The organism is Longimicrobium sp. (genome assembly GCA_036389795.1).
Taxonomy (GTDB): Bacteria; Gemmatimonadota; Gemmatimonadetes; order Longimicrobiales; family Longimicrobiaceae; genus Longimicrobium.
This window is the reverse complement of sequence record DASVWD010000004.1, coordinates 1-56,971: the sequence shown is the minus strand read 5'-3', so window position 1 is coordinate 56,971 and position 56,971 is coordinate 1. Positions and strand designations below refer to the sequence as shown.

Sequence of the window (56,971 nt, the reverse complement as noted above, 5' to 3'; positions counted from 1 at the left end):
AATCGCGCGGCGGATACCGGGATCACGGTCGAGTTCGGCTTCTGGAACCAGCCGGACAGCATCGCCGGAGTGGTGTATTCGCGCTTCCGGAAGTGCCTGTCGATCGCGCTGGCCGAGTGCTCGGACGCGGCCCGGCAGCTGGCCGCGCACGAGTACCGGCGGCTGCTGACCGCGAAGCTCAACGCCCGGATCGCCGGCCGGGACCAGGCCTACGACGTCACCCGGGACGCCTGCATCGACCGCTGCGTGGAGCTGGCGCGGCTCATGGCGAAGGGAGAGCACGCGGCCCTGGACGCGTCCCTCAAGTACACGGAGGTCACCATCGACGTCGTCGGGGGCGACGTGGCGGGCGTGTTCTACTCGCAGGCCGACTCGGGGCGAGACCAGAACGACGGCGCCGGCGCGATCGACCGTGAGGGATGGCTCGCGCGCAAGAAGGAGATCGCGCTGCAATTCGCCGGGTGGTTCAACCCGATCGTGCCGGTGTTCATGCTCACGCTTGACGGGGTGTTCCAGGAAGTGTACCGGGTCCAGGCCGGCCAGCACGTCGAGGTGGTGTAGTGCGAAGCGCGAGGTGCGAAGTGCTGGTTCAGAGGACTGGATCGCGGGCGAACTGATACGGTGAAACGAACTCGCGCGTACGCGGGTAAACGGTTGCCGCTCGCCGCCGAACCCCACGAGAACGCCCCGGAGGATGATGATGCGCAGGTGGCCCGCCCTCGCCCGCACGCTCCCGCTCGCCGCCGCCGTGATGGCGCTGCCGGCCTGCGACGGCGGCAACGGCTTCAACCCCAACCGGCTGACGCCCGACGACGTGGCCGCGGTCTACAACGTCTGCGAGCTGCGCTTCGTGCCCAGCCAGACGGTGCTCCCGGCGGCGGACCTGCGCACGGCGGTGATGAACCCCGCCCCGCCGGCGCCGCGGCAGGCGCCCTCGCTGGCGGTGGGGGGATTCCAGTACGACCTGGTCTACACGCGCAAGTCCGACAACTTCCTCCAGCAGCTGCGGGGCGCGGTCGCCTACGGCTCCAACGAGATCGAGCTGCGCTTCTTCTCGGGCGACACGCCGACCGGCGCCGCGGCCGAGCTGCTGCTCCCCGACGAGCTGACCCTGGCGTTCCAGGCGGCCCCGCGGCGGCTCACCTCGTCGGGCGCGGGCAACCTCAACTACTCGGTGCGGCGCGCCGACTACGCGCGCGCGGCGGGGATCTCCGAGCAGAACCTCTCGGAGCGCATCGAGGGCCAGCTCTCCGCGCGCTTCCAGGAGGGCGCCTGCCCCTGAGGAGCGCGGGGCGACGTCCGGGGTAACAGGCCCGCGCACGGGTCCGGCCGATCCGGCCGGACCCCTTTTCGTCCCGGGCACCACGACCGATTATCTTGCCGTTCATGAGAAGGACGACGCTCGCACTGGCCGCCGCGCTCGCGGCGGCGCTCTTCGGGCCGCCCGCCCCGGCGCAGGAGGGGGACGGGGGCTGGAACGCCGCGCGCGCGCTGGACCTGGTGCGGCGGGCGCAGGAGCGGCGCGCGGTGGCGCTCAGCGACACGGGGCTGGTGGACTACCAGGCCGACGCGCGGGGGTTCATCTACTTCTACCTGGACCGCCGCGACATCGACGAGCGCACGCTGGTAAAGACCGACCAGGTGGCGCTGGAGGTGCTCTGGAAGGCGCCCGACCGCACCAAGCAGCGCATCGTGGGGCTGCGCGACCAGAAGACGCTCCCCACCAACATCCGCTACCACGAAGACCACCTGACGGTGGTGCAGGACAACTTCGGCGACCTGATCCGCCTGGGCGACGGCGACGAGGTGCGCGACGTGCTGCACCCGGCCGCGCCCAACTCGCTGGGGTTCTACGACTTCCGCCTGGCCGACTCGCTGGCCATCCGGCTTCCCGGCAACCAGGAGCCGGTGCGCGTCTACCAGGTGCAGGTGCGGCCGAAGGACCCGAGTCAGCCCGCGCTGCTGGGGTCGATCTACCTGGACCAGCGCGCCGGCGACATCGTGCGGATGGAGTTCACCTTCACCGCCGCTTCCTACGTGGACCGGCAGCTGGACTACATCAACATCTCGCTGGACAACGGGCTGTGGAAGGGGCGCTTCTGGCTCCCCAACCAGCAGCGGGTGGAGATCCGCCGCCAGCTGCCGGAGCTGGGCTTCCCGGCGGGCGGGGTGATCCGCGGCAACATGCGGATCGAGAACTACCGCTTCAACCAGGGGCTCCCCGATGCGCTCTTCGCCGGCCGCCGCGTCGTTTCCGTCCCCGACCGGCAGCGGCGCGCCTTCGCCTTCGAGCAGCCGATCGACGCGGAGCTGAAGGAGGAGGGGATCGGCCCCGAGGTGGAGCTGGCCGAGGTGCGCCGGCAGGCGGCCGAGCTGATCCGCCGCCGCATGCTCTCGGGGCTGCCGGGGACGCGGCTGGACGTCCCCGCGGCGTCCACGATCGCCCGCTACAACCGGGCGGAGGGGCCGGCGTTCGGCTTCGGGGTGCGCTCCACGCCGCGCGAGCAGGTGGCGCTCTCGCTGGAGGGCGGCTGGGCGTTCGGGCCGATGCACCCGCTGGGCGCGGCCGAGGCCACGCTCACCCGCCCGCGCCTGCGGATCACCGGCGGCGCATACCTCAACCAGCCGCGCGACGTGGGCGTGGGCCCGGTGATCTCGGGGGCGATGAACTCGCTCACCTCGCTGGTCGCCGGCCGCGACTACACGGACCTCTTCTACGCCACGGGCGGGGCGCTCCGGCTGGAGCGGCCGCTGGGGCGCGGGTGGCAGCTGGGCGTGGGCGCGCGGGCGGAGGACCACGAGAGTGCGGCGTTCGAGGCGGACGTGTCGGCGTTCGGCGACTTCCGCCCGGTGCGCGAGATCGACGAGGGGCTCCTGCTGGGCGGCTCGCTCGCCCTCTCGCGCGGCTCCCCCGCGGGGAAGGCGGTGGCCTGGAGCGCGGCGCTCGCGGCCGACGGCGGCCGGCTGCTGGGCGACGACGACGCGGGGGTGGGCGACTTCACCTTCGTCCGTCCGCGGCTGGACCTGGGGTACGCGCGCCGCTGGTCGCCGCGCGACGCCCGGCTGGAGGTGGGCCTGGCGGCGGGAACGGCGTTCGGCGACCTGCCGCGCGAGGGGCTGTACCTGATCGGCGGGCGGGGGACGGTGCCGGGCTACGCCTTCCGCGCCTACGGCGGCGACAAGTTCGCGACGCTGCGGGCCACGTACTCGGCGGACCTGGCGGCGCCGTTCGTCCGCGGCCGCCTCCTGGGCGCGGCGGGGTGGGCGGACGTGGGCTCGGTGGGGCGCCCCTCCCTCCTCCTCTGGGGCGCCGAGACGGCCCGCGACCCGCTCTTCTCCGTCGGTGCGGGCGTGGGGATCTTCTACGACATCCTGCGCGTCGACTTCGCCCGCGGCCTGACGGACGCCGGCCGCTGGGAGCTGATCATCGAGGCGAACCCCTCGTTCTGGGATTTCCTGTAGAACCGCAGTGCGTGAGTGCGGAAGTGCGTGAGTGCGTGAGTCAGCCTCTACGCTTACTTTCGCACTTTCGCACTTTCGCACTCTCGCACTCTCGCACTTCCCTTGATCGACGCCTTCCACCTCCCCGCGCTCCGTGATCCCCCGACGACGGTGTGGTCGTTCGGCAAGGGGGACGACGCGGTGGAGCTGCGGGTGCCGCGGCTGACGCCGGAGATGCTGCGCGCGCAGGTGACGGAGCTGGTCGAGATGCGCGAGCGGCACCTGGCGCGGCGGTCCGTCGCGGAGGTCGTGGAGGTGGTCGACCGGGTCGCGGCGCGGCTGCTGGACTCGGGGGACGAGCTGAGGGCGGCGGCGGAGCGCGCGCTCCCGGCGGTCACCGGCTACTCGGCGCCGATGATCCGGCGGGTGCTGGACCGCATGGCGGCGGACTGGCGCGCGGAGCCGCTCTTCGACCTGCTGCGCGCCGATCTCGGCGACCCGGGGGTGCTGGACGGGTTCCGTCCGAACCCCGTCGGGAGGGGGCTGCGGGCGGCGTTCGGGCCGCGGCTGGCGGCGCACGTCTTCAGCGGCAACGTCCCCGGCGTGGCGGTCACCTCCATCGTCCGCTCGCTGCTGGTGAAGGCGGCCACGCTGGGGAAGACCGCCGCCGGCGAGCCGCTCCTGGCCGCCCTCTTCGCCCGTGGGATCGCCGAGGAGGACGCGGGGCTCGGCGCCTGCCTGGCCGTCACCTACTGGCCCGGCGGCGACGAGGAGATGGAGCGCGCCGCCCAGGAGCGCGCCGACGCGGTGATCGTCTACGGCGGCGCGGACGCGGTCGCGGCGGTCCGCTCGCGCACGCCGCCCGGGGCGCGCTTCCTCGGCTACGGGTCCAGGCTCTCCTTCGGCGTGGTCGGGCGCGGCTGGCTGGACGGGGAGCGGGCGGCGGAGGCGGCGCGGGCGGCGGCGCTCGACGCCTCCACCTTCGACCAGCAGGGGTGCGTCTCGCCCCACCTCTTCTACGTGGAGGAGGGCGGCAAGGTGGACCCGCGCGAGTGGGCGCGGCTCCTGGCGGCGGAGATGGAGGCCGTCGAGCGCGAGCTGCCGCGCGGCGCCCTGGCCCCCGGCGAGTCGTCCGCCATCCGCCAGCTCCGCGCCGAGGCCGAGTTCGCCGAAGGGACGGAGCTGCACGCCTCGGCCGAGGGGACGGCCTGGACGGTCGTCTTCGACCCGGACCCCGCCTTCACCGCCTCGTGCCTGAACCGCGTGGTGCGGGTGAAGCCGGTCCCCTCGCTCACGGACGTCGCGGCCCTGGTGGAGTCGTACGCGTCCGTCCTGCAGACCGTCGGCCTCTCCGCCGCGGAGGACGAGGGGCGGGAGCTGGCGGCGGCGCTCGGCCGGCTGGGCGCCAGCCGCGTCGCCCCGCTCGGGCGGATGGCCTGGCCGCCGCCCCACTGGCACCACGACGGCCGGCCCCCGCTCGGGGACCTCGTCCGCTGGTGCGACCTGGAGGAGTGAGCCGAGACCGGCAAAAGACTTTTCTCACGCAGAGTCAGCAGAGTCGACGGAGGGGTTCCTCTGCTGACTCTGCTGACTCTGCTGACTCTGCTGACTCTGCTGACTCTGCTGACTCTGCTGACTCTGCTGACTCTGCTGACTCTGCGTGAGGCTTGATGTTTTTGCGGATTTGCATATGACGGGCCGAGACGACGAAGGGCGCGATCTCTCGCGCCCTTTTCGCATCTCCCGGATCGGCCGGCGGAGTCAGACCAGCGCCGTCGCGTTGTGGTACTGGTTGGCGGCCTCGATGAACTCCTCGAAGAGCCGCCGCGTCCCCGCGTGCGTGTCGATCAGCATCTCGGGGTGCCACTGCACGCCCACCAGCCAGTGGTCCTCGCGCGCGCTCTCCACCGCCTCCAGCAGCCCGTCCGGCGCCCACGCCGCCGCCGCCAGCCCGTCGCCCAGGCGGGCGACCCCCTGGTGGTGCATGGAGTTGACCTTCGCCCCGGTGGCGCCGAACGCCCGGTGCAGGCGCGAGCCCTCGGCCAGGCGGACGTCGTGCGCCAGGTGGTCGCGCGCCCACCCCGCCCCGGGGAAGTAGTCGTGCTTGATGGCGCCGGGGAAGAGGGTGCAGTCCTGCACCAGGGTGCCGCCCGCGGCCACGTTGATCACCTGCATCCCCCGGCACACGCCGAAGACCGGCTTGCCGTCCTCCAGCGCCCAGCGCGTGAAGGCCAGCTCCACGCGGTCGCGCGGCGGGTCGGTGCGGCCGCACAGCTCGTGGCGCTCCTCGCCGTAGCTGACCGGGTCCATGTCCACCCCGCCGGCGATGAAGATGCCGTCCAGCCGGTCGTAGATGGCCCTGAGCGTCTCGGGGTCCTGGTCCAGCAGCGGCACCATCCAGGGGATCGCCCCCACCTCGGTGCAGGCCAGGTAGTACCGCTGGTTCATCACCCACGAGTCCGGCAGGTCCGCGGGGATGCGGTCGATGGACTGGAGGGTCTGCGTGGGGATCCCGACGACAGGGCGCTGGTGCATCCGGTAACCTCTTGCACGATAAGAAAAACGGTCCCGCTGCGAGTGGCAAGAACGGGACCGCGCGACCAAAGATATCCTGCTCGCCGCGGATTCACAACGCCTGTATACAACCTGACCCGCCATGCGTTCCGGGCCGGTCCGATCCACGTCGCGCGCGACCGCGGAACAGCTCAACTCACACGGAGGGCTGGAGAAACAGAGAAACAGCCAGACCAGCAGAAGTTCTCCGTGTCCTCCGTGTCCTCTGTGTGATCATTCATCGAAGCTTCCCCGAACGCGACCGCGCTCCCCGGCGAAACAGGCCGGGGGAGCGCGGTCTTGGATCGAGAGTGGATCGAGAGGTGAGTGGAGACGGCGCTCACGCCCGCGCGCCGGCCTCCGCCTGCGCCTCCGCTGCCGGGAACACGCCCTCCTCCGTCTCCGCGATCAGGTGGTCGACGACGGCCTTGAAGTCGCCGGTGCGCTCGTAGACGGCGAGCTGGCGGTCGGCGCTGGAGCCCTCGTCCATGATGCGGAAGGCGTACTCCACCTCGCGGCGGCTCCCCAGCTCGTCCACCACGTCGTCCACGAACCACTCCAGCATCTCGCGGATCAGCTCGCGCGCCGGGCACTCCTCCTGCTTGCCGAAGTCGATCAGGTTGCCGTCGAAGCCGTAGCGCACCGAGCGCCACTTGTTCTCCTCGATCAGGTCCGACGGGTAGACGCGGAAGGTCAGGTTGTCGCGCCGGAGCTTCCAGAGCTTCGCCACCACCGCCTGCAGCAGCGCCGCCACGCACACCGCCTCCTCCACGCGCGTGCACACGTCCAGGAAGCGGAACTCCAGCGTGGGGTATTTGTGGTGCGGGCGCACGTCCCAGTAGATCTTGCTTCCGTCGGGGATGCAGCGCGTGCCCACCAGCGTTCCCTGCAGCTCGTCGAAGTCCGCCCAGCCGCGCATGATGCGGGGCACCCCCGTGCGCGGGAAGTTGCGGAACACCACGCTGCGGTAGCTCTTGAGCCCCGTGTTCCGCCCCATCCAGAACGGCGAGCTCGACGACAGGCAGAGGATGTGGGGGAGGAAGTAGCGGCTGACGTTGAAGGCGTCGATCAGGAACTCGCGGTCTTCGATCCCCACGTGCACGTGCGTGCCGAAGATCAGCAGCTGCTGCGCCAGGTCCTGCATGTCCTGCTTGACGCCCAGGTAGCGCTCCAGCGGCGTGATCTCCTGCGTCATCCACGAGCTGAAGGGGTGCGTCCCCGCGGCCACCACCTTGAGCCCCTTGCGCGCCGCCAGCTCCATCACCATCCGCCGCAGCCGCCGGAGCTCGGCGCGCGCCTCGGCCGGCGTCTGGCAGACGGTGGTGCCCACCTCCACGATCGACTGGTGCAGCTCGGGCTTGATCTCGCCCAGGATCAGGTGGTCGTGGTCCAGGATCTCGGTGATGTAGGAGCGCAGCTCCCGCGTCTCCGGGTCGATGATCTGGTACTCTTCCTCGATGCCGACGGTGAGCGAAGGCTGCTTCATGGGGCGGCTCCCGGCAGTTGGTCGGACGAACGGTCGGTCGACGGCGGGCGGGCCGGGTCCACGCCGGCCCGCGGCGTTCAGGCGCGTGGCAGCAAGATGTTTACCGCTCCGCGCCGGGCCTCGCGGTCCCCCGCCACTCGCGCGCCAGGATGGCGTAGATGCGGTGGTCCACGAAGTGGTCGTAGAGCCACTCGGGCTCGCGCGCCACGCCCTCCAGCCTGAACCCCAGCCGCTCGGGGATGGCGCAGCTGCGCTCGTTCCCGGTGGCGCAGCGGATCTCCAGCCGGTTCAGCCCCAGCTCGCCGAAGGCGTGGTCGAGGAAGGCCGCGCACGACCGGGTCATGGCGCCGCGCCCCTGGTGGCGCTCGGCGAGCCAGTAGCCGAGCGAGGTGGCGCGGTTCCCCCAGTCGATCGCGTGGTGCCCGATCACCCCGGCGATGCGCCCGTCCAGCAGGATGGCGCACTGGAAGCCGTTGCTGGCGGCGAGCTGCGCGCGGGTGCCCTGGATGAACGCTAGCGTGTCGTCCTCCGAGCGCACGCCGTCCAGCCAGGGGAGCCAGCGCCGCAGGTGCGCCCGGTTCTCGTCCGTCACCTGGAAGAGCTCCGCGGCGTGCCGGGGCTCCAGCAGCGCCAGCGTCAGCTCGGAGTCGACCCGGAAGGGGAACATGGCCGGGGCGGTGGAGAGCGGTGCCGGGCGCCTCAGCGCGGCTCGACCAGCATGGTGGCCACGCTCGAGCCGCCGCCGGCGGTCACGTTCAGCAGCGGGTCCGTCGCCAGCCGGGTGAGCGCGCCGTTGAAGGCAAGAGGTTCGTTATCGGCCATCTGCCTCCGGGTATGCCCTTTCCGTTGCCGACGTGTCGCGCAGGAGCTTCTGCACATCTCGATATAGTTTTGCGAAGGACGGAGCCGCAAGCGCAGCATCAATGTCGAACACCGCTGTCAGTGCGGGTTGGTCTAGGGTCTCTTTATAGGATCGACCTTCAACGTTATGTCTGGACAACCAACCCTTTGCGTCTCGGATTGCTTCCGGCTCCTTCGGAGGAGTCAACTCTTCCGACAAGCCTCGCCGGCCCCGGAGCGAAATTGCGGCAGCAAGAAACCACGATTCGTACTCTCGAACAGCAATTACAACCCGGGATAGCCGGTCGCGCCTTGCTTCCTCGCAAACCTTCAACAGTTTAGGACCCAGAAGACATGCAGCGTCATCATCAGCATCGATCAGGACGAAAATACCATCATCCTCTCCAACCTGCCTTGCAGCCAACTCAACGTACTTCGAGAGTTCTTCTTCGATTACGAGTGACGATCGCGGGACACGAATCGGTTTTCCCACCTCAAGCGGAAGTCCTGGTGCGATACGGTCACGAAGTCGTCGCAGCAAGATCGGCACTGCTTCGACTTCTCCGTGCCCCTCCACGATGCAAGCTATACGCACTCCTTCAGTCCTCCCCGAAAAGCGGCAATTGCTCCGGCCGCAAATTAATTGCTCGCGGATCCGGCCTCAATTGATCCATTCGAAGGAGGTCCCCAGCAGTAAAAAGGTGATCTCGCAGTGCAGATCGACCCGCTGGATCGAGCGGGCCTATTTTTGTCTCTCCGCGTTCCGAGATGACTGCCAGAAGCGACTCATCCGGGATTTTCTCATTGTCAAGAAGATCCGGGCTGTGGCTAGTCACAGCGACTTGCGTATGTTCGCTTGCATCCGCCAGTCCATCTGTCAGAATTCCGGCAGCTGCCGGGTGCAACGCCGTTTCAGGTTCTTCAATCCCGACAAACGGAACGATACTGTCACTTCCGCTCTGGAACAGGGCAACCAAGTTTCCTAAAGCGCGTAGGGTACCGTCTGACATATTTGCGGCAATAAATCGCCACGGATACTTCGCTCCGCTAACGTCCTGACGAAACTGGAGAGTTTCTTTCGGACCAACCGGAATCGCGTCCACTCCGGAGATACTCGATACTATCTTAGACAGGTATTCCTCAATCCTCTCCTTTACTTGTGGGTTTCTCGTGGTGAGTGTCTTCAGCACACTCGCGATGTTACTCCCGTCCCGCGACAAGATCAAACCTGGATCGGGCGATTGAAGTTCGCGGATTACGTCCGGATTCAGATTGTAAAAACCCATATTGGAAAGTGCGTCATATATGGGGCGGAACTCATGGAGGCCCGAGACATTCACTAGATACAAACGATCTCGACTTGCAGCAGGAGGTGACGTAACACTGCTTGAAGTTACACGCCCCTCTTCGACAGAGTAACGTCCGATTATAGTTCCTGTGATCCCGTGACGGATCGTACATTCCTCATGTTGAACACTGTAGGTTCCTTGTATTTTTGATGCTACATCGAACGAATAATGCCCATAAGCGCGATCAGGCAAACGAAAGTCTAGGCGAATTCCAAAGTGCGTCGGGTGACCACTCGACCGACGCCTGACTTCCTTGACCCCGCCACGATCTCGCAGAGCGTGATCCAATGAATTTCGGAGCGAATCCGTAATGAAGCGGATAGCATCTAGAAAGTTGCTCTTCCCGGATCCATTCGGACCAACTAGAAAAGTTAGGTTCGACAGAGACACGTCACATCCGGCAATACTCTTATAATTTCGGATTACAACGCGTTCAATGAAACGCGGGTGTATCGAATTTCCGCTTGACTGAGAGGAGGCGGTGGCTCGACCTTCGACGTCATCGCCATTCATCGCCTCGGTGCTTTCGAACGACAAGGTGTGTTCCTCCCGCGACATTTCGGCTCACCGGTTGATGTATGGGGCTGTAGTCCACACCTGATCCCAGGTAGCAGACAACGCAGTTACGATAATAACCGATACCCTCAACCGGGGCGAGAAGAGGTCTATCGCGGCTCGACCAGCATGGTGGCCACGCTGGAGCCGCCGCCGGCGGTCACGTTCAGCAGCGGGTCCGTCGCCAGCCGGGTGAGCGCGCCGTTGACCTCGGTGGTGTGCGAGACGAAGGGCGCCAGGTCCAGCATGCGGTCGAACACCTGCACCCGCCCGTCCACCCAGCTGGGGAACGGCTCGCCGGGGAGGACGATGCGCTCCTGCGCCACGTACGGCTGCTCCAGCGCCGTCCGCACGGCCGCCTGCCACTCGTCGTCCGACACCAGCCAGCCGAGCACGATCCCGCGGCCGCCGTAGTCGTCGTTGGGCTTGAGCACCAGCCGCTCGCGGTTGGCGGCGATCCACGGCACCAGGTCGACCTGCTCTCCGTCCTTCTCCGTCCGCCGCTCCTCGACGATGCGCGTCCACGGCACGCAGGCCTCGACCACGGCGCGCTCGTCGGGGGTGAAGAGGTGCGCGTTGCGCTCGTCGCCCAGCACGGCCAGGCTCGCCTTCTTGTAGAGCACCTTGCAGCGGAAGGGGTTCACCATGCAGACGGCTCCGTCGCGCACCGCCCGCACGACCGGATTGTCCATCCCCATCCGGAGCACCAGCTCGTCGATCAGCACGCGCTTGTAGACGAGCGTCACGTGGAAGTCGCCCGCCAGGAGCTTCCCATCGCGGTACTCCACCTCGCGCGGGTCGGCGATCTCGCAGGGGATGCCGTGCGAGCGGAAGTAGTCGCGGAAGAAGACGAACTCGCTGTAGGTGGGCACCTCGGACCAGTCCAGGATGCCGATGCGGGGCGTCTCGCGCCGGCCGCTCCACTCGCGGTACGCCCTGAGCAGCGCGTGCAGCGCCCCGTGGCGGGCGGGGAGCGGGTGCACCACGTGGGTGCGGAGGAACTCGCCCATCACCGGCAGGGCGAGGAAGACCTCCGTGAGCACGTCCATGTACGCGGGGGCGGCCGGCGTCTCGGCGTTGTACTCGGTGAAGCGCAGCGAGGCGTCCGCGGGGTCGTAGAAGGCGTCCAGCCGCGAGGTGGGGCAGGGGGAGCGGAAGCCGGGGTCGTGCGCCACCAGCTCCTCTTCCCAGTCCAGCAGGTGGAACTGGGCGCGGAAGGCCGGGTCGGCCATGGCGGCCTCGTGCGCGCGGAGGAAGGCGCGCATGAGGGTGCCGATCCCGCGGCGCAGCTCCCGGTACTGGGCGGGGGTGAGGAAGCGCGGCCGCAGCACGCTGCAGAGCGGGCGGTCGCCGAAGTACATCCCCCGGCGCCGGTGCTCGTCGTCCATCCGCGCGGCCGTCCCCGCCGCGAGCGCCTCGTCTTCCAGCAGGGCGTGCCAGGCGTCGATGGCGCCCCGCAGCGAGGCGGCCTCGGCGTGCGCGCTCACGCCTGCTCGAGCGTGGAGTCCGACGCCGCCCGCGCCGAGGTGTCCTCGCCCGCGCGGGCCGCGTCGCCCGCGGCGCGCCCGTGGCCTTCGGCTCCCGCGTCGCCCGCGGCGCTCCTCCCGTGGGACTCGTGCCCCGCGTCGCCCGCGCCCGCCGAGCCCGCGGACGGCGGTCCCGCGTGCGTCCCCGGCAGCTCGTCGACGTAGATGCCGGGCGAGGCGTGCGTCGGGGGCTCGGGGATCGACCCGGATGCACTTCCCCCCGCCCCCCCGCCGCCCCAAGCGCCCGTCGTCCCGCCGCCCGCCTCCGTCGCCCCGCCGGTGGAGTCGGCCCCGCCTCCGCTCTCCGGGCCGCCCGAGCCGAGATCGCCTCCGTCGGCCGCGGCGGTGCCCGGCTGGCCGCCGCCCCGGGTGGAGGCCACGGCGACCCCGCCCGTGTTCCCGGTGCCGCCCGGGACGATGGTGCCGCCTCCGCTCGGGGCGCTCTCCTCGTCCTCGCCGCGGTTGCCCGAGCCCATGTACGGCGGCGGCGCGGCGGCCAGGCGCGAGCCGGTGAAGAGCCCGTCCCACCGCAGCGCCGCGGCCTGCCCGCGCGGGTTCTTCGCCAGCTCGATGGCCATGTCGGCCATGGCGCGCACGGCCCACTCGAAGTAGTGGGGGGTGAGCGAGTAGATGTCCATGTCGGGCGCGGGGTTCATGAAGTCGATGGCGTAGGGGACGCCGTCGCGCACCGCCCACTCCATCGAGTTCATGTCGTAGCCCAGCGCCCGCACCAGCTTCAGCGAGTCCTCCACCACGCGGCTGCCCAGCTCGGGGCTCATGTGCTCGTGCTCCACGTGGTAGCGGCGCTCGCGCGGGTCGTACTTGATCGGCATCACCACCTGCTGCCCGATGCAGATGCAGCGGATGAAGTGGTCCCACTCGATGAACTCCTGCACCACCATCGTCAGGAGCCCCGACGTGTCGTAGTGGTGGATGAGCTCCTCCAGCGAGCGGCAGACGTAGACGTCCTTCCACCCGCCGCCGTGCGCGTCCTTGAGCACGCAGGGCAGCCCCACGTGGTCGACGATCCCCTGCCAGTCCAGCGGATACTGGAGGTTGCGCAGCGACTCGTCGTGGACGACGCCGGGGATGTACTCCTTGTTGGGGAGGACGACGGTCTTCGGGTGCGCGATCCCCAGCTTCGTGGCCAGCGCGGCGCCGAAGAACTTGTCGTCGGCCGTCCACATGAAGGGGTTGTTGACCACCGCGCACCCCTGCAGCACGGCCTGCTTGAGGTAGGTGCGGTAGAACGGCACCTCGTGCGAGATGCGGTCGATGATGACGGCGTACTCGCAGGGATCGTCCATGGCGGGGGCGCCCAGCTTCACGTACTCGGCCGTGACGCCCTCGCCCCGCCGGTTCACCTCCTCGATGAAGGCCGGCGGGAACGACCACTCCCGCCCCACGATCAACCCCACTTTCAGCGTCATCGTCATCCCCCGAGTGCCCAGTGCCCAGTGCCCAGTCCCAGTGCCCAGTTCGAAGCGCCGTCGTGCCGTTCCTGGGCACTGGGCACTCGGGACTGGGCACTGCCGTTCAGTCGTGCCCGCCGACGTAGAGGCGGATCATGTCCTTCCACCACGGCCAGTCGTGCGCCCAGCCGTCCCACAGGCGCAGCGCGTTGCCCACGCCCTTCTCCCACAACGCGCGGGAGAGGTAGCGGTTGTTCTCCACGAACGAGTCGTCCTGCCCCGTCGCCAGGATGATGTCCATGCGGCGCAGCGCCTCCAGCCGGCCGGGGTCGTCGATCTGGCTGACGTAGTGCGAGGGGTTCTGCGCGGCGATCTCGGCGTCGTAGTAGCCGTCGGTCTGCTCGCGGATGTCGTAGAGGCCGCTCATCCCGACCACGCGGCCGAAGAGCCAGGGGTTGCGGAAGGCGATGTTGACGGCGTGGTAGGCGCCGAAGCTGGCGCCGGCGGCGATCAGGAAGGGGTTGCCGTTCTGCGACTGGCTGAAGGGGAGCACCTCGCGGACGACGTAGTCCTCGTACTGGAAGTTGCGCAGCGCCCGGTCGCGCGGGTGCTTCCCCCTGGCGTACCAGCTCTCGGCGTCCACGCTGTCGACGCAGAACACCTGGAGCCAGCCGCGCTCCAGGTGCTCGCCGAGCGCGTGCATCATCCCCCGGTCCTCCCACTCGAAGAAGCGCCCCATCGAGGTGGGGAACACCAGCACGCGCGCCCCCCCGTGGCCGAACACCAGCAGCTCCATGTCGCGCTGCAGCGAGGGGCTGAACCAGCGGTGATGCTCGCGGTGCACGGGCTCTCCGGACGGGCGCTGTAGACGAGTCGGACGCGCGAAGACGCAGCGCGGCGCCTGCAAGCGGCGCGCCCGACACGGTACTCGCCCCGCCCGCGCGGCGAAAGAGGCCCCGCGCCCGCAGGCGCCCCGGAACGCGGAACGGCGCCCGCGAATCGCTCGCGGACGCCGCTCGCCGTGAACCGCTCCGGCTCAGTCTTTCTGCTCGCCCGGCTCGAACACGGGCGAGGCACACTCCGGGCAGGTGTAGCGCGGCTGGCACGAGCGGAGCGGCGTGACCTCGTGCGCCTGGACGGTCCCGCGCGCGTCCGCACCCGCTTCCGCGGTGGCGAACGAGTCGACTTGGAGGTCCTCGATCCTGAGCTTCATGGCGCTTCCTCCGTCGTTGGGGTGAAACAGGGATAATAATCGATGCTCAAAGTGGCGGATTCAGAGACGTGTAACAAGGTGGATATCGTGGAGACCTGTCAGCGCTGAACCTGCGGCGTGACCGAGGTAGGATCGGGTCGCACGAGCACGGGCCTGAAAAATGTCTTGGCAGAAGCGGTCTGGCGCGCCACCGTGCGCGTATGGCTGGAATGAACGGTAGCCCCTCATCATGGAGGTCCCATGTACCAGCGTGCCAGACGCGTCCTCACAATGCTCTTGGCGCTCTTCCTGACGGTCGGCAGCGCGCTCCCGCTCCGTGCCCAGGATCCCGACGACGAGGTCTGGTACTGCTGGTACCAGGGCCGCTGGGTGGTGGATGGGGTCGTTCAGGATGCGTACTGCGAGGAGTTCAACACGGGTGCGTGGATGCTCGTCGCCATCCGTCTCAACTGATCGGTGAAGAACGAAGCGAGGGAGGAGTCCGTGACCGGCTCCTCCCTCGTCTCTGCGCGGTATTTCCCTGATCAGTCGTACCAGTTTCGCGGCAGCTGGCGGACGATCACGCGCTCGACGCCGAGGTCGTCGCGCTCGACATAAGCCGCGCGGCCGCTGGCGCTGATGGCGCGGGGAAGGCGCTGCCCGGCGATCGTCCCGAGGTACTGCCCCTGCGGCGTCACCACGTCGATCGGGCCCGGGTCGCCCACGTTCCGCGCCGTGCGCTCGATCCACAGCTTCCCCGAGGGCGCCACCGTCATCCCCTGGATCGCGCGGATGGTGTCGGCGAACTCGACGTCGCGGAGCTGCTCCTCGATCTGCTGCGGCGACAGCTCACGAGGGGGCGAGCTGCGGGTGGTGCCGCCTCTACCCTCCGTCCGCATCATGATGATCCCGCCGCCCCGGCCGGTGCGGAACTGCTCGCGGCGCTGCGCGAGGATGCGGTCCCGGTCCGCCTGCGTGGTGCGGCGGACGGGCACGGGGCGTTGCAGGAAGCGGACGGTCCTGCCGCTCGCGTCCTGGATCTTGATGGTGTAGAGCGTGGTGTGCGAGAGCGCCGTTCCACCGTCGGGCAGCACATCCCAGAGGGTGAGCGGCGCGAACTCCTTCGAGCTCATCCGGAGGTTGAACCGCCGCTGGTTGCCGCCTCCCGAGGTCGATCCCCGCACGCTCGCGGGATCGGGGATCTCGAAGAGCCGGCGCAGCTCCCCGCGACCGTCGAGCGGCATCAGCGCGAACGTCTGGTTCTGCGGCGGAACGGTGCCTCCCCGCAGCATCTCCGGCATGATGCGTGGCCGGAGCACGGCGAGCACGCTGCCGCTGGGGTGCGCCTCGATCCGCATGGCCGGGAACCATTCCTCGCCCAGAGGGGTGGTGCCGACGACCTCGCCTTCGGGAGTGAGCACGGTGATGTTGCCGTGCAAGAGGTCGAGCACCGCGACCCTGCCGTTGCCCAGCACGGCCAAGCCCACCGGGATCTGGAACTCGCCCGGTCCATCGCCCTTCCTGCCGAGCTGGCGGACGAAGCGGCCGCTCCGGTCGAAGACGAGCACGCGCTGGTTGCCGCGGTCCAGCACGTACAGGTTGTCGTTGCGGTCGAACGCCACCTGCTCCACGTTCGCCAGCAGCTCCCAGCTCTGCCCCTCTTCGGCGCCGATGCTGAAGACGTTGGTGGGGGCTCCGGCGAGCGGGCGGTCGGCGGCGGGGAGGCGGACGGTGGGCTGCGCGGCCAGCGGCGCGGCGCCCAGCAGCAGCGCCAGCGCGAGAGACTTCCTGGGGATCATCGGGAGGGTCGGTGGGTTGATGTGGGGTCGATCGCGGGCGGCGCCACCTGCGCGCCACCGGCGGCAACGCTGTGGTAGGACCCCGGCGCGTTCGTCACGGTTGCCCGGCCACCCGTGGCGCATAAGATGCGGCGATCTGCGTCCCGACTTCCGTCACTCCTCCAGCGTGAAGGCGAGCTTCCCCTCCTCCGGGTCGACACTGGCGAGCCGCACCTGGACGCGCTCGCCCAGCTCCAGCCAGCGGCCGTGCTCGGGCCGGGCGGCGTCGGCGCGCACGGGCGGCTCCTCGATCTGCACCTCCACCTCGCGCCCGCGGACTCCCAGCACCACGGCGGGGAAGCGCTCGTCCACGCGGCCGCGCAGCGTCCACGCCTCGGCCACGTCCACCACGCGGCGGTCCAGGCGACTGCTCTTCGTCTCCGCCTGGTTCATCACCTCCGCCACCTTCGCCAGCGTCTCCACCTCCACGGGCGACGGCCTGCCGCCCGTCTCCAGCTGCACCAGCAGGTCCAGCACGTAGCGGTCGGCCAGGCGGCGCAGGGGCGCGGTCACGTGCGCGTAGGCGAACGCCAGCGCGTGGTGCAGCGGCTGGGCGGGAAGCTCGCCGTCGAAGGCCACGTAGTCCGAGCCCGCCATCACCCGCCGCGCCTGCCACACCAGCGGGGTCACGCGCGGGTGGTCGGGGTCGAGCGAGCGGAGGAAGTCGCCGTACCCCACGCCGTCGGGCCACTGGAACCCCAGCGCCCGGGCCACGCGGCGGAAGTGCTCGATGCGCTCCGGGTCCGCCGGCGGGAGCACGCGCAGGATGCCCACCTTCGCCGCGCTCATCCGGAGCGCCGCCAGGTGCCCGGTGAGGAGCGACACCTGCGCGTTCCAGTCCTCCGACGCCACCGGCCGCTCGTACTCCAGCGCGTAGCCCAGCCTGGCCGTGGCCGAGCGCTGCACGTGCTGCGAGAGGATCGGCAGCGACACGCCCCCGCGCTCCGCCTCGCGCCGGCGCCGCTGCTCGCCGAACTCCTTCAGCAGCACCAGCGACTCCGCCCATTCCCGGTCCCGGAAGAGCGCCCCGCCGCCCTCCACGTGCTCCAGCGCCTGCGCGTAGGTGAGCTGCGCCCGGCTCCTCACCCGCGCCCGCTCGATGCTCGACGAGACGATCTCCGCGCGCCCGTCCAGCTCAAAGCCGAAGAGGACCGAGGGGCGGTCCTCCTCGGGCAGCAGGCTGGCGGGGCCCTCGCTGAGCGCCGGCGGGTAGAGCGGCTCCTTGCAGTCGGGGGCATAGAAGGTCTCGCCGCGCAGCCACGCCTCGCGCTCGACCGCCCCGCCGCGGTCCACGAAGAAGCCCACGTCGGCGATGGCGTACCAGAGGCGGAAGCCCTCGCCGCTGCGCTGGATGCAGAGCGCCTGGTCCAGGTCGCGGCTCCCCGGCGGGTCGATGGTGACGAAGGGGATGGCGGTGCGGTCCGCCCGCGAGGCGTCGGCGGCGGGGTCGCGCGCGGCCGCCTCGCGCGCCTCCGCCTCCACCTCGGGCGGGAAGCCGCGGCGGATCCCCAGCTCCTCGCGCTGGCGGTCGAAGGCGCGCTCGATGGTCGCGGCGGCGGGGTCGGGGTTCGGGCGGGTCGTCATCGGGCGGGTCGTCATCGGGCGGCGTGGAGGGAAGGGGAGGAGTGCCCAGTGCCCAGTCCCCAGGGCCCAGGAACAACGGGCGAAAGTGCGAGAGTGCGAAAGTGCGAAAGTGCGAGAGTAACACTGCTGTTACTGGGCACTGGGCACTGGGCACTGGGCACTTTCAGTCGCCCGACAAGATGCACGCCCGGCGCGCGTTCAGCGAGCCCGCGCCACCAGCGGCCTCGCGTAGAGGGGTAGCGGCTCCAGGTCCGTCCACCAGCGCCCGTCCGCCCGCGGCGCGAACCCCGTGCGGCCGGCCAGGCGCGCCGCGGCCTCGTTTTCCGTGTCGGCGGCCGACCACACCCGGCGGAAGCCGCACTCCGCCGCGAAGCCCAGCACGCCGCGCACCAGCTCGGCGCCGAGCCCCAGGCGGCGGAAGTCCGGGTGGACGAAGACCGCGATCTCGCAGTCGTGCCTCCCGTCCGGCAGCAGCACCGCGTGCCCCGCCAGCGCCCCGCCCAGCGAGCCCACCGCGTTGATCCCGCGCCCCGCCAGCCGCGCCATCCACGCGCACCGCGCCGCCTCGCCGCGCCCCGCCCGGCCGTCGTCCGCGCCCAGCGCGGCGTACATCGCCAGCAGCGGCCCGTGGTCGCGCGGCTCGTACAGCCTCACCACGCCCTCGCGCCCGTGCGGGTCGGCGAAGGCTCGCAGCTCCCATTCGAATCGCTCGCACATGAACTCCTCTGGGGGAAAACGAAGGACCCCGGCCGCTCGCGGGGAGCGGCCGGGGTCCGGGATCGCCTGACTTCCCGGGACTCAAGCCCGGGAATGCGCCCGCCCCGCCGCCCCTCTCGCGAGGAACGGCGCTCCCATGCGGAACGGAATGGCGGGGAAGCGCGTCATCGATCACCTCTCGGTTTGTCGTCCGGATCACGAGTCTGATGCGGGAGCGCTCCGGCGGCGCTCTCCGCGGCAGGTGCTACGTCACCGGCCGCCGGTTTGATTCACCGGCTCCGCCAGGCGCATCCCCAGCGGCGTCGGCAGCCCGTCGATGCTCGCCGCGTTCTTCTCGCGCTGGTAGACGGCGATCCCGTCCTCGCCTTTCCTCTCCGCCCAGCGCGGCAGCTGGTCGCGCTCGGCGGCGAAGTCCATCCGCGGCACGCCGAAGCCGCACGACGTCTGCACCCGCGTGACGTCCGCCGCCACGATCTGCCGCACGCCGGGGAAGTCGGGGAAGAGCGGCCGGAGCTGGTCCCACTCCCCGTCGCCCGGCAGCACCGCGCGGCCGCGGCCGAAGAGGCGCAGGATGCGCGGGGCCCCCTGGAACGCGCAGAACATGAAGGTGACGCGGCCGTTCTCGGCCAGGTGCGCCGAGGTCTCGTTCCCGCTCCCCGTCAGGTCCAGGTAGGCGACCCGGTGCGGCGACAGCACGCGGAAGCTGTCCAGCCCCTTGGGCGAGAGGTTCACGTGCCCGTCTTCCGCCAGCGGCGCCGTGGCCACGAAGAACACCGGTTGCGCGCGGATGAACTCCGCCAGCTCGTCGGTGATGGAGGGAAGCGTCTTTCCCATGCGACGGTCCTCCGTCGAAGTACGCGAGCCGCCGGAGCTCCGGCGGCGGGACGCGCGGAGTATAGCGTCGGCCGGCCTTCGCTCACAAACCGGGTGCGCGTTGGCATGGACCGCGGTCTTGCGACCATTGTCCCCAAACGGCCTGTAGCATTCCCGGAAGCCAGGCACGGGATCTGAGCGGACACGTGGCAGTCCGCCCGAGGCCGGGTCCATCCATCCGGCCAAGTCCGCAATTTGTCCATACATCCAGCACGGGGCGAATTGCGAGCGCCCCCGGGTGCACCCGGGATTCCCTCTCCGCAGGGAGAGCCTTGCTAGTGGACGAAGTGTCCTTAAATATGCTGTCAAACCCTCCTGGTCTTCTCTCTACCGCATGTCTGGAGTTCCCGTATGTCCACAGCCGTCAGGTGGTGCCTGGCTGCGCTCCTGCTCGCCGGGGCGGCCGCCGAACGGGCCGCCGCCCAGAGCTGCAGCCCGACCTACCAGCAGGTCGTCGCGGCCGTGTACCCGCAGGTCATGGAGCGGGGGGCGGACGCCTCGGCCATCGGTTACTGGGGGGCGCAGCTGCAGAACGGGATGACGGTGAAGCAGCTCGTCTCCGCACTCGCGCACAGCGAAGAGTACCGGGTCAGCTACATCACCCCGTACGACGGCCCCACCATCGTCGCCAACCTGTACCGGCACCTGCTGGCGCGCGAGCCGGACCCCGGCGCCTCGGGGTGGGTGAGCTACGGGCAGTCCGCGGGGTGGGACGCGGTGATCGACGGCTTCCTCGGCAGCCAGGAGTACGCGGACCGCTTCGGGGAGCACGCGGTCCCCGGCGACCCGGTCACCGCGTGGGACTGCGCCCGCGTGACCACGCTCGTCACCCCCGCGGGCCACTCCGGCGCGGTGAGGAACGTGGCGCAGGGGAGCGCGACGGCGGCCTACACCACCCCGGCGTACGTGAGCAGGGACGTGCCCCGGTCGGTGACGCTCTTCTACGCCAGCGGGCAGGCCGCCCCACGGGGCTTCGTGCAGCTCGACGTGGTCGACAACTCGCCGTCGCCGCCCGCGAAGGTGTCGATCCGGGTGAAGGACCCCGGCGGCGCCTGGGTAACCGACGAGGTGTTCTACGCGGCCGGCGGCGGGGCGAACCGGGTGGCCGCGCAGTGGGACGCCACCTTCACTCCCACGGGCGCCTACCTCTACACGGCGGTGGTCCGCGTCTACCGGGGCGACGGCACCTTCACGGAGACCGCGGTCGGCACCCGGGTGATCATCATCAACGAGAGGTGGGGTCCCTACGGGGCGGGGTGGAGCATCCCGGGCCTGCAGCGGCTGTACGCGCAGGCGGACGGGATCCTGGCGACCAACGGCGACGGCTCCGCGGTGTTCTTCGCGAGCAGCGGCGCGGGCTACGCCTCGCCCGCCGGCGAGACCAGCACGCTCGGCTTCGACGGGACCCACTTCCGGCGCCGCTGGCTCGACGGCTCCACCGCGGTCTTCCACGGCGACGGGAAGCTCTGGAAGGTGGAGGACCGCTTCGGCAACGCGACCACCTTCGCGTACAGCGCGTCGGGGAAGGTGACCAGCATCACCGACCCGGCGGGGAAGGTGATCACCTTCGGCTACTACGCGTGCTGCGACGTGCTGGCCACCATCACCGACCCGGCGGGGCGCACCAGCAGCGTCTTCTACTCCGGCGACAGCCAGTCGGAGAACCTCGAGTTCCGCGACCCCACGGGCACGCGCGCGCTCCTGGCCGTCGTGCGGAACTCGGACAAGCGGCTGGCCGCCTGGGCCGACCGGGCCGGCGCCGCCTGGGACGTGGCGTACGACCACACGGGCGCCCTGGCCAGCGTGACCGCCCCGCAGGTGAGCACCACCGACGCGGGCGTCACCCGGCCGGTCGCCGCGCACGGCTCGCTGCAGAAGGCGGTGCTCCCGGCGCCGGGCGCCGGCACCTGGGCCGCGCCCGCCGCGCGCGTGCAGCCGCACGAGGTGCGCGTGACCATCACGGACCCGCGGGGGAACACCACGCGCGTGGCGGTGGACCGCTTCGGGAACCCCACCCGCGTCGAGGATCCGCTCGGGCGCGCGACGGTGATCGACCGGGACGGGGCGGGCCACGCGGTGCGCACGGTCTCTCCCTCGGGGCACACGGTGTGGGAGGCGCGCCGGGGCGAGGACGTCGTCCTGCGGCGCGACGAGACCACGGGCGCCGAGGTGCGGGCCTCGTACGAGCCGACGTACCACCAGCCCACGCACGTCTGGGGGAGCACCACCGAGGTGTGGAACTACTACGGCGCGCAGGGCCGGCTGGACAGCACGCGCGTGGGCACGGCCACGGCGCCCCGCACGGCCTTCACCTACACTCCCGACGGGCGGGTCGCCTCAGAGACCGACCCGGAGGGACACGGGGTGTTCTACGACTACTCGGGGAACACCTGGCAGAACCTGTCCTCCGTCGCCACGGGGAGCGTGGAGACCACCAGCCGGCGCGTGGCCACCCGCACCTTCGACGACTACGGGCGCGAGGCGGTGAGCGTCTCCCCGAACAACGACGTGACGCGGACCTTCTACGACCTGCTGAACCGGCCGACCCTGGCGGTGGGTGCGGAGAACGACACCACGAGGTACGAGTACGGCCCCGTGGACGTGTGGCGGGTGACCGACCCCAGGGGGCAGGCCTACCAGTTCAACCGCAACGCGCTCGGCTGGGTGGAGAGCGAGGTGGACCCCCGCGGCGGGGTGCTCCAGTACCGCTACGACCGCGCGGGCAACCGCACCGGCGTCACCAACCGCCGGGGCCAGGCGGTGGAGTTCGGCTACGACGCCCTGGGCCGCATGACCTCCCGGGTGGCGGGCGGCGTCACCACCACCTGGAGCTACGACCCCGCGGACCGGTGGGTGCAGGCCTCGAACCCGGAGAGCACCGACCGCGTCGAGCTCGACGCGGCGGGGCGGCCGCTGCGCACGGTGACCACCCGGGCGGGCGTCACCTACACCGTCGAGAACGCCTTCGACGCCCGCGGGCTGCGCACGGGGCTCTCCGTCACGGGGCCCTGGTCCGGCGCCCACACGGCGGGCTTCCGCTACAACGCCCGCATGCAGCTGGACACGCTCATCGACTTCGGGGGCGGCCGCACCGTCATCGAGCACGACCAGGACGGGCTGGAGGTGATGCGCACGCTCCCCTCCGGCGTCTGGATCAGCGGGGGCCACACGTCGCTGCACACCCCCACGGACGTCCACTACGCCCACCTCTCGCTGTACGGCCCGCTGGACAGCCGCTTCGGCTACGACGCCAACGGGCTGGTCGCCGCCCGGCTGACCCCGTACAGCGACTACCAGGGCTCGGGCGACCTGGTGCGCGAGTACAGCTACGACCGGCTCGGGCGGCTCCTGGGGTTCAGCGACGAGGCCTTCTACGACCAGGACCAGGTCTGTCCCGGCGGGCAGGACATGGACCCGGACAACGGCGCGTGCGTCCCCGCGGGGACGTCGCAGTTCTTCGGCGCGCTCAGCTACACCTACGACAAGGTGGGCAACCGCACCGACGGCGGCGCGGTGATCGAGACCGGGAACCGGCTGACGCAGTTCAACGGCTACGCGCTCCAGTACGACGCGGACGGCAACCTGGTGCAGAAGTCCAGGACCGTCCCGGCGCAGTTCAACCAGGTCCTGTACTGGAACAGCCTGGGCGAGCTGGAGGGCGCCACCACGAACGGGGTGGGCGTGAGCTACGGCTACGACGGCTTCGGTCGGCGCGTCCGGCGCAGCGGCGGTCCCGAGGGCACCGTCCGGTACCTGTACGACGGCGACGACCTGCTGATGGAGCTGGACGGCGCGGGGAGCGTGCTGCGCGAGTACACCTACTACCCGGGCGTCGACAACCCGCACAGCGTGCGCGTGTGGGCGAACGGGGCCGGGGGCGTGGTCTACCACTACGCCATGGAGCACCCGGGACACGTGGCCGGGCTGATCGGCCCGGGGAACCAGCTCGCCGCGCAGTACGAGTACGCGCCCTGGGGCGAGTCCGAGTACGCGGCGGGGGTGCAGCAGCCGCTGCGCTACATGGCGCGCGAGCTGGACCCGGGCACGCAGCTCTACTACGTCCGCAACCGCTGGTACGACCCGGCCCTGGCCCGCTTCGTCAGCGAAGACCCGATCGGCCTGGAAGGAGGGATCAACCCGTACGTGTACGCGGGGAACAGCCCGACCAACGCCACGGACCCGTTCGGCCTGTGCGTCGTGTTCAAGGGTGCCACGGACAAGGACCACGCGCGAGTGAACAAGGGACTGGACGAGTACTGTCCCATCGGGCTTGAGGTGATCACCGCGACCAGCCGGTCGGGGGGGCGGGGATGGAGTGGATACTTCACGGCATACTCCGGGACGTACTTCGCGGCGAATCCGGTCGGACGCGGGGAGGGTGGCGGCGGGGGCGGGCAAGAACGAATCAAGATGTACATCGAGTTCGAACAGTTTCGCGATAACGAGCTTGCCGAGCGGTTCATCGGCTGCAAGGAGAAGTACTACATCTCTGCGGAATACGGAGGCATTTACGGGGAGTGGTACATGTACCGGACGGATACGGAACTCCAGATCTTCAGCTTCCACACCATGTCTGTCAACCGGAAAGTCTGGTACGCTGGGCAGGTATACACCGAGGAATATGGGACGCACCAGGCAAGGGGCTGGGTGAACTGCACGACCGGGGGAGTGAAGTGGACAACGCCGCCGTTCTTCGTGACACTGTCACCGCCTTGAGCGCGTCGTCCCGGGCTCGCGCTCCGCCGGGTCGACTCCTTGCAGAAGCATCCGGAACTGCACAGTTCAACCAACCAGAGGAAGGAGCCGGAGCTCATGGCCACGCTGCTGAAGGTCCTGCTGCTGTCGCTCGGGGTAGTTGCACTGGTCCGAGCCCTCTCGTCGCAGTTCCGGTCCGGCGCGGGCCGGCCGCAGGAAGCCGGCGTGAGCTCGGCCGCAGCATCCGAAGGACGGAAGCGGCTCGCCGTCGCCCCCAGCGACGACGTGGTGGCGCGCACGGCTGTGCTGATCCTGCGCGCGGTCCTTCCCGCCGACGCGGGCGTCTCGCCGGATCGCGTCCGCATCCTTCCGGACGCGGAAGTGTTGACGGACCAACTCGCCGCCGCGCGCCTCGCGAGCATGGACAAGCCGCTGAAGTGCAGGCCGGCCGCGGCTGACGGAGTCCTCGAGCTTGCTTGCTCTCCGCTGTCGTCCAGGGCCTTGCGCCTCCATGAACAGAAGTTGCACCAGGAGAGAGGCGGCACGCTCGGCCCCGCCGGCCTGCGGGCGCTTCGCGAGAGTAGCGACGGGCGCATCCTGGTCGTCGGCCGCAGCGAAGAAGTCGCATTGCGCCCGGCCGACTTTGAGAGACTGGAGCGGGAGTTCGTTTTCGCAGCGAACTACGCCGTCGCCGCCGGTCCAGCGGCGGAGTTCGGGTACGACCCTCGGGAAGCGGCATGGGTTGAGGAATACGGGCCGACGTCCGGCGTCACTCGTGTGGTGAGGATCTCGTAGACCGGCGTGTGCCTCGGCGCTTCTGGCTCCAGGCCGCGCAGGGTATCAAGGAACCTGGCGACCCCGGAACGAATCGTCCCGGGGTCGCTCGCATCTTTCTCCCTCGGCGCAGCGAAGCCACGATAGGGAGTTCCTGCATCCTCAATCGAGAAGCCGGCGTGCAGCAGCCGCTGCGCTACATGGCGCGCGAGCTGGACCCGGGCACGCAGCTGTACTACGTCCGCAACCGCTGGTACGACCCCTCCCTGGCCCGCTTCGTCAGCGAAGACCCGATCGGCCTGGAAGGAGGGATCAACCCGTACGCGTACGCGGGGAACAGCCCGACCAACACCACGGACCCGTTCGGGCTGTGCGTCGAGTTCGGGGGTGCGACAGACAAGGACCACAAACGAGTGGCCAAGGGACTGGACGAGTACTGCGACATTGGGCTCGACGGCGTCACCGGGACCGCCCGGCCCGTGGATTGGGGGTTGGGTGGGTATTCCTTGTCGGAAATCCTCCAGGTGGCCCGCGGTGGGGGTGGCGATGCGAATGCGTTTGCTCAGCCGGGTGTGCGAACGGTTACAACCCGGCGACAGCGGGACGACTGGCGCAACTGCCATCTGCAAACGATAAACTTCGTGAGCAGGCCGTTACACATAGAGTTTCAGCGTGGTTACCCGATCCCGATCCATATCCGGTTCGAGAGGGTGCGTTGGAACCTGCAGCAGACCGCCAGGGTGGGGGACAGAGCGCTTTACCAGGGAAGGCTGGTGGGGTTAGGCGGGCCCGAAACTCCCCTGATTCCCGCATGGGGCTATGTCGATTGCCAAACGGGATGGGGAACTTTTTTTTGCCGACGACCGGATTGCAAACCCCGCGCAGGGAAGGTGAACCGTGATCGACACGATTCCAGCGAGTCCGTCCGACCTGAGCGCCGCGCACGTCGCGGTGTTCGCCCTGCGAGCTTCGCTGCCGCGGCGCGTTCCCGTCGATGTGGACCGGGTGATCTTGCCTCCTGATGACGCCGTGCTCAACGATCGGGAAGCTGCTGCCGTTCTGGCGGCGATGAGACCGGTCCAATGCGTGCCCGAGGTGCGGAGCGGCGTTCTGGTGATCGAGACCGCTCCCCTATCGGAGGAGGAGGCTGAGTTCGCCAGAAGCAGCCTGCGGGATGCGGGCGGCTGTATACCCGCTCAGCTCGAGGCGTCGACGGAAGCGGGCGGCCATCCGCAGATCCTGCTGATCGGACGGGGCGAAACGATGGTGGTCGATACGGAGACACTCAAGCGTTCGTTCGCGGAGTATGTGATCACCATCGACGGGTTTTGTATCGATGGCCGACTTCCCGATGCTGCGGAACGGGAGCGGGGCATCCAATGGGTCGTGCATGTCGGACGTGCAGAGCTGGTTACTCCAGAGTACCTTGCCTCGCTCTCTGAACCGGATCGGATCAGGTGGGAGCATACGCGGAGGCTGGACGAGAGCGTGCAACGACTTCTGGATTCTTCGGATGGGCCAGTTGCGTTCGAGAGCTTTCGAGAGTTGGTCGAAATGCATGATCAGACCGAAAGCGAATAAGGAATACAGGACCGCAGCGTCGACGCCGGGCAGTGCGAGGGGCGTTCTGTTTGCCTCCGGCCGAGGAATGCGGGACGACGCATGGAGACCGAGACCAGGGGGATGGGTGTCGTCAAGACAGAGCACAGGAGCCGTCAAGCCAGCCGCTTCGTCTCAGAGTGGGTGATCTGTGACATGAGACGTACACCTGTGCGCACCCACGGGAGGGAATCGGCCCTGATGTCGCGCGATTCTCCTCCGACCACGGGTGACTACGGGTGACTTGAACCTCGTTGGATCCGTGCAGGACATCATGGAGAAGCGGCTGAAGGTCCTGCTGCTCGCGCTCGGTGCAGCCGCGGTCGTGCTGGTGGTGGCGGCGAAGCTCGGGCGCGGCGCGTCCGGCGCGGGCCGCGCGCGGCAGGCCGCTCCGGGCCGTGCCGCCGTATCCGGCGGGCAGCACCGGGTCGTCGTCGAGCCCCGGCGAGGACGCGGTCGCACGCGCCGCCGTGCTGATCCTGCGCACGCTCCTTCCCGCCGACGCGGGGGTCGCTCCCGATCGCGTCCGCATCCTGCCGGACGCGGACGTGCTGACCGACCGGCTCGCCGCGGAGCGCCTGGCGGGGATGGCCAGGCCGCTGGAGTGCCGGCCGTCCGCCGCCGCCGGCGTCCTCGAGCTCGCCTGCGGGCCGCTTTCTCCCGGGAGCCTGGTCGTCTACGAATGGCGGCTCCGGGATCGCCGGGAAAGAGGCGGGCTGCTCGAACGGGCCGGTTTGCGGGCCGTCCGAGAGAGTGGCAGGGACGGGATCCTGATCGTCGGCCGCGGCGAAGAGGTTCTCCTGCGCACGGCGGACGTGGAAAGGCTGGAGCGAGAGTTCGAGTTCGACGCGAGCTATTCCGTCGTCACCGGGACGCCCGCGAAGCTCGGGTACGACCCGCCGGATGCGGCATGGCTCGTACGCTTCAGTCCGGCACCCGTCACCGCCGTCCGGGTGGACTCCCGGTAAGAAGGACCGAAGCGCCTTCCACGGGCGAGGCTCCGCGCCGGACTACGCGGGATCATGAAGCGGGCGACCCCGGGACGAACCGTCCCGGGGTCGCCCGCGTTTCTCCCCCTCGACGGGGCAACTCACTCCTCGCGCAGCGCCTCCAGCGGCGTGTGCCGGAACACCTCGCGGCTGGCCCAGAGCCCCACCGCTCCCGCCAGCGCCGTCACCGCCGCGGCGAGGACGAGGAGCGGCGAGACGGGCACGGCGAAGTCCACCTCGAACACCCATTTCGACAGCGCCCACCCGGCCGCCGTGGCCAGCAGGACGCCGGCGAGGCTCGCCAGCAGGCCCAGCGCCAGGTATTCGGCGAGCAGGATGGCGCCGATCTGCCGCCGCGTGGCGCCGAGCGTCCGCAGCAGCACGCTCTCGCGGATGCGCTGCAGGCGGCTGGTGAGCACCGCGCCCAGCAGCACGACGAACCCCGTCGCCACGCTGAACGCGGCCAGGAAGCGGATCACCGCCGCCACGCGCCCCAGCACCTCGTCCACCGCCGCCTGCACCTGCGTGAGGTCCAGGATCGCCACGTTCGACCAGCGCGCCACCACGTCGCGCTGCACCCGCGCCCGCGCGGCCGCGCCGGGAGAGCGCGCCAGCAGCACCCACGTCTGCGGCGCGCCCGCGAGGACGGACGTGGGGAAGACGGCGAAGAAGTTGGGCTCCAGCCGCCGCCAGTCCACCTCGCGGATCGACGTCACCCGCGTGGGGATGCGCACCCCCTGCACGTCCCAGGTGATGGTGTCGCCCAGCCCCACCGCCAGGTCCTCCGCGATCGCGACGTCCAGCGACACCTCCGCCGGCCGCCCGCCCCGCGACCCGCCGCCGCCCGGCCGCCACAGCCCGCCCTCCAGCATCCGCTCTGAGCCCACCAGCGTGTCGCGGAAGGTCGAGCGGTACTCGCGCCGCACCGCCCACCCTTCGGGCCCGCGCCGCTCGCCGTCCCGGTCTCCGTCCCGCTCCGGCCGCCCCTCGCGCCCGGAAGGAGCCTGATCTCCCGCCTCGGCCGTGTCCGCTTCCGGCGCGAGCGGGACGAGCTGCGCGGCCGTCTTCCCGTTGATCGAGTGGATGCGCATGGGGACGATCGGCGCGCGCTGGAGCACCTGGACCCGCTCGGCGGCCAGCGCGCCGGCGACGCCCGCCTCCTGCTGCTCCTGCACGTCGAAGAGGAGGAGGTCGGCCCGCGTCTGGGCCGCGTTGATCCGCAGGGGGCGCAGCAGGTTGTGCTGCGCGAGATAGAGCGTCGCCAGCAGGAACACGCCGAAGCCGAGGGCGAGCACCACCACGCGCGTCTGGTTCCCCGGCCGGTGCAGGTTGGCCACGCCCTGCCGGGCCGGGTACGGCAGCCCCGCCGTCCGCGCCCGGCGCACCGCGCGCGTCACCAGCCAGGCCGCCGCCCACAGCGCCAGCAGCGTCGCGCCGATCCCCGCCACGAAGCCGATCCCCGTCGCCGCCTCGCCCGCCTGCAGCACCACCAGCGCCGCGACGCTGGCGAAGAGGAGGAGCCACGCGCCCAGCGTCCACGGGTCGCGCCCCGCGCGCCCGGCCGCCTCCACCCGCCGGCGCAGCGCCTCCAGCGGCGAGACGCGCCGCGTCGCCAGCAGCGGCAGCAGCGCGAAGGCGAGCGCCACCCACACGCCCACGCCGACCCCGGTCGCCACCGCCAGCGGATCGACGGTCGTGCTGACGTCCACCGGGAGCAGGTCCGCCAGCAGCCGCGGCAGGATCCATTGCACGGCGACGCCGCCGAGCGCGCCGAGCGCTGCCCCCGCGAGCCCCATCGCCCCCGCCTGCAGGAGGTAGACGGCGATCACCTGCGGGGCGGTGGCGCCCAAGCAGCGCAGCGTGGCCACCGTCTCGCGCTTCTGGGCCATGTACGCGCCCATCGCGCTCGCCACCCCGATCCCGCCCAGCAGCAGCGCGAAGGTGCCCACCAGCCCCAGGAACGAGCCCAGTCGGCCCAGCGCCTCGTCCAGGTCGCGCTGCTGCTCGCCCGCCGTCCGCACCCCCACCCGCTCGCGGCGCAGCGCCGGCCGGTGCGCGTCCACCAGCCGCTGCGCCGCGTCCGCCCGCGGGAGGCGCACGTACGCCTCGTACTCCACCCGGCTGCCGAAGCGGATCAGCCGCGTTTCGCCCACGTAGCGCGCCGGGATCACCAGCCGCGGGGCGAAGAGCGCCGCCACGTTCACGTCGCCCGGCACCTTCTCCAGCGTCCCCGCGACACGGAAGCGCGCCTCGCCGACCGACACCGAGTCGCCCACGCGGGCGCCGAGCGCGGTGAGCAGCGCCGGGTCCAGCAGCGCGTTGCGTCCCCCGTGCAGGGTGCGCCAGCCCCCCGCGGGCGCGGTCACGATCTCGCCGTAGAAGGGGTAGCCCGGCTCCACCGCGCGCACCTGCGCCAGCCGCGTCCCCCCCGTGCGCTCCACCAGCGCCATCGAGCCGAACGAGGTGACGCGGGCGACGGGGACGCGCGCGCGCCGGAGCGAGTCGAGCAGCGCCTCCGCGCGCCGCCCGAAGGCGCGGTTGCTGGAGAAGGCCACGTCCGCGCCCAGCAGCGCGCGCGACTGGTCGCGCACCCCCGCCGCCAGGTTGGCCGCGAACGACTGCGTGGCCACCAGCGCCGCCACGCCGAGGGAGATCGAGGAAAGGAAGAGGAGGAGCCGCCGGCGCGCGAAGCGGCTCTCCCGCCAGGCCAGCGCCAGCAGCGGGCCGGAGCGCGTCACGAGCCGCCCCGCTCGTCCGACACCACCACGCCGTCCGCCAGCCGGATCACCCGCCGGGCGCGCGCCGCCAGGTCGGGGTCGTGGGTGACCAGCACCAGCGTGGTCCCCAGCTCGCGGTTCAGCTCCGTCAGCAGCTCGATGATCCGCCCGCCGGTGGCCGCGTCCAGGTTCCCCGTGGGCTCGTCGGCGAAGAGGATCGACGGCCGGTGCACGAACGCCCGCGCGATCGCCACCCGCTGCTGCTCGCCGCCGGAGAGCTGGGCGGGGAAGTGGTGCCCGCGCCCGCCGAGCCCCACCCGCGCCAGCAGCTCGTCCGCCCGCCCGCCCGCGCGCTCGCCGCGCAGCTCCAGGGGGACCTCCACGTTCTCTCGCGCGGTAAGGGTGGGGATGAGCTGGAACGATTGGAAGACGAAGCCGATCCGCTCGCGCCGGAGCCGCGCCCGGGCGTCCTCGCTGAGCGCGCCCAGGTCGGTGCCGTCCAGCCGCACGGCGCCGCCGCTGGGGCGGTCGAGCCCGGCCAGGAGCCCCAGCAGCGTGGTCTTCCCGCTCCCGGACGGCCCGACGATTGCCACCGTCTCCCCCGGCTCCACCCGGAAGCTTACGTTTCTCACGGCGGCCAGCTGCTGGCCGCCGCTCCTGTACGTCTTGGACAGATTCTCCGCGATGAGCACTGGATCCGTGTCCCGCTGGTCCCTGAGAGTCCTGGTACCGGCCTTCTTCATCATCGGCTGCCGCGCCGGGGAGCGCCAGCCCGCGGACGGCGCCCGCGGCGCCGCCGACCCCGAGCCGCCCGCCGCCCCGGCCGGGGAGCGCAGGGTGGTGCTCTTCGTGGGGACCAGCCTCACCGCCGCGCTGGGGCTGGAGCCCGAGCAGGGCTTCCCCGCGCTCATCCAGGAGAAGATCGACTCCGCGGGGCTCCCCTTCGAGGTGGTGAACGCGGGCGTGAGCGGCGAGACGTCGACCGGCGCGCGCGGCCGGATGCGCTGGCTGCTCAACCAGCCCTTCGACGTGCTGGTGCTGGAGACGGGCGCCAACGACATGCTGCGCGGCACCAGCCTGCGCCGGCTGCGCGAGAACCTCGAGGCGATCGTCGACACGGTGAAGGAGGCGCGGCCGGGAGCGCGCATCGTGCTGGCGGGGATGGTGGCCGCGCCCAACCTGGGCGAGCGCTACGGCCGGGACTTCCGCGCCGTCTACGCCGACGTCGCGCGGGAGGACACCCTGCCGCTCGTCCCCTTCCTCCTGGAGGGCGTGGCCGGCAACCCCGAGCTCAACCTGGGCGACGGCATCCACCCCAACGAGCGCGGCCACCGCATCCTCGCCGAGAACGTCTGGAGGGTGCTGGAGCCGGTGCTGCGGGCGGAAGCGAGCGCTCCACCGCGGGAGTGAGCCCGGCGAGGTCTCGCGGGCTGCGATGGAAAGATGGAAAGGGCAGTCGTCTCAGTCGAAGGGCAGGTGGCAAACAGGAGCGTCCGACCGGTGGCCGCTTTCGCGTGTATCCCTTGACGGGGCAGCGCAATCGTATCAAACTGGACGAACCGTGCGCGAACGAGGCATCACATGGAGACGAAGATGACACGCATCCCCGCGACCTATGACGGCGAGGTGATCCGCCTAGACGAGCCGTTGCCGCTGCCGCCGAACACGCGCGTGTTTGTCACCGTCGATCCGGGCGAGGCTGTTCGGAAAGGCGAGAAGTCATTCCTTGAAACTGCGCTTTCGTTGAGCGTCGACGGTCCGGAAGACTTCTCGACCCGTCTCGACGAATACCTCTACGGCGACCTTGTCGATGACGAAGACGAGTGAAGTGTTCCTCGACACTGCGTTCGCCATCGCACTCGTTGTTCCTCGTGACGCACTTCACGCCGCAGCTGTCAACGTCGCCAATCAGCTCAGGTCCGAACGGACCCGGATGATCACGACATGGGCTGTCATTCTGGAGATCGGGAACGCTCTCTCGAAGGCGCGCTACCGGTCCGTCGCCGTTTCGCTCCTCGACAGCATAGCGGAGAACCGTGACCTCGAGATCGTCCCGTTCTCGGAGCGGCTCGTCGAAGAGTCCTTTGCGCTTTTCCGGGCTCGAGGTGACAAGGAATGGAGCCTGACGGACTGCATGTCGTTCGTGGTGATGCGCCAGCGTGGAATTACGGACGCACTGACAGCGGACGATCACTTCCGCCAGGCAGGCTTCCGCCCGCTCCTGAGTGCCAGCTGATCTCCATCCTCCGGTTTTTCAACTCTCCACCAGCATCGGCGTTTCCATCACCTCCCGGAGCAGCTTCTCGACTCCCGCCTGCTCCCGGTCGGAGCGCGCGCGCAGGAGGTCGCGCGCGGAGACGATCCCGAGCAGGCGCTCCTCGCCGTCGGTGACCAGGGCCTGCTGCACGTCCGCGCCCAGCATCCGGGCGAGAGCGTCCTCAATCCCGTCGTCCGGACGGAGGGTGGCCCAGGCGTAGCGCGTCATCACGTCCTGCGCGCGGTGGCCCGGCGGGCAGCCGGCGGCCACGTGCCGCACCACCAGGTCGCGCTCGGTGATCACGCCGCGCACGCGCATCCCGCGGCGGTCGTCGACCACCGGGACCAGCGCCAGGTTGAAGTCGCGCATCGTCCGGGCGACGCGGGCGACCGGGTCGGACGCCGTGACGACGTAAGGCTGCTGAGCCATCACATCCATCACTCGCATCGTGCTTCCCTCGGGGAACGGGTGGGGAGGCAGGCACAGATCGGCGCGTCATAATACACTGCCGCGCAGCCGCGCGCAGGGGGGATCGCCCGGAGCGGCTGTCCGGAAAACCCGGTCTGCCGCCGCCCGCGTACCCACCGCCATGCGGACGGCTCAGCGGCGGCGCAGCGCCCGGGTGAGCACGCGGTCGAGCGCCGCCGCGAACGCCTGCTTCTCCTTCGCGCCGTAGGGCCGCGAGCCGCCCGTCTCCACGCCAGAGCCCCGCAGCCCGTCCATGAAGTCGCGCACGGCCAGGCGCTCGCCCACGTTCTCGGGCGTGTACTCCTCGCCGCGCGGGTCGATCACGCTCACGCCCTTCTCCACCAGCGCGGCCGCGAGGGGGATGTCGGCCGTCACGGCCACGTCGCCCGGCAGGGCGGCCTCGGCGATGTGGCGGTCGGCCGCGTCGGGGCCGCCCTCCACCCGCACGGCGGCCACGAACGCGTTGCCGGGCGGCACCTGGAGCCGCTGGTTGGCCACGAGCAGCGTCTCCAGCTCCAGGCGCCTGGCCGCGCGGAAGACGATCTCCTTCACGTCGCGCGGCGCGGCGTCCGCATCGATCCAGAGCTTCACGACGAGCACCGGGCTGGGGTGAGTGGAACCGGGGAGGGGAAGATAACCCGTCCTGACGCGACCGCATCCACCGGCCATTGCCTTCCGGCTTCCGGCGCGGCTAGATCTCCCGCTCACCCACACCGCTCATCCCGGCCTCGCTCCCCGCGCTCCCATGAACCGGCACCCTCTCCTCCGCCGCACCGTCGTCCTCGGCGGGCCTTTGCTCCTGGCCGCGTACGCGCAGGGGACGCGGGTGGCGTCCCAGGAGCCCGCCGAGCTGGTCGTCCTCCACGCGACCGTCTGGACGGGCGTGGCCGGCGCGCGCGACGCGCAGGCGCTGGCGGTGCGCGGGGGGCGGATCGTCGCGGTCGGGTCGGACCGCGAAGTGGAGCGGCTGGCCGGGCCGGGGACGCGGGTGGTCGACGCGGTGGGGCGGATGGTGGTGCCGGGGTTCATCGACTCGCACATCCACTTCCTGGGCGGCGGGTACTCGCTGGCCTCGGTGCAGCTCCGCGACGCGCGCACGCCGGAGGAGTTCACCCGACGCATCCGCGACTTCGCGCGCACGCTGCCGCCGGGCGCCTGGATCACCGAGGGGAACTGGGACCACTCGCTCTGGGGCGGCGAGCTGCCGAGGAAGGAGTGGATCGACTCGGTCACGCCCGACAACCCCGTGTGGGTGAGCCGGCTGGACGGGCACATGGCGCTGGCCAACTCCGCCGCCCTGCGCGCCGCCGGCGTCACCCGCGACACCCGCGAGGTGGAGGGCGGCACCATCGTCCGCGGCCCGGGGGGCGAGCCGGCCGGCGTGCTCAAGGACAACGCCATGGCGCTGGTGGACCGCGTGGTCCCGCCGCCGTCGCCGGAGATGCAGGACCGGGCGCTCGCCGCCGCCATGCGCTTCGTGGCGGAGCAGGGCGTCACCTCGGTGCACCACATGGGGAGCTGGGCGGACCTGGCCGCGTTCCGCCGCGCGCACGCCGCCGGGCGGCTCGGGACGCGCATCTACGCCGCCGTCCCGCTCGACGGCTGGGAACTGCTGCGCGACACCGTGGCCGCCCGCGGCCGGGGCGACGAGTGGCTGCGCATCGGCGGGCTCAAGGGGTACGTGGACGGCTCGCTCGGCTCGCACACCGCCGCCTTCCACCAGCCGTTCACCGACGCGCCGGCCGACTCCGGCCTCCTGGTCACCCCGCCGGACAGCCTCCACCGCTGGGCCGCGGGCGCCGACCGCGCCGGGCTGCAGGTGATGGTGCACGCCATCGGTGACCGGGCGAACACGATCCTCCTGGACGTCTTCGCCCGCGTAGCCAGTGAAAACGGCGCGCGAGACCGGCGCTTCCGCGTGGAGCACGCGCAGCACCTGGCCCCGCGCGACATCCCCCGCTTCGCCGCGCTGGGCGTGATCCCCAGCATGCAGCCGTACCACGCCATCGACGACGGGCGCTGGGCCGAGCGGGTGATCGGCCCCGAGCGCATCCGCACCACCTACGCCTTCCGCTCGCTGCTGGACGCGGGCGCCCGCCCGGCGTTCGGGAGCGACTGGTACGTGGCGCCGCCCACGCCGCTGGAGGGGATCTACGCCGCCGCCACCCGCAGGACGCTGGACGACCGCAACCCCGGCGGCTGGGTGCCGGAGCAGAAGATCACCGTGGAGGAGGCGCTCCGGGCCTACACCTCCGGCGCGGCGCACGCGGCGTTCGAGGAGCGCGAGAAGGGGACGCTGGAGCCGGGGAAGCTCGCCGACTTCGTGGTGCTCGACCGCGACCTGCGCCGCGTGCCGCCCGAGACCATCCGCGACGCGCGGGTGGCGATGACGGTGGTCGGCGGGCGCGTGGTCCACGAGCGCTGAGGACGGCGGACCTGCCGACGGCCGGGGGAGGTGTGTGACGTATCGGCACGAATCTGGTAATCGGCGTGCGGCGAAGGCCGGGGCCGGCCTGTTTCGCCGTCACCAGATTCCGACCAGCGCGTGAGCACCCAGCCGTCGCACCCCAGCAGGATGCCCCCCGCCGAGAGCGAAGGGAACCTCTCGCTGGAAGACGCCGCCAGCTACATGCTGGAGGAGTGCCGCATGGTGCTCCCGGGGATCCAGAGCCTCTTCGGCTTCCAGCTCATCGCCGTCTTCAACCAGGCGTTCTCCACCCGGCTCAGCGGGTTCGAGCAGAAGCTGCACCTGGGCGCCATCGTGCTGGTGGTGGTCTCCATCGCGCTGGTGATGGCGCCCGCCGCGCTGCACCGCCAGCGCGAGCCGCGCTCCGTCAGCGAGAACTTCCTGGCCGTCTCCTCGCGCCTGCTGCTCTGGAGCATGCTCCCGCTGGCGCTGGGGATCTCGCTCGACGTCTTCCTGGTGAGCCGCGTGATCCTCCGCTCGTCCACCGGCGCGCTCGCGCTGGCCGGCGTGCTCTTCGGCGTCTTCGTCCTCCTCTGGTACGGGCTGCCGCGCCGGCGCGTGATGCGCCGCCTGGCCCAGCGCTGACCTGCCGCGGATGCGGCCCCTTCCTCTCGACAGCCGCGGCGTTTCCGGGTAGACTGGAGGCCTTCGGCGCACGTTCCACGCTCACCCTCGCGGCCGCGGACTGCCTCGCGGCCGCCCCACCCGCGCGCATCCCCATGCAGGCAGCCGTTCCTCATCCGCACCGCCGGTACAAGTACTTCGACCTGATCATGGCGGCGTTCGTGACCGTGCTGCTCTGCTCCAACCTGATCGGGCCGGGGAAGCCGGCGCGGATCGGTCCGGTGAGCTTCGGGGCGGGGATCCTGTTCTTCCCGATCGCCTACCTCTTCGGCGACATCCTCACCGAAGTGTACGGCTACGCGCGCTCGCGCCGCGTGATCTGGGCGGGGTTCGCGGCGCTGGCCTTCGCCTCGCTGATGAGCGTGGTGGTGCTCGCGCTGCCGCCCGACCCCACCTGGAAGGGGCAGGCCGCGCTGGTGAGCGTGTTCGGGCAGACGCCGCGCATCGTGCTCGCCTCGCTGGCGGCGTTCTGGGTGGGCGAGTTCGCCAACTCGTACGTGCTGGCCAAGATGAAGCTCTTCACCGAGGGCCGCTGGCTCTTCACCCGCACCATCGGCTCGACGATCGTGGGCGCGGGCGTCGATTCGGCCGTCTTCTACCCGGTGGCCTTCCTGGGCGTGTGGGAGACGCAGACGGTGCTCCGGGTCACGCTCAGCAACTACGTCCTCAAGGTGCTCTGGGAGGTGATCGCCACGCCGCTCACCTACCGGGTGGTGGGCTTCCTCAAGCGCGTGGAGCACGAGGACTACTACGACCGTGACACCGACTTCACCCCGTTCTCGATCGCGGTGGAGTAACTTGCGAAGTGCGAAGTGCGAAGTGCGAAGTGCGAAGTGCGAAGTGCGAAGTGCGAAGCCGAGCGGCGATTGCCTTCGTACGCAGACAAGCACTTAGCACTTCGCACTCAGCACTTCGCACTGCGGTTTGGGGCGTGTCCCTCCGCTGCGCTCCGGGCCGGGCTGCGCGCGCGGTAGGGCAACAAACAACGTTGCCCAACCGCGCCGGGCCACCGCCGCGACGATACCCCGTGTCGCGGCGCCGTCCCGGCCCTCCGGGCGCGCATCCCTCACGCGAGTCTCTCACAGGGGGTTGCGGAACGCGTCCCGAAGCCGTACCCTTCGTCCACTTTCCTCCATTCCCTTCTTCTCCCACCTGCCCCGTCCCGCTTGCCCGCCTTCAGCGACTACGTGGTCTTCGTCGACGAGAGCGGCGACCACGGCATGGAGTCGATCGACGCCAGCTACCCCGTGTTCGTCCTGGCCTTCCTCGTCTTCGAGAAGGAAGCGTACGCGTCCGCCGCCGCGCCCGCGGTGCTGCGCTTCAAGTACCGCCACTTCGGACACGACCAGGTGATCCTGCACGAGCACGACATCCGCAAGAGCAAGGGCCCGTTCGCCTTCCTCTTCGACGCCGCGCGGCGCGACGCCTTCTTCGCCGACCTCGACCGGCTGATGGTGGAGGCGCCGTTCACGCTGGTCGCCAGCGCCATCCACAAGCAGCGCCACCGCGAGCGCTACCGCCGCCCGGCCGATCCCTACCACGTGGCCATGGGCTTCGGCCTGGAGCGCATCTACCAGCACCTGTGCGGGCGCGGGTGCAGCGGCGGCGTCACGCACCTGCTGTTCGAGCGGCGCGGGGCGAAGGAAGACGCCCGGCTGGAGGAGGCCTTCCGCCGCGTCTGCGGCGGCGACAACCACCTGCGCCGGGCGCTCCCGTTCGAGATCGTGATGACCGACAAGAAGGCGAACTCGGCCGGGCTCCAGCTCGCCGATCTGGTCGCGCGGCCGATCGGGCGCAAGGTGCTGGACCCCGCGCAGCCCAACCGCGCCTGCGACCTGCTGGAGCCCAAGTTCCGCCGCAGCCCGTCCGGTCGGAAGGAGGGGTGGGGGCTGAAGGTCTTTCCCTGAGGGAGGGACGGGCCGGAAAAACGAAAGGCCCCGGCATTTCGCCGAGGCCAGTCGCCGACCGGGTGTTCCCAGTCCAACTGCTTGGGCCGAAGTATAACCGAACCCCCTCGCCCTGTCAAGAGCGTACGTTCCGCCCCCTCACGCAGCGGGCGCGCCGACCGGAAACGCCCGCGCGTGCCACGACTCGCGCAGCGGCCGCTCCCAGCGCCCGGCGCGCACGTCGCCCACGCTGGCCGCCGTGTTGTCGAAGACCACCGTGTCCTCGCCCACTTCGCCGGACTGGGCCAGCCGGCGGAACTCGGGGCGGGGCACCCCGCGCACGGCGCCGTCCGCGCCGCGGTAGAACACCAGCGACGCCGCCTCGCGCAGCGACAGGCCCAGCTCGGCCTCCGCGTCCTTCAGCGCGCGGGTGAGCGAGTCGATCGAGCACCCCGACACCCCCGTGGCGCGCTCGTCGGCGGCCACCAGCAGGAAGCGGCCGTGGCGAAGCTCGCGCGCCCCGGCCACCGGCGCGCCGTGCGCGTGCCAGTGCGCCAGGAAGCCGTCCACGTGCCGCAGCAGCGCCGCCGACTCGTCCGGCGACAGGTCGCGGGAGGCGGCGAACACCCACACGCGGGCGTCGTCGGGCATGCGGTCGAAGTCGAAAGCGGGCATCGTTCCCCTCGGAGCAAAGTGATGGCTGCGCGCAATCTACACCTCGCGCCGTCCGGGGTGTAGTGGCGCGCGTCACGTTCCGAGCGGGAGAGCGGGGGAAAGCGCTCGGCCGCGAGGCTCGCCCGGTCCGGGGAGCCCCGCGGCCGTCCGGGCCGCGCCGCGTCGGCGCGGGCCCGGCGGTGGGCCGTGGGCTACTGCACCACGACGGTGCTGGTGTGCGCGGTGGTGCGGGTCCCCACGTCGTGGACCACGGTGAAGGTGTAGGTGCCGGGCGCCAGGTTCGACACCTGGCCCTGGTAGTTGTTGTTCGTGATCACCTGGATGCAGGCGCTGCCGTTCGGCGCGGCCGTGACCGTCACCGTCACGCTCCCCGAACGGCTGCTGTGGCTGGCCGTGACGTCGACGCACGGGTTGCCGGTGGTCAGGCTGCCGGTGAAGCCGATGACGCCCACGCCGCCCGTGGAGGTCTGCGGCGTCGCAGTGTCGTAGCTCTGCGAAGACGAGAAGGTGAGCTGGCTCTCGGCCCGGGCCGCCATGGGCTCGTCCGGCGGCGCCAGGAACGAGGCCTCCGTGGGCGAGCCGGAGTTGCACGCGGCGGTGGCGGCGAGTGCGGCGACCGTGAACAGGCCCTTGATCTTCCCGTACATCTGCGTTCCTCCAGGTCAGTGAGTCCCGTGCTTCGTCGTCGAATCCTCTTCCTCGTCCGACCGGCGGCGTCCCGCCGATCCTCACCGGGCCCGGTGCGACCCACCGCGCTCCTCCGCGGCGGATCGTGGCGTGAAGGGGTCTGGCAAGTTGCGGACCAATTCGCGTCCGAAAGTGGTGCTTTGTTCGTTTGTTCATGGCTGCCCAACCTGTTGTGCAAACGATATTTAGATGAAAACCGAGGTGGCTGCTGGTAAATTCCCTCCAGATGAAAGATCGGGGGAGTGTTGTGGCCGTAAGTATATGCGGAAGGTGAAATTAAGAACGCCCGTCCCTCGCGGCAAAAGGGGCGAGCGTCTTTGCGAAAAGTGCGCCAGGGAGGCGGCCCGCTCGAGACTCAGGCCGGAGCGTCCGCGATCTCCCGGAGCTGGTCGGCGGTGAGGCGGTAGGTGTACCACTCCTTCATGTGCCGCGCGCCCAGGCGCTCGTAGAAGTCGATGGCGAGCCGGTTCCAGTCCAGCACCACCCACTCCATCCGCCCGCACCCGCGGCGCACCGCCTCGCCGGCCAGGAAGCGGATCATCGCGCGGCCGAGCCCGTGCCTGCGCGCCTCGGGGACGACGAAGAGGTCTTCGAGGTAGAGCGTCGGCAGGGCCAGGAACGAGGAGTACGTCTCCAGGGTGATGGCGTACGCGACCGGCCGGCCCTCCATCTCGCCGATGTAGACCTGGATGCGCGGCCGGGGCCCGAACGCGTCCGCCAGCAGCCGCCCCCGCGCCTCGGGCGAGGGTCGGTCGAGCTTCTCGTAGTCGGCCAGCGCGTCCACCAGCCCCAGCCAGACCTCGCCGTCCGCCTCGCTGGCGGGACGGACCACGACTCCGTCGGACATCGTTCCAGGCTCGCGAGACGTCGATCGTCGGAAGCGAAAACGACGGCGCCGGGCCGGACCTCGGTCCAGCCCGGCGCCGGGTCGGGAAGCTACGCGCCCCGGCGCGCCCCGGCAAATCCCCGACGTGGGACGTTGCCGTTGAAGCCTCGCGCGGTTTGCGAGGCTTTCTGCGGTTGTTGCCGCGGCTTTCAGCCGCCTTCCCCAGATCGACTTCGAACTACGCCGCCGTCCTCTGCTCCCGCGCCCCGTTCACCAGCGGGATCACCTGCTCGGCGAAGCGCTCCATCTCCTCGAGCTGCGGCGAGAACTGCAGGAGCACCAGGTCCAGCCCGGCGGCCTCCAGCTCGATCAGCCGCTCGGCGATCCGCTCGGGGGTGCCCACCAGGCCGCTGCGCAGGCCCCGGTTCGACACCGAGTAGTCCTCCAGGCTCACCCGCTGCTCGAGCTGCGTGTTCGCCAGCCACTCCCGGTAGTTGTGGTAGGCGGCGCCGCTCCCCACGTCGGTGATGCGCTGCAGCTCGCGGCGCGCCTCGGCCTCGGTGTCGCGGCAGACCACGTAGCCGGCTGCGCCGTACACCATCGGCGGCAGGCCCAGCGCCTGGCGGCGGGCGCGCATGTCGGCCACCTTCGGCGCGATGTTCTCCGGCGGGTCGCCGTGCATCAGGTAGCCGTCGCAGCGGGCCGAGATCAGCTCCTTGGCCGCGGGCGACTCGCCGCCGGCGTAGATCGTGGGCCGCGGGCGGGCGGCCGGCTTGGGCTCCAGCACCGCCTCGTCCACCGTGTAGTAGCGCCCGGCGTAGCTGAAGCGCGGCTGGCTCCACACGCCGTCGACCACCTCCAGCCACTCGCGCGTGCGGGCGTAGCGGTCGTCGTGCACGTCGAACTGCACGCCGTACTTCTTCGCCTCGGTGGCCCACCAGCTCGACACCACGTTCAGCGACAACCGCCCGCCGCCGATGCGGTCGATGTTGGCCGCCTGCTTGGCGAAGATCACCGGCGGGTGGAAGGTGGGGCGCACCGCCACCATGATCTCCAGCCGCCGGGTGACCGCCGCCAGCGCCGCCGCGGTGGACCACGCCTCCAGGGTGGGCGCGTCCTGCCCCTTGATGTCGTTCAGGAACAGCTCGGCCACCAGCGTGAGGTCGAAGCCGATCTCCTCGCTCTGCCGCGCCAGGCGGCTCACGTACTCCCACGAGGCCTCCATCCCCTCGTCGTCCACGTTGCGGAGCCAGCCGCCGAAGACGGGGAGCCAGTATCCGAATCGCATGGTCAGCGCGCCTCCCCTTCCAGGTAGTCGGCCAGGCGCGCGAACGGGTCGAAGCCCACCACGCGGGGGGCGTCGGCCACGAAGTTCGACAGCGCGTTGACGTCGTAGAAGTAGTGCCGGCCGTCGCGGGCGTCGACGAAGTACTCGACGCCGCCCACCTCGATCCCCGCCGCGGCCATGATCCGCTCCACCTGCGCGACGATCTCGGCCGGCGGCTCGTACGCTTCCACGCGCAGCCCGTTCTTCGGCGCGTCGACGGCGCAGGCGGCGCGGGCGAGCTCGGCCCCGTCGGCGCGCAGGCAGACGTCGGCCGGGCAGAGGTCGAAGCTCTCGCCGGTGGTGTAGATGCGGATGGCGTACAGGTACTTCCCGCCCAGCACCTCCACGCGGGTGATGCGCCCCGCCTCGGCGGGGACGAACTCCTGCACCAGCGCGGTGGAGTCGATACCGAGGTCCAGCTCCCCGGCTTCGGCGGCCGCGCGGAGCGCCCCGGGGGTGTCGAAGCGCCGCACCCCCGCGCCGCTCCCGCCGATGTTGGGCTTGACGGCCACGGGGAAGCGCAGCCCCTCGGCGGCCGCGGGGGCCTCGGAGGGGTGGTTGATCACGCGCGTGGCCGGGTGGGGAAGGCCGAGCTGGTGCAGCAGGGCGATCTGCGCGGCCTTGGAGGTCTCGACGGCGTAGGCGGCGCGGCCGTTCACCACGCGCACGCCGGCGCGCTCCAGGTAGTCCAGCCAGCTCTGCGTGTAGAAGATGGCGTTCCCCGCGCCGCGCAGGTACGCCGACGGGCTCATGCGGTTGAACACCAGCGAGTAGCCGGGCTCCTCGGTGGGGTCGTAGCGGTGGCTCCCGGCGGGGATGCGCACGTAAGGCGTGCCGCGCCGGTCCAGCTCGGCGAAGAGCGGGCGGAACCAGTCCGGGTGCTCGTGAAAGAGCGCGATCGGGCGCTCGGCGGTTGCGGACATCTCGTCTCCTTGTCCTCCGATGGAAGCGGCCTGATACCGGGTCGCCAGAATCCTGTTCCAACAGATTCTCACCTCTGTCGGAAGCTGTTCGGAGCTCACCGCGCCCTCGTCGGTGAGCCGCATCGGGAACCCCAGACGGCGAAAGGCCGCGACTCCGGCGAGGGAGTCGCGGCCTTTTCCGCTCGTGTTCGCGTGACTTCAGATCATGCCGACCCGGTTTCGCGCGCGCGGACGCCGTCTCTACTCCCTCGCGTGAGGAGAGCACAGGGACAGCACATCATCATCGCGGCGCGGGTCTGCGTGGTCATAGGCCCAAGGCTAATCGGGGCGACGAGGAACCGCAAGTGCCGATCCGGCATCGGGGCGGGTCGGCGGCTTGCTCGCCGGATGGGATTTCGGCATTCTTTCAGAAGACCTGAGGGAAAGCGAGGAAGTCATGCTGCGAACCGTCGAAGCCGTCATCGAGGCGGGAGGCCACGTGCGCCTGCTTGAACAGGTGGACGTGAGCGAGCCGCGCCGCGCCCTCGTCACAATCCTGGACGAGACGGCAGAGGAGCCGAATCTGACTGCGCTGCTCAGCGAGGCAGCGCTTGCAGAAGACTGGAATCGTGAAGAGGAGGATGCTGCGTGGCAGCGCTTTCAGCCGGAGCCGTAGTCTTCGTCACATTTCCGTTCTCGGACCTCTCCCAGGTGAAACTGCGCCCGGCCGTCGTTCTGGCAAACGCCGGGCGCGGTGATTTCATCCTCGCACAGGTCACCAGCAATGCGTTCGCGGATCCACTCGCGATCACGCTGACGTCCCGCGATTTCGTCGCTGGATCACTGCAGCAAACCAGCTACGTGCGGCCCGGAAAGCTCTTCACGGCGAACGGAACGCTCATCGCACGGCAGGTGGGACAACTCGCGCCCGCGGCGCTGAGTCGCATCATAGATCAGGTGGTCGCGATTCTCCGTGGCGGCGCCGGTACCGATCGAGCAGGAGCTGGAAACACCGAGAAGCAGTGAACAGAGACGCGCTGACTCTCATCTTCGGCTTCCTCGTCGTCTTCGGCGCCGCGCTCTTCCTGGTGCGTCCCGAGCCGAACACACTACAGACCGCCTTTCCGCCTCGCGCTGGTCGCCGTCGGTCTCGCCGGTCTGACCGTCGTCAACGTACGCGGGCGCCGCCGCTAGACTCGCATTCGTACCCTCCTCCACTCCTCGAGTATGCCAGGCATGAAGCTGTCTCGATCCTTCACGAGCGTCGCCCTCCTCTTCCTGCCGACGCTCGCAGCGGCCCAGGCCGCCGACTCCGCCGCGCGCGTCGACAGCCTCTTCGTGCGGTGGAATTCGCGGGAGACGCCGGGGTGCACGGTGGGAGTGGGGCGCGGCGGGCGCACGCTGCTCACCCGCGCCTACGGGATGGCGGACCTGGAGCACGACGTGCCGAACACGCCGGAGACGGTGTTCGAGGCGGGCTCCGTCTCCAAGCAGTTCACCGCGGCGGCCGTCGTCCTCCTGGCCCAGCAGGGGCGCCTCTCGCTGGACGACCCGGTGCGGAAGCACGTGCCGGAGCTGCCGGACTACGGCGCGCCGCTCACCGTCCGCCACCTGCTGAACCACACCAGCGGGCTGCGCGACTGGGGGACGGTGCAGGAGATCGCCGGGTGGCCGCGGGGGACGCGCACCCACACGCACGCGCACGTGCTGGACATCGCGGCGCGGCAGCGCGCGCTCAACTTTCCGCCGGGCTCCGAGTACCTCTACAGCAACACGGGCTACAACCTGCTGGCCGTGATCGTCGACCGCGTGGCGGGCGAGCCGTTCGCGGAGTTCACGCGCCGGAGCCTCTTCCAGCCGCTGGGGATGGCGCGCACCGGGTGGCGCGACGACTTCACCCGCGTGGTGAAGGGCCGCGCGGTCGCCTACGAGCTGGGGCGCGACAGCACCTTCCACAGCCAGATGCCGTTCGAGAACGTGCACGGCAACGGCGGGCTGCTGACCACGGTGGGCGACCTGCTGCGCTGGAACGAGAACTTCGCGGACGCGCGGGTAGGCGGGCGCGTGCTGGTGGACGAGCTGCAGCGGCAGGGGGTGCTCACCAGCGGGCGGCGGATCCAGTACGCCGAGGGGCTGGTCGTCGCCCGCCACCGCGGGATCCCGGAGGTCAACCACAGCGGCGCCACCGCCGGCTACCGCGCCTGGCTGGCGCGCTACCCCGAGCAGCGGCTCTCGGTGGCGGTCCTCTGCAACGCCGCGCAGGCCAACCCCGTGGCGCTCGGCCGCCGCGTGGCCGACGTCTTCCTCCCCGTCTCCGCCGCGGCGGACGCGCCGGCGCCCGTCACCCTCTCCGCCGAGGCGCTCACGGCCCGCGCGGGGCTCTACCGCAACCGCCGCACGAGCGAGCCGGTCCGGCTGGCGGTGCGCGACGGGAAGCTGGCGGCCGAGAACGCGCCGCCGCTGGTTCCGCTCTCGGCCACGGTCTTCCAGGCGCCGAGCGGCTGGCCGCGGCTGGAGTTCGATCCCGCCCCCGCCGGCCGCGCCGCGCTGCGGCTGCTGGCAGCGGACGGCGACACCTTCGTCTACGACCCGGTGGACGACTGGGCGCCGGGCGCGGACCGGCTGGACGAGTTCGCGGGCGAGTACCGGAGCGAGGAGGCCGAGGTGGCCTACACGGCCGCCGTCGAGGACGGGAAGCTGGTGCTGCGCCGCCGCCCCGACGCGCGCGTCGAGCTGACGCCGGCGTACGTCGACGCCTTCACCGCGCCGCGCGGGTGGATCGTGCGCTTCAGCCGCGACGCCTCGGGGCGCGTGGACGGGCTGAGCGTCTGGCTCGACCGCGTCCGCGGGCTCCGCTTCGACCGCACCTCGCGCTGAGGGAGGACGACGATGGGACTGCTCGACGCCTTTCGCGGGAAGCAGCCGCCCCCGGAGCGGGAGCGGGTCACCTTCGACGACGAGGCGGTCACGCGGCGGATGGCGGACGGGAGCACCGAGACCGTGCGCTGGGACGAGCTGGAGGAGGTCTTCATCCTGACCACCGACGAGGGGCCGTTCGTGGAGGACGTCTACTGGATGCTGGCCGCCGGGGAGGGGAAGGGCGGGTGCGCGGTGCCGCAGGGAGCCGAGGGCTCCAACCGGCTGCTGGACCGCCTGCAGCAGCTTCCCGGCTTCGACAACGACGCCGTCATCCAGGCGATGATGTCGACGTCCAACGCGAAGTTCGTCTGCTGGCGCCGCGGCGATCCTGGTCGACCTTCAGCTTGACAGAGCCAGGGCCGTTCGTTTAGGATTGCGCGCATCGGGAGTCGCGTCCTGAGGGCTTGGTGGAGCAATCCGTCTGCCCCGGACGGCGACTCCTTTGTTATATCCATCGAATCGAGTCCACACGTTCTTGCGAGGTGCATTATGGACCAGGACGCTCTCCGCTGAGCGCCCCCCGCCGCGATGTGGAAGAGGGGCTCGGCGTCTAATCATCCAGAGGGATTGAGGAGGGGCGGGTGGACCAGAATCAAAAGGTGGCCGCAGTATGGGAAGCGTCGCTCACCCTATGCTGTCCTGAGTGCGCCAATGGATCTGAGCTGCTCTATGCCGAAGCCCTTCAGGTAGGGCGATGGGGTAACCTCACATGCCACCAGTGCGGAAGCACATTTACACCCGTACAAGCTGCCGACGAAATGTTCATTAGGGGGTATGAGCTAGGCTACGTCTATTACCTCGGCTGCAAGAGGATCGTTCGTTCTGTGCTCTGTCAACCAGGGCGGGCGGAGGTGGTGGACGTTCGCGGCGAATTTGAGGAGGTGTACCGGATTTTCGCTTATACCACAGGTGGCAGTTATTTAGCCGGCGGGCTGGCTACCCATTACATGTTGCAGGGACTCGCGCTTGTCTCACTTGGGGCAACCCCATACGACCTCACCGAGCAGCGACCGTTGCACGTGTTCTTGGTCATTGTTGGCAAGTCTCCCGCAGATCCACCGGTGCCGATTTGGCGCGAACTGTTTCTGGAAGCTCGTCTTGCGGGATTCCAGAGCCCTCGCCTTGCCCCGATCCACGCGGTAAGTGCACTTGATTCGTATTTTGAGACTGTATCAGGTAGGACAGTGGCTGGCAGCCGCCCGGCGGCATGGTCAAGGCTTATCGACGCGGTTGTTGGACAGTCTTTGCGGGATATTATTGGAAAGGAGACGTTCCAAGAGCTAGAGCGTCTCGTTCAGGTTCGGAACAAGGTGGCTCATGGGAAGGACCACACTTCCGTCCTACCTGCGCAGATTGGAGCGCGCGAGGCGGCGTGGCCTCAGAAACGCCGCGAAATAGGTGGTGAGTACAAGATCTCGCCCGGCGCCGAATTCTCGCTGCATGTGGCGCTTCATACCATTCGGGAGTGCCGGCACAGAATCGAGGAGATCAACCCCTCACCGGCACCTCTGACATCCGACCCGTGGTCCTTTTTCTGGTCCGCTTGACACACTGTTCCCTCCAAAGTAACAACGCCACGCGCTAACGTGCTGCGGGGATCCGGATCGACGGCGGTCCAGGGACGAAGTGCGACGCCAGCCGCCATGGCGTGGGTGGGAACGGCCGTTTAAAATTCTGCCGCTCCGCGCCTCCCGGCGCGGCGCGCCACCCACCCATCGAGGAGAAAACAGAAAAATGAGAGGGATCTGGTCCACCGCCGTCGCGGCGGCGCTCGTGCTCGGCGCCGCGTCCGGGGCCGCCGCACAGGGGATCTCGGTCGGCGTGAAGGCGGGCGTCAACGTGGCGACGCTCGGCGGCGACGACGTCGAGGACGCCGACTCGCGCATCGGCCTGGTCGGGGGTGCCTTCCTCGTCTACCGCTTCTCGGACATGCTCGCCATCCAGCCGGAGGTGCTCTACTCGCAGAAGGGGGCCTCGTTCAGCGACACAGAGGGGGAGTTGACGGTCAAGCTGGACTACGTCGACGTGCCGGTCCTGCTCAGGCTGAACGTGCCGGTCACCGGCTCGTCGCTCCGGCCGTCGGTCTTCGCCGGGCCCGTGTTCAGCCTGAGGGCGAGCTGCGGCGCCGAGGCCGAGTTCAACGGAGGTTCCGTCGAGGTCGACTGCGACGAGCTCGACGAGGAGGGCATCGCCGTCAAGGACACCGACGTCGGCCTCGCCTTCGGCGCCGGGCTGGACTTCCCGGCCGGCCGCGCGACCGTCACCCTCGACGGGCGGTACACGCTCGGCCTGAGCTCGATCGACGACTCGGATCTGGACGCGGACGTGAAGAACCGCGCGTTCGCCGTGATGCTTGGGATTGCGATCCCCCTGATGGGCCGCTGATCCCGCCGCCCCGTTTCGGTGGATAGACGCGAGCCCCTCTCCCGCGGCGCGGGAGAGGGGCTCGGTAATTCATCCATTCCATGAGGAGTGGAAGGCATCGAAGCTGCGCCTCACTCCTCACTTGGAAGCACGAGTTTGCTGCCTAAAAGGGCTTCTTGGTTAGACTCGGGCTGGAACCCGAGATCCTGTTCCACTAAGCGACCCATTAGTCTATAGAACTGCTCCTGTGTGATCAGCGACCGCTTTCGATACTCGATTAGTTTCTGTGCCTCTTTCCTGACCCGTATGCGTCCAGTCAGCGGACGTATGAAGATACCCCACGCAAGTTCCACCGGGCGCCACAGTGCCGTGCCCAGCAGCGCGCCCGTAATTAGCAGCGGGTAGAAGTCGGCCGTCGCCGCGCTACCGGTGGCCCACAGGATTCCGGCCACGCCTGCTCCGAGGACGCCTCCGAACGGCGGTGAGAACTGGCTAAGGAGCCTTAGAATCTCAGCGCTCACTAGTCACCAGCCTTGGGCTGATCCCCAAGCACGTCCTGTTCGACGGATTTCATGCCCTATTCCGCGACCAGAGTTTGGACTTTGTCGCTGATGCGCAGAGGCGCGTGCGCGGTGCCAAATGGCGATCGCCCAGAGTAGATCCGCCCTGCACGCTCCCTCCAACAGACAATACCGGGCGGTTGTTCTCCACCCGAGCCGCCGGATCACTCTCGTCCACTACAAGAAGGTCTTATCCCTTCTATTCCAGCTCTCGGGGCGTTGCGTGCAGAGAGGGTTGGGACTCCCGCCGTTGCCGTTCCGGGTCAATTCGTCTGTTGACTACTTCCGGCAGAACGTCAAGCTGCTCCGCAACGGCAGCGCGGATCTTGGGATATATCCGTTGTGAGTAGCCGGCGAGGTACTGGGCACGGCCGAACACCGAGCCCCTCTACCGCGATGCGGAAGAGGGGCTCGGCGTTTCATCCAGTGGAGATGAGGGGAATCGAACCCCTGACCTCTGCAGTGCGATTGCAGCGCTCTCCCAGCTGAGCTACATCCCCGGAAACGGCAGGAACAGCCCGCGCGCCGCGTCGGCTGTCCCTCCAGTGGTCGATCAGGGACTCGAACCCCGGACCTCTCGCATGTGAGGCGAGCGCTCTAACCAGCTGAGCTAATCGACCGTATAGCGGGGGCGGGATTCGAACCCGCGACCTTCGGGTTATGAGCCCGACGAGCTACCAGGCTGCTCCACCCCGCGACATGTTCCAACCAGTACCCCGTACGGGAATCGAACCCGTGTTTCAGCCTTGAGAGGGCTGTGTCCTAGGCCACTAGACGAACGGGGCCCAACAGTGCTCTGGAGAGGACTCGAACCTCCACGGGGTTGCCCCCACTAGATCCTGAATCTAGCGCGTCTACCAGTTCCGCCACCGGAGCATGTTCCATCCAACCAGGCGCGCCCGGAGAGATTCGAACTCCCGACCTTCTGATCCGTAGTCAGACGCTCTATCCAGCTGAGCTACGGGCGCACAGTGCACCGAGTAGGAATCGAACCTACAACCTTGGGATTAAGAGTCCCCTGCTCTGCCAGTTGAGCTATCGGTGCCTAAATCGTTGCAGGCAAGTAATTTAACACGTTTTCGCCACGCGTCAACCCTTGCCCGCGGGGGCGAATATTCTAAACAAACACAGGTGTTTCGACAAGTCCCGCGCCTTTCGCGGGCGCGGAGCGTGCAGCGGACGGCAGAAAGCGGCGGGCCCGCGCGTTCCAGCCAACGGGCACCCGGGATGCCCTCAGTCGAGGGGGAGGAAAATCATGCAGACGGAACTGGCGGCCCGCCTTGCGGAGCTGATCGACATGGTCCGCGTCGCCGCCTTCCAGGGGCTGATGACGCTGCCGTTCCTGATCACCTGGGCGTTCCGGAAGTACGAGCCCTACCAGCAGTGGCAGCGGCTCCGCGCCCGCTGGCACCGCGACCACTTCCTGCGGCTCAAAGGCCCGTAGCGGCGCGCGCAGTTCCACCGACACCCGGGAGGCGGGCATGGACCGCGAGCCGTTCGCGTTCTGCCAGGGCGTCATCATGGAGCCGGTCGAATCCGGCCCCTCCCTCTACGTGGAGCAGGCCATCCTGCAGGGCCTGCGGTCCGTCGACCCTGAGCAGACGGTCGTGCAGGGTCTCTTGCTCCTCGCCTTCGCCCTCGCGTGGGCGATCCACCGCTACCAGCCGTTCGCCGGCTGGACCGCCGTCCGCGCCCGCTGGCACCGCGCCCGGCTCTCCACGCTCCGCCACGGCTGAGCTCCCGCGTCACCCCTCGCGCAGCACGCGCTTGAGGATCTTCCCCGTGGGGCTCTTGGGGATGGCCTCCACCAGGCGCACGCTGCGCGGCACCTTGTAGGCGGCCATCCGCTCGCGGCAGAACGCCGCGATCTCCTCTTCACTCGCCGCCGCGCCGGGCTGCGGCACCACGAAGGCGGCCACTGTCTCGCCCTTCACCGGGTCCGGCAGCCCCACCACGGCGCACTCCTTCACCGCCGGGTGCAGGTACAGCACCTCCTCCACCTCGCGCGGCCACACCTTGAAGCCCGCCGCGTTGATCATGTCCTTCACCCGGTCCACCAGCCAGAAGAAGCCGTCCTCGTCGCGGTAGCCCACGTCGCCGGAGTGGAACCACCCGCCGCGCAGCGCCTCGGCCGTCTCCTCGGGGCGATTGAAGTATCCCAGCATCACGTTGGGCCCGCGGATGCAGATCTCCCCCCACTCGCCGTCGGCCACCTCACGGTCGTCCGGCCCCACCACGCGCATCTCCACGTTCTCGATCGGGGTGCCGATGGAGCCGGGGCGGTGCGCGTACTCGTGGTTGTACGCCGCGAAGGGCGAGGTCTCGGTGAGCCCGTACCCTTCGTGCACCGGCATCGCGAACACCTCGCGCCAGCGCCGCGCCACCTCCACCGGCAGCGTCGCCGCGGCCGAGAAGGAGTAGCGCAGGGCGGGGAAGTCCGCCGGGCCCACGCCGGCGTTCAGCAGGTAGATGTAGACCGTCGGCACGGCGTAGAGGTGCGTCATCCCCTGCTCGCGGAGGAGCGCGGGGGTGGCGTCGGGGTCGAAGCGGCGGTGGAGGAGGACGGTGCCGCCGGAATTGAGCGCCGCGTTGAGGATGAAGTCCTGCCCGAAGCAGTGGAAGAGCGGGACGAAGAGCGCGTGCCGGTCGCCCGGCTGCGAGCCGACGCAGTGGCAGGTGGAGTGGTAGTTGGAGACCACGTTGCCGTGCGAGAGCACCGCCCCCTTCTGCTTCCCCGTGGTCCCGGAGGTGTAGAGGATCGCCGCCGGGTCACGTGGCTCCATCTCCCGCGACCGGTAGCGCTCCGGCCGCCCCTCGCCCAGCTCGGCCAGCGTGCGCTCGCCCGGCGCCTCGCCCTCGCAGACGACCACCTCGCGCAGCGTGGCGACGTCGCCCTTGAGCGGCTGGAGCTCGGGGAGGAGCGCGGCGGTGGTGAAGACGATGCCCGCGCCGCTGTCCGCGAGCAGGTAGCGCAGCTCCTCCGTCTTCAGCAGCGCGTTCAGCGACACCGCCACGGCCCCCACCTTCTGCGCCGCCAGGTAGGCGACGGCGAAGCCGGGGACGTTGGGGAGGAAGAGCGCCACCCGGTCCCCGGCGCCGACGCCGAGCGCCTCCAGTCCGTGCGCGGTGCGGCTCACCTCCGCTTCCAGCTCGCGGTACGTCCAGCCGCGCCCCTCGAAGAGCAGGGCGGGCGCGTCGGGGAAGAGCCGGGCGGAGCGCTCCAGGTTCTGCGCGACGTTCATTGGGCGGGATCGGCGAGAGGGGTGAAGAGTGCAGCTTTGCCAAGCTATGTCGGGGACGGGAGGACTTCCAGTCGGGCGGAGAATCGCGAAACCTCTCCCGCTTCGACCTGCGTTCGCGCGGCCGCGGTGAGCCCCCTCCCCGACCCTCCCCCCGCTGCGCGGTGGGAGGGAGAACTGCAACACCCTTTGATCACGGATCGATGCAACCGCCCTGACTCACACGGTCGACCCTCCTGGGAGGGCGTGGCGGACGCATGCTCGCATGCGTACGTTGCCGGGCCGATTTCCGTCTTCCCCGATCCGCCCCGACGCAGGTCCGCATGCGCAGACTCGTCCACGCCGCCGCGGCGCTCGCGCTGTTCGCCGCCGCCCCCGCGCCCGCGCAGGGGAGCGCCGCCGCGCAGCAGCGGCCGGCGGCCACGCTGCTGGTGTTCATCGCCGTCGACCAGCTGCGGCCCGACTACTTCGAGCGCTGGGGGCCGCAGCTCACCGGCGGGCTGGCGCGGCTGTGGAACGGCGGCGCAGTGTTCACCGACGCGCACCAGGACCACGGGATCACCGAGACGGCGCCCGGGCACGCCAGCATGCTCTCGGGGCGCTTCCCGGCGCGCACCGGCATCGTCCGCAACATCGAGGGCGTGCAGGACCGCCAGGCGCCGATCGTGGGCGGCGACAGCGCGATGGGGGCCTCGCCGTTCCGCTTCCGCGGCGGCACGCTCACCGACTGGCTGCGGGTGAAGGACCCGCGCACGCGCGCCCTCTCCGTCTCGCGCAAGGACCGCGGCGCCATCCTGCCGCTCGGCCGCGCGCACCAGCAGGTGTTCTGGTACGCGTACGACGGCCGCTTCTCCACCAGCACCTACTACGCCGACACCCTGCCGGCGTGGGTGCGGCGCTTCAACGCCCGCGCCGCGGTGCGCCGGCTGATGGGGCAGAGCTGGACGCCGCTCCTCCCCGCCTCGGCGTACCCCGAGCCCGACAGCGTGCCGGCGGAGAGCCGGGGGACGGACTTCACCTTCCCGCACGTGCTCCCCGCCGACTCGGCGCAGGCGGTGCGCCTGGTGACGGAGTTCCCCTGGATGGACCAGATGATCCTGGACCTGGCGCTGGAGGGCTTGCGCGAGACGGGGCTGGGCACCCGCGAGTGGACGGACGTGCTCGCGATCTCCCTGTCGACCACGGACGCGGTCGGCCACCGCTACGGGCCCGACTCGCGCGAACTGCACGACCACGTGCTGCGGCTGGACCGGATGCTGGGCGCCTTCCTGGACTCGCTGTACGCGCGGCGCGACCCGGCGCGGGTGGTCGTCGCGCTCACGGCGGACCACGGGGTGGCCCGCCTCCCCGAGGTGGCGTTCGGCGCCGAGGCGGCGGCGCGCTACAAGGTGGGCCACGAGCCCTTCCGCCGCTGGCTGTACGACGCGCTCGGCCCGATGGGGGTGGACACCTCGGCGGTGGAGTTCGACGACGGGCTGGTGCTGATGGACCCGGAGCCCTTCGCCGCCGCGGGACGCGACCCGGCGGCGCTGGCGCGCGCCTTCGTGGAGTACGCGCGCACCGTCCCCGGGGTGCTGCGCGCCGACCAGCCGGCGGACCTGGCGCGCGACTCGGCGAACGACGCGGTGGCGCGCCGCTGGGTGCACATGCTCCCGCCGGACCTGCCGGTGCGGGCGCTGGTGACGCTGCGCCCCGGCTACGTGTGGGGGGCGGCCACGTACGCCCAGCACGGCTCGCCGCACGACTACGACACGCGCGTGCCGGTGATCTTCTACGGCGCGCCGTTCCGGCCGGGGAAGTACGCCCGCTTCGCCCGCGTGGTCGATATCGCGCCCACCCTGGCGCGCGTGCTGCGCGTGGCCCCCGGCGAGCCGCTGGACGGGAGGGTGCTGGAGGAGGCGCTGCGGTAGGCGAGGGGCCCTCACCCGGCGCCGCTACCGCGTCGCCACCCTCTCCCAACTTCGGGAGAGGGTACTTTGCCGGTCTGGTGCGGAGGAGGGCCTTCGCGCGAACTCGCATGCCGCGCGACGAAACCCCGCGTGAGGGATGCGCGCCCGACAGGGCGCGCGCAGCCCGGCCCGGAGCGCAGCGGAGGGACACGCCCAGAACTGCAGTGCTAAGTCCCGAGTGCGAAGTGCGTGGGCAGGAAGCACGAGGCCCCGCCCGGACGGGTCCGGGCGGGGCCTCGCGTCTCGGCGGTGTGGGGTTACTGCATCCGCTCGAGCTTCAGGGTGTACTTGCCGGTGTTGCCGCCCGAGAGCGAGTTGGCGCGGACCACGTAGCGGCCGGCCGCGGGGAGCGTCACCTCGAGCTGCGAGTTGGTGCCGTCGTCGCCGCCGTCGTCGTTGCTGCTGATCTCGCTGAAGCTGCCGCCCTCCATCCGCCCGAACGCCACGAAGGTGTCGAACTCGTCGGAGCGCATGGTGATGCGCAGGCGCTCGCCCGCGCGCCCCTCGAAGGCGTAGAGGTCGTAGTACGAGTCGTCCTCCATCGCCGCGTCTTCGTCGGTGAGCTCGCCGTTGACCTCCTGCCCCACGGTGATCGGGCGCGGGGCGGGGGCGGGCGGCGGGGGCGGGCGCTCGGTGACGGTGAGGGTGTAGGGGCCGGTGGCGGTGCCCATCGAGTTGGCGCGGATCTGGAACTCGCCGTTCTCGGGGACCGTCACCCGGAGCCGCGAGTTGGTGTCGTCGCCGCCGTCGTCGTCGGTGCCGGTGGCGTTGAACTCGTCGCCCTCCATCCGCCCGAACGAGAGGAAGGTGTCGAACGAGTCGGACTTCATCTCGATCAGGAGCCGCTGCCCGGCGCGCGCGCTGATCACCCAGGTGTCGTAGAAGGTGTCGTCGTCTTCCAGGATGGCATCGGTCTCGGCCAGGGCGCCGGTGACGGTCTGCCCCAGGCGCACCTCGCGAGCCTGGGCGGTGGTGGGCTCGGGCGCGGTCTCCAGCGCCAGGGTGTAGGCGCCCACCCCCTCCTCGGCCAGCGACTGCGCCACCAGCAGGTACTGGCCGTCTTCGGGGACCACGAAGCGCACCCGCGCGTCGGTGCCGCCGCCGCGGTCGTCGTCGGTCTTGAAGGCGTCGGTGATCCCGCCCACCGAGCGCGCCACGGTCAGGAAGGCGTCGAACGCCTCGGAGCGCATGGTGGCCACCAGGCGCTGCCCCTTGCGCGCGTCGAAGCGGTAGACCTTGAAGCGGCCGCGCTCGCTGAGCGCGGGGTCGCTCTCGGCCAGCGAGCCGCTCACCGTCTGCCCCACCCGGATGGGCTGCGGGGTCTGCGCCCGCGCCGGCGACGCCAGGAGCGGCGCCAGGGTCGCCGCGAGCGCCGCCCCGCACAGGATCCGTCTCATGTCTTTCCCCCCGTCGTGAGGATGTTCCCGGCCGGCGGAAGGGTTTCCGCGCGGCCCCTGCCCGGCCCGCACCGCCTTCAGCGCGAGCGCGCCTCCAGCGTGTAGGCGCCGGTCTCGCCGGCCGCGTACGAGCTCGCGCGGATCACGTAGGCCCCCGCCGCCGGGAGCGTCACCACCAGCAGCGAGTTGGTCCCGTCGGACCCGTCGTCGGACGCGCCGATCTCCACGAAGCGCCCGTCCGCCACCCGGCCGATGGAGACCACCGCGTCCACCTCGTCGGAGCGCAGCGCCAGGGTGAGCGTCTCGCCCGCGCGGCCCTCGTAGGTCCAGACGTCGTAGAAGGCTCCCTCCTCGGTCTGCGGGTCACCCGCCTCCAGCGCGCCGGCGACCGTCTCGCCCGCGCGCACGGGCCGGGCGCGCGAGAGGTCGGGCGCCGGGGGGCGGGAGCGCGCCGCGGAAGCCGACGCGGGCTCCACGCTGAGCGTGTAGCTCCCCGTCTCGCCCGCGCCCAGGGTGTTGGCGCGGATGGCGTACTCGCCCTCGCCGCCCAGGGTGACCTGGAGCCGCGCGTCGGTCCCCCCGCCGCCGTCGTCGTCGCTGTCGATCTCCTCCCACTCACCGCCGGCGAGCCGCCCCCACCCCAGGTACGCGTCGAAGTCGGCGGAGCGCAGGGTGACCACGATGCGCTGCCCCGGCGGCCCGCGGTAGCTCCACAGCTCGTAGAACGAGTCGTCGTCCTCGTCGCGCGCGTCGCCTTCGTCCAGCCGGCCCGTCACCGTCTGCCCCAGCGAGATCTCGCGCACGGCGGGGGCGGCGGCGGCCTCGACGCTGAGCGTGTAGTCGCCCGTCTCGCCCTCGCCGAGCGTGTTGACGCGGATGCCGTAGACGCCGTCGGCCGGGAGCGTGGCGGTGATGCGCGCGTCGGTGCCGCCGGCGCCGTCGTCGTCGGTCTCGCAGTCGCCCTCGCACTCGCCGCCGCTCAGGCGCCCGAACGCCAGGTAGGCGTCAAAGTCGCCGGAGCGGAGCGTGACGGTCAGGCGCTCGCCGGCGCGGCCCCGGTAGCTCCACACCTCGTAGTACGAGCCGTCGTCCAGGCGAAGGTCGGAGCCGTCGAGCCGGCCGGAGACCGTCTGCCCGACGCGGATGAACTGCTGGGCCGCCGCCGGCGCCGCGGCGAGCGCGGCCGCGCACACGGCACCCAGGGCCAGGGCTGTCACGCGCATGGAACGTGGAGCGGAAGGGTGGGGGATACCGCCGGCGGGCGCTTCGGGGCCAATCTAGCGGACGGCTGAAGCCGCAGCAACAACGGCAGGAAGCCTCGCAAACCCCGCGAGGCTGTGGGGCGGGCTTCGCGCGCACCGGCCGGCATCACGCCGATGCGCACACTCACGCACTCACGCACTTTCGCACTTGCCGTTGGTCAGTCGTCGTCCTCGTACATGCGGGCCTGCTCGTCCTCGAACGTCTCCTGGAGGGCGCGCTCCCAGGGGACGCGCTCGCTCATGGCGCGGGCCTGGGCCTCGTTCCAGATGCCGCGCAGGAGCACGTCGCGCGCGCCGGCGGGGAGCCCCTCGCGCACGCGCCGCAGCTCGGCGATGCGCTCGGCCAGGGAGAGGAGCTCGGGCGGGATGTCGGCCTGCGGGGCCAGCCAGCGCGCGCCGGCGGTCTCCGGCGTGCGCCCGTCGCCCTCCACCGCTTTCGGCGCGGGCGGGGGAGCGAAGCGCCGCGGGTCGCGCGCGATGCGCAGCGCCAGGCTCCCGTCGGCGAACGGCTGCCACCAGTCGATCAGCCCGCCGTTCAGCTCGTCGAGCAGCTTCTCCACCGCCAGGCGCACCGGGCCCTTCCCCCGGCCGTGCCGCCGGACGCGCTCCACGACCAGCAGGAGGTCGGCGCCGGGCTCCTCGTGCGCGAAGGTCTGGATCCAGCGCAGCGCCCGCTCGCGCGCCGAATCGGGCCCCTCCCTCTGCAGGTCCAGCCGCCGCGTGGGCGGGTAGTGGCGCGCCTCGTACTCGCGCGCCAGCTCGTCCAGCCGTGTCACCGCGCCTCTCCGTGTCGGTTTTCCGCGCCCCCGTACCCCGATACGCACGGAAAGGACCGGGCGCGCCGCAGCCACTGGCGAACCGCGGAACTGCGAACCCCGGGCTCGGGCGTGTCCCTCCGCTGCGCTCCGGGCCGGGCTGCGCGCGCCGTAGGCCTGCAAACAACGCAGGCCAACGGCGCCGGGCCACCGCCGCCACGAAACCCCTGTGGCGGCGGCGTCCCGGCCCTGTCGGGCGCGCATCCC

At 70.5% G+C, this 56,971-nt stretch carries 52 protein-coding genes and 7 tRNA genes (1 of these 59 cut by a window edge); 25 read left to right on the top strand and 34 right to left on the bottom strand.

Annotated elements, in window-relative coordinates; all coding sequences use genetic code 11:
• The 4 genes from VF746_00395 to VF746_00380 form a co-directional block, all read left to right on the top strand.
• A protein-coding gene (locus VF746_00395; protein HEX8690869.1) for a hypothetical protein crosses the window boundary here: on the top strand, positions 1–561 show its end. It extends 1,098 nt beyond the left edge of the window; only the last 561 of its 1,659 coding nucleotides appear in the window; the start codon falls outside the window, past its left edge; the stop codon is at positions 559–561.
• A gap of 133 nt (positions 562–694) precedes the next feature.
• The gene (locus VF746_00390) at positions 695–1,282 is read left to right on the top strand and encodes a hypothetical protein (GenBank protein ID HEX8690868.1); all 588 of its coding nucleotides are present in this window, start codon (positions 695–697) and stop codon (positions 1,280–1,282) included.
• A 104-nt stretch (positions 1,283–1,386) separates the two neighbouring features.
• Complete coding sequence (locus tag VF746_00385; GenBank protein HEX8690867.1) at positions 1,387–3,462, top strand: hypothetical protein; 2,076 nt, start codon at positions 1,387–1,389, stop codon at positions 3,460–3,462.
• 102 nt (positions 3,463–3,564) lie between these two features.
• Positions 3,565–4,956, top strand: a complete 1,392-nt coding sequence (locus VF746_00380; GenBank protein ID HEX8690866.1) for an acyl-CoA reductase — start codon at positions 3,565–3,567, stop codon at positions 4,954–4,956.
• Between the two features lie 246 nt (positions 4,957–5,202).
• On the opposite strand, the gene VF746_00375 is transcribed toward VF746_00380, so the two are convergent.
• From VF746_00375 to VF746_00335, 9 genes are all read right to left on the bottom strand, one after another.
• The gene (locus VF746_00375) at positions 5,203–5,976 is read right to left on the bottom strand and encodes a gamma-glutamyl-gamma-aminobutyrate hydrolase family protein (GenBank protein HEX8690865.1); all 774 of its coding nucleotides are present in this window, start codon (positions 5,974–5,976) and stop codon (positions 5,203–5,205) included.
• Between the two features lie 358 nt (positions 5,977–6,334).
• Positions 6,335–7,480: a carboxylate-amine ligase gene (locus VF746_00370; GenBank protein HEX8690864.1), complete on the bottom strand. Its 1,146-nt coding sequence runs from the start codon at positions 7,478–7,480 to the stop codon at positions 6,335–6,337.
• A gap of 100 nt (positions 7,481–7,580) precedes the next feature.
• Complete coding sequence (locus VF746_00365; protein ID HEX8690863.1) at positions 7,581–8,147, bottom strand: GNAT family protein; 567 nt, start codon at positions 8,145–8,147, stop codon at positions 7,581–7,583.
• Positions 8,148–8,179: 32 nt separating this feature from the next.
• Positions 8,180–8,302: a hypothetical protein gene (locus VF746_00360; protein HEX8690862.1), complete on the bottom strand. Its 123-nt coding sequence runs from the start codon at positions 8,300–8,302 to the stop codon at positions 8,180–8,182.
• A gap of 617 nt (positions 8,303–8,919) precedes the next feature.
• Positions 8,920–10,206, bottom strand: a complete 1,287-nt coding sequence (locus VF746_00355) for an AAA family ATPase (GenBank protein HEX8690861.1) — start codon at positions 10,204–10,206, stop codon at positions 8,920–8,922.
• Between the two features lie 128 nt (positions 10,207–10,334).
• Positions 10,335–11,711 carry a hypothetical protein gene (locus VF746_00350; protein ID HEX8690860.1) on the bottom strand — a complete coding sequence of 459 codons (1,377 nt, stop codon included), beginning with the start codon at positions 11,709–11,711 and terminating at the stop codon, positions 10,335–10,337.
• Entirely contained in the window at positions 11,708–13,180 is a 1,473-nt protein-coding gene (locus VF746_00345; protein ID HEX8690859.1) for a hypothetical protein, read from the bottom strand. Before VF746_00345 ends, VF746_00350 begins: the two co-directional genes overlap by 4 nt.
• Positions 13,181–13,286: 106 nt before the next feature.
• Complete coding sequence (locus tag VF746_00340) at positions 13,287–14,006, bottom strand: alpha/beta hydrolase-fold protein (GenBank protein HEX8690858.1); 720 nt, start codon at positions 14,004–14,006, stop codon at positions 13,287–13,289.
• A gap of 192 nt (positions 14,007–14,198) precedes the next feature.
• On the bottom strand, positions 14,199–14,375 hold the full coding sequence (locus VF746_00335; protein HEX8690857.1) for a hypothetical protein: 177 nt from the start codon (positions 14,373–14,375) through the stop codon (positions 14,199–14,201).
• Positions 14,376–14,615: 240 nt separating this feature from the next.
• Between VF746_00335 and VF746_00330 the strand changes: the two genes are divergently transcribed.
• Complete coding sequence (locus tag VF746_00330; protein ID HEX8690856.1) at positions 14,616–14,828, top strand: hypothetical protein; 213 nt, start codon at positions 14,616–14,618, stop codon at positions 14,826–14,828.
• Between the two features lie 71 nt (positions 14,829–14,899).
• Here VF746_00330 and VF746_00325 read toward each other — a convergent pair whose 3' ends face one another.
• The 4 genes from VF746_00325 to VF746_00310 form a co-directional block, all read right to left on the bottom strand.
• Entirely contained in the window at positions 14,900–16,153 is a 1,254-nt protein-coding gene (locus tag VF746_00325) for a 6-bladed beta-propeller (protein HEX8690855.1), read from the bottom strand.
• A 153-nt stretch (positions 16,154–16,306) separates the two neighbouring features.
• Complete coding sequence (locus tag VF746_00320; protein ID HEX8690854.1) at positions 16,307–17,776, bottom strand: RNB domain-containing ribonuclease; 1,470 nt, start codon at positions 17,774–17,776, stop codon at positions 16,307–16,309.
• Between the two features lie 198 nt (positions 17,777–17,974).
• Positions 17,975–18,493, bottom strand: coding sequence for a GNAT family N-acetyltransferase (locus VF746_00315; GenBank protein HEX8690853.1), 519 nt, complete (start codon positions 18,491–18,493; stop codon positions 17,975–17,977).
• 249 nt (positions 18,494–18,742) lie between these two features.
• Positions 18,743–19,327, bottom strand: coding sequence for a pyridoxamine 5'-phosphate oxidase family protein (locus VF746_00310; protein ID HEX8690852.1), 585 nt, complete (start codon positions 19,325–19,327; stop codon positions 18,743–18,745).
• 390 nt (positions 19,328–19,717) lie between these two features.
• Here VF746_00310 and VF746_00305 point away from each other — a divergent pair, with 390 nt between their 5' ends.
• The 4 genes from VF746_00305 to VF746_00290 all read left to right on the top strand — a co-directional run bounded on the left by VF746_00305 (position 19,718) and on the right by VF746_00290 (position 27,402).
• Positions 19,718–24,082, top strand: a complete 4,365-nt coding sequence (locus VF746_00305; protein HEX8690851.1) for an RHS repeat-associated core domain-containing protein — start codon at positions 19,718–19,720, stop codon at positions 24,080–24,082.
• 96 nt (positions 24,083–24,178) lie between these two features.
• Positions 24,179–24,856 (top strand): hypothetical protein, encoded by a 678-nt coding sequence (locus VF746_00300; protein HEX8690850.1) that lies wholly within the window; start codon positions 24,179–24,181, stop codon positions 24,854–24,856.
• Positions 24,857–25,732: 876 nt separating this feature from the next.
• On the top strand, positions 25,733–26,416 hold the full coding sequence (locus tag VF746_00295) for a hypothetical protein (GenBank protein ID HEX8690849.1): 684 nt from the start codon (positions 25,733–25,735) through the stop codon (positions 26,414–26,416).
• A gap of 488 nt (positions 26,417–26,904) precedes the next feature.
• Positions 26,905–27,402, top strand: a complete 498-nt coding sequence (locus tag VF746_00290) for a hypothetical protein (protein ID HEX8690848.1) — start codon at positions 26,905–26,907, stop codon at positions 27,400–27,402.
• Positions 27,403–27,524: 122 nt separating this feature from the next.
• Here VF746_00290 and VF746_00285 read toward each other — a convergent pair whose 3' ends face one another.
• The gene (locus VF746_00285; protein ID HEX8690847.1) at positions 27,525–30,161 is read right to left on the bottom strand and encodes an FtsX-like permease family protein; all 2,637 of its coding nucleotides are present in this window, start codon (positions 30,159–30,161) and stop codon (positions 27,525–27,527) included.
• Positions 30,158–30,772, bottom strand: coding sequence for an ABC transporter ATP-binding protein (locus VF746_00280; protein ID HEX8690846.1), 615 nt, complete (start codon positions 30,770–30,772; stop codon positions 30,158–30,160). Before VF746_00280 ends, VF746_00285 begins: the two co-directional genes overlap by 4 nt.
• Positions 30,773–30,839: 67 nt before the next feature.
• Between VF746_00280 and VF746_00275 the strand changes: the two genes are divergently transcribed.
• From VF746_00275 to VF746_00265, 3 genes are all read left to right on the top strand, one after another.
• Complete coding sequence (locus VF746_00275) at positions 30,840–31,550, top strand: arylesterase (GenBank protein ID HEX8690845.1); 711 nt, start codon at positions 30,840–30,842, stop codon at positions 31,548–31,550.
• A gap of 171 nt (positions 31,551–31,721) precedes the next feature.
• Positions 31,722–31,967 (top strand): hypothetical protein, encoded by a 246-nt coding sequence (locus tag VF746_00270; protein ID HEX8690844.1) that lies wholly within the window; start codon positions 31,722–31,724, stop codon positions 31,965–31,967.
• Positions 31,951–32,376 carry a PIN domain-containing protein gene (locus VF746_00265; GenBank protein ID HEX8690843.1) on the top strand — a complete coding sequence of 142 codons (426 nt, stop codon included), beginning with the start codon at positions 31,951–31,953 and terminating at the stop codon, positions 32,374–32,376. The genes VF746_00270 and VF746_00265 overlap by 17 nt, the downstream gene beginning before the upstream one ends.
• A gap of 18 nt (positions 32,377–32,394) precedes the next feature.
• Here VF746_00265 and VF746_00260 read toward each other — a convergent pair whose 3' ends face one another.
• A complete protein-coding gene (locus VF746_00260) occupies positions 32,395–32,826 on the bottom strand; it encodes a CBS domain-containing protein (GenBank protein HEX8690842.1) in 432 nt (143 codons plus the stop codon).
• A 171-nt stretch (positions 32,827–32,997) separates the two neighbouring features.
• Positions 32,998–33,456, bottom strand: coding sequence for a YaiI/YqxD family protein (locus VF746_00255; GenBank protein ID HEX8690841.1), 459 nt, complete (start codon positions 33,454–33,456; stop codon positions 32,998–33,000).
• 154 nt (positions 33,457–33,610) lie between these two features.
• Here VF746_00255 and VF746_00250 point away from each other — a divergent pair, with 154 nt between their 5' ends.
• The 4 genes from VF746_00250 (at position 33,611) to VF746_00235 (ending at position 37,863) form a co-directional block, all read left to right on the top strand.
• Positions 33,611–35,290: an amidohydrolase gene (locus VF746_00250; GenBank protein ID HEX8690840.1), complete on the top strand. Its 1,680-nt coding sequence runs from the start codon at positions 33,611–33,613 to the stop codon at positions 35,288–35,290.
• Positions 35,291–35,410: 120 nt separating this feature from the next.
• Positions 35,411–35,917: a DUF6328 family protein gene (locus VF746_00245; protein ID HEX8690839.1), complete on the top strand. Its 507-nt coding sequence runs from the start codon at positions 35,411–35,413 to the stop codon at positions 35,915–35,917.
• A gap of 134 nt (positions 35,918–36,051) precedes the next feature.
• Positions 36,052–36,753, top strand: a complete 702-nt coding sequence (locus tag VF746_00240) for a queuosine precursor transporter (GenBank protein HEX8690838.1) — start codon at positions 36,052–36,054, stop codon at positions 36,751–36,753.
• Positions 36,754–37,122: 369 nt separating this feature from the next.
• Entirely contained in the window at positions 37,123–37,863 is a 741-nt protein-coding gene (locus VF746_00235) for a DUF3800 domain-containing protein (protein HEX8690837.1), read from the top strand.
• 138 nt (positions 37,864–38,001) lie between these two features.
• Here VF746_00235 and VF746_00230 read toward each other — a convergent pair whose 3' ends face one another.
• The 5 genes from VF746_00230 to VF746_00210 all read right to left on the bottom strand — a co-directional run bounded on the left by VF746_00230 (position 38,002) and on the right by VF746_00210 (position 42,280).
• Positions 38,002–38,517: a hypothetical protein gene (locus VF746_00230; GenBank protein ID HEX8690836.1), complete on the bottom strand. Its 516-nt coding sequence runs from the start codon at positions 38,515–38,517 to the stop codon at positions 38,002–38,004.
• 191 nt (positions 38,518–38,708) lie between these two features.
• Entirely contained in the window at positions 38,709–39,164 is a 456-nt protein-coding gene (locus VF746_00225) for a hypothetical protein (GenBank protein ID HEX8690835.1), read from the bottom strand.
• Positions 39,165–39,559: 395 nt separating this feature from the next.
• A complete protein-coding gene (locus VF746_00220; protein ID HEX8690834.1) occupies positions 39,560–40,051 on the bottom strand; it encodes a GNAT family N-acetyltransferase in 492 nt (163 codons plus the stop codon).
• Between the two features lie 217 nt (positions 40,052–40,268).
• Positions 40,269–41,318 (bottom strand): LLM class flavin-dependent oxidoreductase, encoded by a 1,050-nt coding sequence (locus tag VF746_00215; protein ID HEX8690833.1) that lies wholly within the window; start codon positions 41,316–41,318, stop codon positions 40,269–40,271.
• 2 nt (positions 41,319–41,320) lie between these two features.
• Positions 41,321–42,280: a hypothetical protein gene (locus tag VF746_00210; GenBank protein HEX8690832.1), complete on the bottom strand. Its 960-nt coding sequence runs from the start codon at positions 42,278–42,280 to the stop codon at positions 41,321–41,323.
• Between the two features lie 376 nt (positions 42,281–42,656).
• Between VF746_00210 and VF746_00205 the strand changes: the two genes are divergently transcribed.
• From VF746_00205 to VF746_00180, 6 genes are all read left to right on the top strand, one after another.
• The gene (locus tag VF746_00205) at positions 42,657–42,935 is read left to right on the top strand and encodes a hypothetical protein (GenBank protein HEX8690831.1); all 279 of its coding nucleotides are present in this window, start codon (positions 42,657–42,659) and stop codon (positions 42,933–42,935) included.
• Complete coding sequence (locus VF746_00200) at positions 42,908–43,285, top strand: type II toxin-antitoxin system PemK/MazF family toxin (GenBank protein ID HEX8690830.1); 378 nt, start codon at positions 42,908–42,910, stop codon at positions 43,283–43,285. The genes VF746_00205 and VF746_00200 overlap by 28 nt, the downstream gene beginning before the upstream one ends.
• Before the next feature lie 210 nt (positions 43,286–43,495).
• On the top strand, positions 43,496–45,136 hold the full coding sequence (locus VF746_00195) for a serine hydrolase domain-containing protein (GenBank protein ID HEX8690829.1): 1,641 nt from the start codon (positions 43,496–43,498) through the stop codon (positions 45,134–45,136).
• A 12-nt stretch (positions 45,137–45,148) separates the two neighbouring features.
• The gene (locus tag VF746_00190) at positions 45,149–45,526 is read left to right on the top strand and encodes a hypothetical protein (GenBank protein HEX8690828.1); all 378 of its coding nucleotides are present in this window, start codon (positions 45,149–45,151) and stop codon (positions 45,524–45,526) included.
• Between the two features lie 233 nt (positions 45,527–45,759).
• Positions 45,760–46,725 (top strand): hypothetical protein, encoded by a 966-nt coding sequence (locus VF746_00185; GenBank protein HEX8690827.1) that lies wholly within the window; start codon positions 45,760–45,762, stop codon positions 46,723–46,725.
• 187 nt (positions 46,726–46,912) lie between these two features.
• Positions 46,913–47,563, top strand: a complete 651-nt coding sequence (locus VF746_00180; protein HEX8690826.1) for a porin family protein — start codon at positions 46,913–46,915, stop codon at positions 47,561–47,563.
• Between the two features lie 110 nt (positions 47,564–47,673).
• Here VF746_00180 and VF746_00175 read toward each other — a convergent pair whose 3' ends face one another.
• The 8 genes from VF746_00175 to VF746_00140 form a co-directional block, all read right to left on the bottom strand.
• The gene (locus VF746_00175; GenBank protein ID HEX8690825.1) at positions 47,674–47,994 is read right to left on the bottom strand and encodes a hypothetical protein; all 321 of its coding nucleotides are present in this window, start codon (positions 47,992–47,994) and stop codon (positions 47,674–47,676) included.
• A gap of 535 nt (positions 47,995–48,529) precedes the next feature.
• Positions 48,530–48,602 (bottom strand) — tRNA-Ala (locus tag VF746_00170).
• A gap of 46 nt (positions 48,603–48,648) precedes the next feature.
• Positions 48,649–48,722: transfer RNA gene (locus VF746_00165), tRNA-Val, on the bottom strand.
• Positions 48,723–48,725: 3 nt separating this feature from the next.
• A tRNA-Met gene (locus tag VF746_00160) sits at positions 48,726–48,799 on the bottom strand.
• Between the two features lie 15 nt (positions 48,800–48,814).
• Positions 48,815–48,887: transfer RNA gene (locus tag VF746_00155), tRNA-Glu, on the bottom strand.
• Between the two features lie 7 nt (positions 48,888–48,894).
• Positions 48,895–48,978 (bottom strand) — tRNA-Leu (locus tag VF746_00150).
• A gap of 18 nt (positions 48,979–48,996) precedes the next feature.
• Positions 48,997–49,070: transfer RNA gene (locus VF746_00145), tRNA-Arg, on the bottom strand.
• A 4-nt stretch (positions 49,071–49,074) separates the two neighbouring features.
• Positions 49,075–49,147, bottom strand: a tRNA-Lys gene (locus VF746_00140).
• Between the two features lie 210 nt (positions 49,148–49,357).
• Between VF746_00140 and VF746_00135 the strand changes: the two genes are divergently transcribed.
• Positions 49,358–49,546 carry a hypothetical protein gene (locus tag VF746_00135; GenBank protein ID HEX8690824.1) on the top strand — a complete coding sequence of 63 codons (189 nt, stop codon included), beginning with the start codon at positions 49,358–49,360 and terminating at the stop codon, positions 49,544–49,546.
• A gap of 37 nt (positions 49,547–49,583) precedes the next feature.
• A complete protein-coding gene (locus VF746_00130) occupies positions 49,584–49,838 on the top strand; it encodes a hypothetical protein (GenBank protein HEX8690823.1) in 255 nt (84 codons plus the stop codon).
• A 9-nt stretch (positions 49,839–49,847) separates the two neighbouring features.
• Here the strand turns inward: VF746_00130 and VF746_00125 are convergent, their stop codons facing one another.
• Positions 49,848–51,344: a long-chain fatty acid--CoA ligase gene (locus VF746_00125; protein ID HEX8690822.1), complete on the bottom strand. Its 1,497-nt coding sequence runs from the start codon at positions 51,342–51,344 to the stop codon at positions 49,848–49,850.
• A gap of 320 nt (positions 51,345–51,664) precedes the next feature.
• On the opposite strand from VF746_00125, the gene VF746_00120 reads away from it, so the two are divergent.
• Positions 51,665–53,251, top strand: a complete 1,587-nt coding sequence (locus VF746_00120; GenBank protein HEX8690821.1) for an alkaline phosphatase family protein — start codon at positions 51,665–51,667, stop codon at positions 53,249–53,251.
• Positions 53,252–53,547: 296 nt separating this feature from the next.
• On the opposite strand, the gene VF746_00115 is transcribed toward VF746_00120, so the two are convergent.
• The 3 genes from VF746_00115 to VF746_00105 form a co-directional block, all read right to left on the bottom strand.
• Positions 53,548–54,687, bottom strand: a complete 1,140-nt coding sequence (locus VF746_00115) for a PPC domain-containing protein (protein HEX8690820.1) — start codon at positions 54,685–54,687, stop codon at positions 53,548–53,550.
• Positions 54,688–54,764: 77 nt separating this feature from the next.
• Positions 54,765–55,910, bottom strand: a complete 1,146-nt coding sequence (locus VF746_00110; protein ID HEX8690819.1) for a hypothetical protein — start codon at positions 55,908–55,910, stop codon at positions 54,765–54,767.
• A gap of 197 nt (positions 55,911–56,107) precedes the next feature.
• The gene (locus VF746_00105) at positions 56,108–56,725 is read right to left on the bottom strand and encodes a hypothetical protein (GenBank protein ID HEX8690818.1); all 618 of its coding nucleotides are present in this window, start codon (positions 56,723–56,725) and stop codon (positions 56,108–56,110) included.
• Between the last annotated feature and the right edge of the window lie 246 nt (positions 56,726–56,971).

Excerpts from the sequence above, each read along its gene's own strand:
- VF746_00370 (HEX8690864.1), bottom strand. The coding sequence starts at position 7,480 with ATGAAGCAGCCTTCGCTCACCGTCGGCATCGAGGAAGAGTACCAGATC.
- VF746_00215 (HEX8690833.1), bottom strand. The coding sequence starts at position 41,318 with ATGCGATTCGGATACTGGCTCCCCGTCTTCGGCGGCTGGCTCCGCAAC.
- VF746_00265 (HEX8690843.1), top strand. The coding sequence starts at position 31,951 with ATGACGAAGACGAGTGAAGTGTTCCTCGACACTGCGTTCGCCATCGCA.
- VF746_00345 (HEX8690859.1), bottom strand. The coding sequence starts at position 13,180 with ATGACGCTGAAAGTGGGGTTGATCGTGGGGCGGGAGTGGTCGTTCCCG.
- VF746_00195 (HEX8690829.1), top strand. The coding sequence starts at position 43,496 with ATGAAGCTGTCTCGATCCTTCACGAGCGTCGCCCTCCTCTTCCTGCCG.
- VF746_00390 (HEX8690868.1), top strand. The coding sequence starts at position 695 with ATGATGATGCGCAGGTGGCCCGCCCTCGCCCGCACGCTCCCGCTCGCC.
- VF746_00130 (HEX8690823.1), top strand. The coding sequence starts at position 49,584 with ATGGACCGCGAGCCGTTCGCGTTCTGCCAGGGCGTCATCATGGAGCCG.
- VF746_00300 (HEX8690850.1), top strand. The coding sequence starts at position 24,179 with ATGGCCACGCTGCTGAAGGTCCTGCTGCTGTCGCTCGGGGTAGTTGCA.
- VF746_00240 (HEX8690838.1), top strand. The coding sequence starts at position 36,052 with ATGCAGGCAGCCGTTCCTCATCCGCACCGCCGGTACAAGTACTTCGAC.
- VF746_00385 (HEX8690867.1), top strand. The coding sequence starts at position 1,387 with ATGAGAAGGACGACGCTCGCACTGGCCGCCGCGCTCGCGGCGGCGCTC.
- VF746_00270 (HEX8690844.1), top strand. The coding sequence starts at position 31,722 with ATGGAGACGAAGATGACACGCATCCCCGCGACCTATGACGGCGAGGTG.
- VF746_00190 (HEX8690828.1), top strand. The coding sequence starts at position 45,149 with ATGGGACTGCTCGACGCCTTTCGCGGGAAGCAGCCGCCCCCGGAGCGG.
- VF746_00360 (HEX8690862.1), bottom strand. The coding sequence starts at position 8,302 with ATGGCCGATAACGAACCTCTTGCCTTCAACGGCGCGCTCACCCGGCTG.
- VF746_00120 (HEX8690821.1), top strand. The coding sequence starts at position 51,665 with ATGCGCAGACTCGTCCACGCCGCCGCGGCGCTCGCGCTGTTCGCCGCC.
- VF746_00110 (HEX8690819.1), bottom strand. The coding sequence starts at position 55,910 with ATGCGCGTGACAGCCCTGGCCCTGGGTGCCGTGTGCGCGGCCGCGCTC.
- VF746_00180 (HEX8690826.1), top strand. The coding sequence starts at position 46,913 with ATGAGAGGGATCTGGTCCACCGCCGTCGCGGCGGCGCTCGTGCTCGGC.
- VF746_00325 (HEX8690855.1), bottom strand. The coding sequence starts at position 16,153 with ATGATCCCCAGGAAGTCTCTCGCGCTGGCGCTGCTGCTGGGCGCCGCG.
- VF746_00125 (HEX8690822.1), bottom strand. The coding sequence starts at position 51,344 with ATGAACGTCGCGCAGAACCTGGAGCGCTCCGCCCGGCTCTTCCCCGAC.
- VF746_00320 (HEX8690854.1), bottom strand. The coding sequence starts at position 17,776 with ATGACGACCCGCCCGAACCCCGACCCCGCCGCCGCGACCATCGAGCGC.
- VF746_00250 (HEX8690840.1), top strand. The coding sequence starts at position 33,611 with ATGAACCGGCACCCTCTCCTCCGCCGCACCGTCGTCCTCGGCGGGCCT.
- VF746_00335 (HEX8690857.1), bottom strand. The coding sequence starts at position 14,375 with ATGAAGCTCAGGATCGAGGACCTCCAAGTCGACTCGTTCGCCACCGCG.
- VF746_00365 (HEX8690863.1), bottom strand. The coding sequence starts at position 8,147 with ATGTTCCCCTTCCGGGTCGACTCCGAGCTGACGCTGGCGCTGCTGGAG.
- VF746_00310 (HEX8690852.1), bottom strand. The coding sequence starts at position 19,327 with ATGGGAAAGACGCTTCCCTCCATCACCGACGAGCTGGCGGAGTTCATC.
- VF746_00330 (HEX8690856.1), top strand. The coding sequence starts at position 14,616 with ATGTACCAGCGTGCCAGACGCGTCCTCACAATGCTCTTGGCGCTCTTC.
- VF746_00210 (HEX8690832.1), bottom strand. The coding sequence starts at position 42,280 with ATGTCCGCAACCGCCGAGCGCCCGATCGCGCTCTTTCACGAGCACCCG.
- VF746_00135 (HEX8690824.1), top strand. The coding sequence starts at position 49,358 with ATGCAGACGGAACTGGCGGCCCGCCTTGCGGAGCTGATCGACATGGTC.
- VF746_00225 (HEX8690835.1), bottom strand. The coding sequence starts at position 39,164 with ATGTACGGGAAGATCAAGGGCCTGTTCACGGTCGCCGCACTCGCCGCC.
- VF746_00260 (HEX8690842.1), bottom strand. The coding sequence starts at position 32,826 with ATGGCTCAGCAGCCTTACGTCGTCACGGCGTCCGACCCGGTCGCCCGC.
- VF746_00305 (HEX8690851.1), top strand. The coding sequence starts at position 19,718 with ATGTCCACAGCCGTCAGGTGGTGCCTGGCTGCGCTCCTGCTCGCCGGG.
- VF746_00315 (HEX8690853.1), bottom strand. The coding sequence starts at position 18,493 with ATGTGCGAGCGATTCGAATGGGAGCTGCGAGCCTTCGCCGACCCGCAC.
- VF746_00115 (HEX8690820.1), bottom strand. The coding sequence starts at position 54,687 with ATGAGACGGATCCTGTGCGGGGCGGCGCTCGCGGCGACCCTGGCGCCG.
- VF746_00375 (HEX8690865.1), bottom strand. The coding sequence starts at position 5,976 with ATGCACCAGCGCCCTGTCGTCGGGATCCCCACGCAGACCCTCCAGTCC.
- VF746_00220 (HEX8690834.1), bottom strand. The coding sequence starts at position 40,051 with ATGTCCGACGGAGTCGTGGTCCGTCCCGCCAGCGAGGCGGACGGCGAG.
- VF746_00230 (HEX8690836.1), bottom strand. The coding sequence starts at position 38,517 with ATGCCCGCTTTCGACTTCGACCGCATGCCCGACGACGCCCGCGTGTGG.